Annotated in this window: 59 protein-coding genes (2 of these 59 cut by a window edge); 43 read left to right on the top strand and 16 right to left on the bottom strand. The window is 37.0% G+C overall.

All coding sequences use genetic code 11. From position 1 onward, the window contains the following. Positions 1–1,533: the 3' portion of a ribonuclease Y gene (rny, locus tag ESU54_RS04510; protein ID WP_111843947.1), read on the top strand. The gene continues 30 nt to the left of window position 1, outside the view; the window shows 1,533 of its 1,563 coding nt (coding positions 31–1,563); its start codon lies off the left edge, out of view; it ends in the stop codon at positions 1,531–1,533. 88 nt (positions 1,534–1,621) lie between these two features. Here rny and xerD read toward each other — a convergent pair whose 3' ends face one another. Beyond that, entirely contained in the window at positions 1,622–2,518 is an 897-nt protein-coding gene (gene xerD / locus ESU54_RS04505) for a site-specific tyrosine recombinase XerD (RefSeq protein WP_111843946.1), read from the bottom strand. A 113-nt stretch (positions 2,519–2,631) separates the two neighbouring features. Between xerD and ESU54_RS04500 the strand changes: the two genes are divergently transcribed. From ESU54_RS04500 to aroQ, 9 genes are all read left to right on the top strand, one after another. After that, complete coding sequence (locus ESU54_RS04500) at positions 2,632–3,186, top strand: porin family protein (RefSeq protein WP_111843945.1); 555 nt, start codon at positions 2,632–2,634, stop codon at positions 3,184–3,186. Positions 3,187–3,368: 182 nt separating this feature from the next. Continuing rightward, a complete protein-coding gene (locus tag ESU54_RS04495; protein ID WP_111843944.1) occupies positions 3,369–3,992 on the top strand; it encodes a porin family protein in 624 nt (207 codons plus the stop codon). 250 nt (positions 3,993–4,242) lie between these two features. Then, positions 4,243–4,896 (top strand): porin family protein, encoded by a 654-nt coding sequence (locus ESU54_RS04490; protein ID WP_111843943.1) that lies wholly within the window; start codon positions 4,243–4,245, stop codon positions 4,894–4,896. A 133-nt stretch (positions 4,897–5,029) separates the two neighbouring features. Further along, complete coding sequence (locus tag ESU54_RS04485; RefSeq protein ID WP_111843942.1) at positions 5,030–5,665, top strand: porin family protein; 636 nt, start codon at positions 5,030–5,032, stop codon at positions 5,663–5,665. Between the two features lie 336 nt (positions 5,666–6,001). Continuing rightward, positions 6,002–6,622, top strand: a complete 621-nt coding sequence (locus tag ESU54_RS04480; protein ID WP_111843941.1) for a porin family protein — start codon at positions 6,002–6,004, stop codon at positions 6,620–6,622. A gap of 147 nt (positions 6,623–6,769) precedes the next feature. Further along, the gene (locus ESU54_RS04475; RefSeq protein WP_111843940.1) at positions 6,770–7,333 is read left to right on the top strand and encodes a porin family protein; all 564 of its coding nucleotides are present in this window, start codon (positions 6,770–6,772) and stop codon (positions 7,331–7,333) included. A gap of 84 nt (positions 7,334–7,417) precedes the next feature. Next, complete coding sequence (locus tag ESU54_RS04470) at positions 7,418–8,005, top strand: outer membrane beta-barrel protein (RefSeq protein ID WP_111843939.1); 588 nt, start codon at positions 7,418–7,420, stop codon at positions 8,003–8,005. A 23-nt stretch (positions 8,006–8,028) separates the two neighbouring features. After that, complete coding sequence (locus ESU54_RS04465) at positions 8,029–8,748, top strand: hypothetical protein (RefSeq protein WP_146743978.1); 720 nt, start codon at positions 8,029–8,031, stop codon at positions 8,746–8,748. Between the two features lie 63 nt (positions 8,749–8,811). After that, positions 8,812–9,228: a type II 3-dehydroquinate dehydratase gene (gene aroQ / locus ESU54_RS04460; protein WP_111843937.1), complete on the top strand. Its 417-nt coding sequence runs from the start codon at positions 8,812–8,814 to the stop codon at positions 9,226–9,228. Between the two features lie 97 nt (positions 9,229–9,325). Here aroQ and lpdA read toward each other — a convergent pair whose 3' ends face one another. From lpdA to ESU54_RS04440, 4 genes are all read right to left on the bottom strand, one after another. Continuing rightward, a complete protein-coding gene (gene lpdA / locus ESU54_RS04455; RefSeq protein ID WP_111843936.1) occupies positions 9,326–10,702 on the bottom strand; it encodes a dihydrolipoyl dehydrogenase in 1,377 nt (458 codons plus the stop codon). Positions 10,703–10,881: 179 nt separating this feature from the next. Beyond that, positions 10,882–11,295, bottom strand: coding sequence for a peptide-methionine (R)-S-oxide reductase MsrB (gene msrB, locus ESU54_RS04450; RefSeq protein ID WP_111843935.1), 414 nt, complete (start codon positions 11,293–11,295; stop codon positions 10,882–10,884). Beyond that, positions 11,279–11,773 carry a peptide-methionine (R)-S-oxide reductase MsrB gene (msrB, locus tag ESU54_RS04445; protein ID WP_111843934.1) on the bottom strand — a complete coding sequence of 165 codons (495 nt, stop codon included), beginning with the start codon at positions 11,771–11,773 and terminating at the stop codon, positions 11,279–11,281. The genes msrB (ESU54_RS04450) and msrB (ESU54_RS04445) overlap by 17 nt, the downstream gene beginning before the upstream one ends. A gap of 1 nt (position 11,774) precedes the next feature. Continuing rightward, a complete protein-coding gene (locus tag ESU54_RS04440; protein ID WP_111843933.1) occupies positions 11,775–12,311 on the bottom strand; it encodes a collagen-like protein in 537 nt (178 codons plus the stop codon). 218 nt (positions 12,312–12,529) lie between these two features. Between ESU54_RS04440 and ESU54_RS04435 the strand changes: the two genes are divergently transcribed. The 8 genes from ESU54_RS04435 to ESU54_RS04400 all read left to right on the top strand — a co-directional run bounded on the left by ESU54_RS04435 (position 12,530) and on the right by ESU54_RS04400 (position 23,427). Beyond that, positions 12,530–13,351 (top strand): M48 family metallopeptidase, encoded by an 822-nt coding sequence (locus ESU54_RS04435; protein WP_111843932.1) that lies wholly within the window; start codon positions 12,530–12,532, stop codon positions 13,349–13,351. An 84-nt stretch (positions 13,352–13,435) separates the two neighbouring features. Continuing rightward, positions 13,436–14,755, top strand: a complete 1,320-nt coding sequence (locus ESU54_RS04430) for an MFS transporter (protein ID WP_111843931.1) — start codon at positions 13,436–13,438, stop codon at positions 14,753–14,755. A 47-nt stretch (positions 14,756–14,802) separates the two neighbouring features. Next, complete coding sequence (locus ESU54_RS04425) at positions 14,803–16,197, top strand: DUF6252 family protein (protein WP_146743977.1); 1,395 nt, start codon at positions 14,803–14,805, stop codon at positions 16,195–16,197. Between the two features lie 243 nt (positions 16,198–16,440). Then, positions 16,441–18,891, top strand: coding sequence for an endopeptidase La (lon, locus tag ESU54_RS04420; RefSeq protein ID WP_111843929.1), 2,451 nt, complete (start codon positions 16,441–16,443; stop codon positions 18,889–18,891). 222 nt (positions 18,892–19,113) lie between these two features. Next, the gene (gene porQ, locus ESU54_RS04415; protein WP_111843928.1) at positions 19,114–20,133 is read left to right on the top strand and encodes a type IX secretion system protein PorQ; all 1,020 of its coding nucleotides are present in this window, start codon (positions 19,114–19,116) and stop codon (positions 20,131–20,133) included. Beyond that, positions 20,133–20,828, top strand: a complete 696-nt coding sequence (cmk, locus tag ESU54_RS04410) for a (d)CMP kinase (protein ID WP_111843927.1) — start codon at positions 20,133–20,135, stop codon at positions 20,826–20,828. Before porQ ends, cmk begins: the two co-directional genes overlap by 1 nt. 71 nt (positions 20,829–20,899) lie before the next feature. Next, the gene (locus tag ESU54_RS18055; protein WP_235004551.1) at positions 20,900–21,022 is read left to right on the top strand and encodes an MscL family protein; all 123 of its coding nucleotides are present in this window, start codon (positions 20,900–20,902) and stop codon (positions 21,020–21,022) included. 347 nt (positions 21,023–21,369) lie between these two features. Continuing rightward, positions 21,370–23,427 carry an ATP-binding protein gene (locus ESU54_RS04400; protein WP_146848080.1) on the top strand — a complete coding sequence of 686 codons (2,058 nt, stop codon included), beginning with the start codon at positions 21,370–21,372 and terminating at the stop codon, positions 23,425–23,427. 100 nt (positions 23,428–23,527) lie between these two features. Here ESU54_RS04400 and ESU54_RS04395 read toward each other — a convergent pair whose 3' ends face one another. Both ESU54_RS04395 and ESU54_RS04390 read right to left on the bottom strand, forming a co-directional pair. After that, the gene (locus tag ESU54_RS04395) at positions 23,528–23,899 is read right to left on the bottom strand and encodes a DNA topoisomerase IV (RefSeq protein ID WP_111843925.1); all 372 of its coding nucleotides are present in this window, start codon (positions 23,897–23,899) and stop codon (positions 23,528–23,530) included. Positions 23,900–23,941: 42 nt separating this feature from the next. Next, a complete protein-coding gene (locus tag ESU54_RS04390; protein ID WP_111843924.1) occupies positions 23,942–24,361 on the bottom strand; it encodes a helix-turn-helix domain-containing protein in 420 nt (139 codons plus the stop codon). A 292-nt stretch (positions 24,362–24,653) separates the two neighbouring features. Between ESU54_RS04390 and ESU54_RS04385 the strand changes: the two genes are divergently transcribed. From ESU54_RS04385 to ESU54_RS04365, 5 genes are all read left to right on the top strand, one after another. Next, a complete protein-coding gene (locus tag ESU54_RS04385; protein WP_111843923.1) occupies positions 24,654–25,820 on the top strand; it encodes a M14 family zinc carboxypeptidase in 1,167 nt (388 codons plus the stop codon). Positions 25,821–25,855: 35 nt separating this feature from the next. Next, a complete protein-coding gene (locus tag ESU54_RS04380) occupies positions 25,856–26,335 on the top strand; it encodes an Lrp/AsnC family transcriptional regulator (protein ID WP_111843922.1) in 480 nt (159 codons plus the stop codon). A gap of 71 nt (positions 26,336–26,406) precedes the next feature. Further along, positions 26,407–26,922 carry a DinB family protein gene (locus ESU54_RS04375; protein ID WP_111843921.1) on the top strand — a complete coding sequence of 172 codons (516 nt, stop codon included), beginning with the start codon at positions 26,407–26,409 and terminating at the stop codon, positions 26,920–26,922. Continuing rightward, complete coding sequence (locus tag ESU54_RS04370) at positions 26,892–27,869, top strand: YihY/virulence factor BrkB family protein (protein ID WP_317046615.1); 978 nt, start codon at positions 26,892–26,894, stop codon at positions 27,867–27,869. Before ESU54_RS04375 ends, ESU54_RS04370 begins: the two co-directional genes overlap by 31 nt. Positions 27,870–27,987: 118 nt before the next feature. After that, positions 27,988–28,536, top strand: coding sequence for a type 1 glutamine amidotransferase domain-containing protein (locus ESU54_RS04365; protein ID WP_111843986.1), 549 nt, complete (start codon positions 27,988–27,990; stop codon positions 28,534–28,536). A 64-nt stretch (positions 28,537–28,600) separates the two neighbouring features. Here ESU54_RS04365 and ESU54_RS04360 read toward each other — a convergent pair whose 3' ends face one another. Further along, positions 28,601–28,894 carry a hypothetical protein gene (locus tag ESU54_RS04360; RefSeq protein WP_111843919.1) on the bottom strand — a complete coding sequence of 98 codons (294 nt, stop codon included), beginning with the start codon at positions 28,892–28,894 and terminating at the stop codon, positions 28,601–28,603. Between the two features lie 77 nt (positions 28,895–28,971). Continuing rightward, positions 28,972–30,042, bottom strand: coding sequence for a 3-dehydroquinate synthase (gene aroB, locus ESU54_RS04355; protein ID WP_111843918.1), 1,071 nt, complete (start codon positions 30,040–30,042; stop codon positions 28,972–28,974). Positions 30,043–30,115: 73 nt separating this feature from the next. On the opposite strand from aroB, the gene ESU54_RS04350 reads away from it, so the two are divergent. Continuing rightward, on the top strand, positions 30,116–31,288 hold the full coding sequence (locus ESU54_RS04350; RefSeq protein WP_111843917.1) for a proline dehydrogenase family protein: 1,173 nt from the start codon (positions 30,116–30,118) through the stop codon (positions 31,286–31,288). A 60-nt stretch (positions 31,289–31,348) separates the two neighbouring features. Here ESU54_RS04350 and ESU54_RS04345 read toward each other — a convergent pair whose 3' ends face one another. From ESU54_RS04345 to porX, 6 genes are all read right to left on the bottom strand, one after another. Further along, on the bottom strand, positions 31,349–31,726 hold the full coding sequence (locus ESU54_RS04345; protein ID WP_111843916.1) for a hypothetical protein: 378 nt from the start codon (positions 31,724–31,726) through the stop codon (positions 31,349–31,351). Positions 31,727–31,776: 50 nt separating this feature from the next. Continuing rightward, positions 31,777–32,976, bottom strand: coding sequence for an alanine dehydrogenase (locus ESU54_RS04340; protein WP_111843915.1), 1,200 nt, complete (start codon positions 32,974–32,976; stop codon positions 31,777–31,779). 538 nt (positions 32,977–33,514) lie between these two features. After that, positions 33,515–33,655 (bottom strand): hypothetical protein, encoded by a 141-nt coding sequence (locus ESU54_RS17780; protein WP_160113261.1) that lies wholly within the window; start codon positions 33,653–33,655, stop codon positions 33,515–33,517. A 391-nt stretch (positions 33,656–34,046) separates the two neighbouring features. Next, a complete protein-coding gene (locus ESU54_RS04330) occupies positions 34,047–34,559 on the bottom strand; it encodes a hypothetical protein (protein ID WP_146743976.1) in 513 nt (170 codons plus the stop codon). Between the two features lie 264 nt (positions 34,560–34,823). Continuing rightward, entirely contained in the window at positions 34,824–35,237 is a 414-nt protein-coding gene (gene tsaE, locus ESU54_RS04325) for a tRNA (adenosine(37)-N6)-threonylcarbamoyltransferase complex ATPase subunit type 1 TsaE (RefSeq protein ID WP_111843911.1), read from the bottom strand. Positions 35,238–35,324: 87 nt separating this feature from the next. Further along, positions 35,325–36,875, bottom strand: coding sequence for a T9SS response regulator signal transducer PorX (gene porX, locus ESU54_RS04320; protein WP_111843910.1), 1,551 nt, complete (start codon positions 36,873–36,875; stop codon positions 35,325–35,327). A 154-nt stretch (positions 36,876–37,029) separates the two neighbouring features. On the opposite strand from porX, the gene ESU54_RS04315 reads away from it, so the two are divergent. The 12 genes from ESU54_RS04315 to ESU54_RS04260 all read left to right on the top strand — a co-directional run bounded on the left by ESU54_RS04315 (position 37,030) and on the right by ESU54_RS04260 (position 49,467). After that, positions 37,030–38,274, top strand: a complete 1,245-nt coding sequence (locus ESU54_RS04315; RefSeq protein ID WP_111843909.1) for an HD domain-containing protein — start codon at positions 37,030–37,032, stop codon at positions 38,272–38,274. Positions 38,275–38,486: 212 nt separating this feature from the next. After that, on the top strand, positions 38,487–39,512 hold the full coding sequence (lpxD, locus tag ESU54_RS04310) for a UDP-3-O-(3-hydroxymyristoyl)glucosamine N-acyltransferase (protein ID WP_111843908.1): 1,026 nt from the start codon (positions 38,487–38,489) through the stop codon (positions 39,510–39,512). Continuing rightward, complete coding sequence (locus ESU54_RS04305; RefSeq protein WP_111843985.1) at positions 39,505–40,911, top strand: bifunctional UDP-3-O-[3-hydroxymyristoyl] N-acetylglucosamine deacetylase/3-hydroxyacyl-ACP dehydratase; 1,407 nt, start codon at positions 39,505–39,507, stop codon at positions 40,909–40,911. The genes lpxD and ESU54_RS04305 overlap by 8 nt, the downstream gene beginning before the upstream one ends. Positions 40,912–41,000: 89 nt before the next feature. Continuing rightward, the gene (lpxA, locus tag ESU54_RS04300; protein WP_111843907.1) at positions 41,001–41,786 is read left to right on the top strand and encodes an acyl-ACP--UDP-N-acetylglucosamine O-acyltransferase; all 786 of its coding nucleotides are present in this window, start codon (positions 41,001–41,003) and stop codon (positions 41,784–41,786) included. A 29-nt stretch (positions 41,787–41,815) separates the two neighbouring features. Continuing rightward, positions 41,816–42,382 carry an elongation factor P gene (efp, locus tag ESU54_RS04295; protein WP_111843906.1) on the top strand — a complete coding sequence of 189 codons (567 nt, stop codon included), beginning with the start codon at positions 41,816–41,818 and terminating at the stop codon, positions 42,380–42,382. A gap of 46 nt (positions 42,383–42,428) precedes the next feature. After that, positions 42,429–43,367, top strand: coding sequence for a UDP-3-O-(3-hydroxymyristoyl)glucosamine N-acyltransferase (locus ESU54_RS04290; RefSeq protein WP_111843905.1), 939 nt, complete (start codon positions 42,429–42,431; stop codon positions 43,365–43,367). Then, positions 43,364–43,777, top strand: coding sequence for a nuclear transport factor 2 family protein (locus ESU54_RS04285; RefSeq protein ID WP_111843904.1), 414 nt, complete (start codon positions 43,364–43,366; stop codon positions 43,775–43,777). The genes ESU54_RS04290 and ESU54_RS04285 overlap by 4 nt, the downstream gene beginning before the upstream one ends. Before the next feature lie 110 nt (positions 43,778–43,887). Then, positions 43,888–44,760 carry a succinate--CoA ligase subunit alpha gene (sucD, locus tag ESU54_RS04280; RefSeq protein ID WP_111843903.1) on the top strand — a complete coding sequence of 291 codons (873 nt, stop codon included), beginning with the start codon at positions 43,888–43,890 and terminating at the stop codon, positions 44,758–44,760. Between the two features lie 207 nt (positions 44,761–44,967). Then, a complete protein-coding gene (fabG, locus tag ESU54_RS04275) occupies positions 44,968–45,714 on the top strand; it encodes a 3-oxoacyl-[acyl-carrier-protein] reductase (RefSeq protein WP_111843902.1) in 747 nt (248 codons plus the stop codon). Positions 45,715–45,772: 58 nt separating this feature from the next. After that, positions 45,773–47,806 (top strand): vWA domain-containing protein, encoded by a 2,034-nt coding sequence (locus ESU54_RS04270; RefSeq protein WP_111843901.1) that lies wholly within the window; start codon positions 45,773–45,775, stop codon positions 47,804–47,806. A 25-nt stretch (positions 47,807–47,831) separates the two neighbouring features. After that, the gene (locus ESU54_RS04265) at positions 47,832–48,647 is read left to right on the top strand and encodes a prohibitin family protein (protein WP_111843900.1); all 816 of its coding nucleotides are present in this window, start codon (positions 47,832–47,834) and stop codon (positions 48,645–48,647) included. A gap of 184 nt (positions 48,648–48,831) precedes the next feature. Then, positions 48,832–49,467: a class I SAM-dependent DNA methyltransferase gene (locus ESU54_RS04260; protein ID WP_111843899.1), complete on the top strand. Its 636-nt coding sequence runs from the start codon at positions 48,832–48,834 to the stop codon at positions 49,465–49,467. 26 nt (positions 49,468–49,493) lie between these two features. Here ESU54_RS04260 and ESU54_RS04255 read toward each other — a convergent pair whose 3' ends face one another. Next, the gene (locus tag ESU54_RS04255) at positions 49,494–51,221 is read right to left on the bottom strand and encodes a sodium:solute symporter family protein (protein ID WP_111843898.1); all 1,728 of its coding nucleotides are present in this window, start codon (positions 51,219–51,221) and stop codon (positions 49,494–49,496) included. Between the two features lie 286 nt (positions 51,222–51,507). Between ESU54_RS04255 and hisG the strand changes: the two genes are divergently transcribed. From hisG to ESU54_RS04220, 7 genes are all read left to right on the top strand, one after another. Beyond that, positions 51,508–52,365 (top strand): ATP phosphoribosyltransferase, encoded by an 858-nt coding sequence (gene hisG / locus ESU54_RS04250; protein WP_111843897.1) that lies wholly within the window; start codon positions 51,508–51,510, stop codon positions 52,363–52,365. A 71-nt stretch (positions 52,366–52,436) separates the two neighbouring features. Continuing rightward, the gene (gene hisD / locus ESU54_RS04245; RefSeq protein ID WP_111843896.1) at positions 52,437–53,735 is read left to right on the top strand and encodes a histidinol dehydrogenase; all 1,299 of its coding nucleotides are present in this window, start codon (positions 52,437–52,439) and stop codon (positions 53,733–53,735) included. Then, positions 53,728–54,780 carry a histidinol-phosphate transaminase gene (hisC, locus tag ESU54_RS04240; RefSeq protein ID WP_111843895.1) on the top strand — a complete coding sequence of 351 codons (1,053 nt, stop codon included), beginning with the start codon at positions 53,728–53,730 and terminating at the stop codon, positions 54,778–54,780. The genes hisD and hisC overlap by 8 nt, the downstream gene beginning before the upstream one ends. After that, positions 54,780–55,916: a bifunctional histidinol-phosphatase/imidazoleglycerol-phosphate dehydratase HisB gene (gene hisB, locus ESU54_RS04235; protein WP_111843894.1), complete on the top strand. Its 1,137-nt coding sequence runs from the start codon at positions 54,780–54,782 to the stop codon at positions 55,914–55,916. The genes hisC and hisB overlap by 1 nt, the downstream gene beginning before the upstream one ends. Continuing rightward, entirely contained in the window at positions 55,917–56,498 is a 582-nt protein-coding gene (gene hisH / locus ESU54_RS04230; protein ID WP_111843893.1) for an imidazole glycerol phosphate synthase subunit HisH, read from the top strand. Between the two features lies 1 nt (position 56,499). Beyond that, positions 56,500–57,282: a 1-(5-phosphoribosyl)-5-[(5-phosphoribosylamino)methylideneamino]imidazole-4-carboxamide isomerase gene (gene hisA, locus ESU54_RS04225; protein WP_111843892.1), complete on the top strand. Its 783-nt coding sequence runs from the start codon at positions 56,500–56,502 to the stop codon at positions 57,280–57,282. A gap of 100 nt (positions 57,283–57,382) precedes the next feature. Next, a protein-coding gene (locus ESU54_RS04220; protein ID WP_111843891.1) for a four helix bundle protein crosses the window boundary here: on the top strand, positions 57,383–57,671 show its 5' portion. It continues 59 nt past the right edge of the window; 289 of the gene's 348 nt are visible here — the first part of the coding sequence; its start codon is at positions 57,383–57,385; its stop codon lies beyond the right edge, outside the window.

Genomic DNA, 57,671 nt, shown 5'->3' with positions numbered 1-57,671 from the left:
ATCGTTGGTATTGCGATTGGTTTTTTTATTGCAAAAATACTGGAGCGAAACAACGCATCCCAGCTTATAACAAGAGCAAAAAAGAGCGCATTATCAATACTAAAAGAGGCGAAATCTGAAGCTGAAACGATTAAAAAAGATAAGATACTTCAAGCCAAAGAGAAGTTTTTGGAACTGAAGGCAGAGCATGAAAAAGTAATATTGAATCGCGAAAAAAAGATTTCAGAAACTGAAAAGAGAGCTCGCGACAAAGAATCACAGATTTCAAGCGAACTCGCAAAAACGAAAAAGCTAAATACCGATCTAGAAGAAAAACAAACCGATTACAACGATAGGATTTCAATACTTGAAAAAAAGCAAAGCGAGGTAGAGAAAATGCATCGCAGCCAAGTTGAGCAACTAGAAGTAATCAGCAGTCTATCCGCAGAAGATGCGAAGTCACAGTTGATGGAAAGTATGAAAGACGAAGCTAAAACACAGGCTATGGCCTTTGTGCAAACTTCTATGGAAGAAGCTAAAATGACCGCGCATCAAGAAGCCAAAAAGATTATTATCAATACCATTCAACGTATAGGAACGGAAGAGGCCGTTGAAAACTGTGTTTCAGTTTTCAATCTTGAAAGTGATGACGTTAAAGGTAGAATTATTGGTCGTGAAGGACGAAACATCCGTGCCATTGAGGCAGCAACAGGCGTTGAGATTATTGTTGACGATACTCCGGAAGCAATTATTCTTTCCTGTTTTGATTCCGTAAGAAGAGAAATTGCACGTTTATCTTTACATAAATTGGTTACAGATGGCCGTATTCACCCGGCACGTATTGAGGAAGTGGTTCAAAAAACCACCAAACAAATAGAGGAAGAAATTATTGAAGTTGGTAAAAGAACCGTTATTGAATTAGGAATACACGGTCTGCACCCTGAGCTTATAAAAGCGGTGGGACGTATGAAATATCGTTCGTCTTACGGTCAAAACCTTTTACATCACTCTCGCGAGGTTGCAAGACTTTGCGGCGTAATGGCTGCAGAACTTGGTTTGAACGCCAAACTGGCAAAACGAGCAGGCTTGCTTCACGATATAGGGAAAGTACCAGAAATGGAAACCGAAATGCCTCACGCACTTTTAGGAATGCAATGGGCTGAGAAATATGGCGAAAAGCCAGAAGTGTGTAACGCCATTGGGGCTCACCACGACGAGATTGAAATGACGGGATTATTGTCTCCAATTGTTCAGGTTTGTGATGCCATTAGCGGTGCTAGACCTGGAGCAAGACGTCAGGTTTTAGATTCATACATTCAGCGTTTGAAGGATTTAGAAGATATTGCCTTTGGATTTGGTGGTGTAAATAAAGCTTATGCAATTCAAGCAGGACGTGAACTACGCGTGATGGTTGAAAGCGATAAGGTAAGTGATGAAAAAGCGGCACAACTATCTTTTGAAATTTCGCAGAAAATACAAACAGATATGACCTATCCTGGTCAAGTGAAAGTGACCGTTATACGCGAAACACGCGCGGTTAACATAGCGAAATAAATCAAATAGGAAATTTATTCATAGAAAAGCCACAATAGAGATATTGTGGCTTTCTTTTTTCTGCTTACTGCAACTGAATACAGCCCACTTATTTCCTTGGGTGATACCGATTAATAACTTCAGTGAGATGTTTCCTGTCTATATGCGTGTAAATTTCTGTGGTGGTTATGCTTTCGTGGCCAAGCATTTGCTGGATGGCTCTAAGATCTGCTCCGTTTTCCAAAAGATGAGTAGCGAAGGAATGTCTAAAAGTGTGGGGACTGATTGTTTTACGGATCCCGGCTTTTTCTGCTAAGCGTTTTACGATTGTAAAAATCATTGCTCGCGTTAGTGGCCTTCCGTGTTGATTCAAGAAAACGGTATCTTTTGCCATGGAATCAATTTCTTGGTGTATGCGAACTTCCTTTCTATAAATATTAATGTATTTTTCAGTGGTTGGCCCAATGGGCACCAAACGTTGTTTATCGCCTTTCCCTGTTACCTTTATAAAACCTTCTTCAAAAAAGAGGTCGGAAATTTTAAGGTTTGTAAGTTCTGAAACGCGCAGGCCGCAGCCATAAAGTGTTTCGAGGATGGCACGATTGCGCTCTCCTTGTTTTGAACTTAAATCTATTGCGCTTATAAGTGCGTCAATTTCTTCAACAGCCAAAGTATCAGGCAATTTTCTTCCCAGTTTTGGAGATTCAATAAGCTCTAAGGGATTGGTTTTTCTGTAATCTTCAAAAATAAGGTAGTTGAAAAATCCTTTTAATCCTGAAATCAATCTACTCTGTGAACGAGGGTTTACTTTTTTAGCGATTTCATAAATGAATTGTTGCAGGGTTTCTTCTGAAATGGAAAGGGGGGAGATGTCCATTTCATTGGTTTCCAGCCAGCGCATCAGTTTTTTTACGTCTAAAGAATAGTTGATTATTGAATTCTCTGAAAGACCGCGTTCCAAACGGAGATAATTCTGGTAGTCCTTTAATGTTTGTAACCACTTCATACCGCTATATTACCACTAAAAACAATAGTTAACAAAAAACTAAATGTATTTTAATGCATAAGATTAAAGGTATCTTTACGTTTTAAATTAAAACTCAAAAAATATATATTATTATGAAAAAATTGATTTTAGGAGTGCTTATGTTATTTATTGCAACCACCGCCTTTTCACAAGAACTTGATCTTGGGGTGAAAGCTGGGGTTAACTTTGCAAATATTTCTGACGTTCCCGACCTTTCAAGTAAGACGGGCTTTCAAGCTGGTGTTTTTGCAGGTGTAAAATTTGGAGATAAGATTGGAATTCAGGCAGATATTCTGTATTCACAACAAGGAGCGGAGTTTGATGCTGGGAAATTTGACTTGAACTACATCAACATTCCTGTTGTATTGAAATATTATTTGGTTCAGGGATTGAATGTTCAGGCTGGGCCGCAATTTGGATTCATCATTGATGACGATATTTATGTAGATGCTTTCGGAACTAATTCGATAAATGCCAATGCAGAAAAAAGTGATGTTTCTGGGATAGTAGGAGCAGGTTATGATTTTCCTTTTGGAGTTAGACTGGATGCCCGTTATAATTTTGGTCTCTCCGATGTTTCAAAGACCGAAAATTTTGAAGGAAAAAACAATGTGTTTTCTGTAGCTTTAGGATATTCTTTCCTATAACAGAAAAAATAATTAAAGTGAAAAGCCGCCTATTATGGGCGGCTTTTTTTATGTAATAATTAAGGAAAAGGAGTGGAAAGCCTTAAAATTAGGTTGTTTTTTCGTTAAACATTATTAAAAGCTAGGCATGGGTGGTTGTATAATTTTTTCCTTTGAGGCATTAACAAAAAAAATCAAATGATATGAAAAAGTTAATTTTTATTACAGCAATTACAATTATGTCAATATCCGCAGCACAGGCTCAAGAAGTGAGAATAGGTGCAAAGGGCGGTGTAAATTTTTCGACCTTTAGCGGAGACGATTTAGGAGATATAAAATCAAGAACTGGTTTCCATATAGGAGGACTGGTAGAGATTCCTATTTCAGAAAGATTTTCAGTGCAGCCAGAGGTTTTGTATTCCTCTCAAGGAGCTCAATACGATGATGCAGGAACAGAAGGCGGTGTAGATTACTCTTATAAAGTTACTGAGAAGCTGGATTATATTCAAGTTCCAGTTATGGCCAAATTTTATCTGGTTGATGGTTTTGCGATTGAAGCAGGACCACAGGTGGGTTTCTTGGCTTCTTCAAAAGGAGAGTATGAGGGAACGCTTGGAGGCGTAACTACTTCTGGAGAGGATGACTTAGAGGATGTTTCCAGTATTGATGTTTCTCTTGGTGGCGGAGTGTCTTACAGACTTCCTATGGGCGTATTTTTTGGTGCGCGTTATAACTATGGATTAACGAATGTAAATGATGGTGACAATGCGGATGATCAGAAAATTAATAATAATGTTATTCAGCTTTCCGCAGGGTATTCTTTCTAAAAAAATTAATGTAACTAATATTAAAAGCAGGAAAAATTTCCTGCTTTTTTTATGCCCTTGTTTTTTTCACAATTCGTTACGGAAAATTTAATAAATTTTGTAGTTATACAAAATATAATTAGCTTAGTAAGGTCTTGACGGCGTATTATGTAATTTAAGCTTAAGTGTTTGTAACATTGGTTTAATAGCTATTGCGGGTGTTAAGGCTTTGAAATGACAATATTGTCAACAACCTTTAACCTTATTTATTATGAAAAAACTATTACTTTTTGCTGCTTTTGCAGCGTTCACCTTCACTACAGCAAATGCTCAAAGTGAATTTCGCATTGGTTTTAAAGGAGGTGTTAATTTTTCTTCAGTTGGTGGCGATTTCACCGATGATTATGATGGAAGAACAAGCTTTCACATAGGTGGTTTGGTCGAAATTCCTATTTCCGAAAAATTTGCCATTCAACCAGAGCTTTTATATTCCTCACAAGGTGCAAAATCAGAATATGACGATAGTTTTGGCGATAGTATAGTTATTGGTAAAGAAAAACTTAAATTAGATTATATAAATATTCCCATTATGGCGAAATATTATATTATTGAAGGCTTAAGTGTGGAGGCAGGTCCACAATTTGGGGTTTTAGTTTCTGCAAAAAACGAGTATGAGATTTCTGACTTTAGAGGAGACGAATCTGGTGAAGATGATGTTAAAGACCTATATAAAACACTTGATATTAGTTTCGGTTTTGGTGGATCTTACAGATTGAACAATGGCTTGTTTTTTAGTGCGCGCTATGTTTTAGGTATTTCAGATATTACTAATGAAGATGACCTTGAGGGTTTTGAACTGTTTGGAATTGAAGCGTTTAAACAACGCAATAGTGTAATACAGCTATCTGCAGGGTTTTCGTTCTAAATATTTTTAATATATTTTATAAAAGCAGGGACTGTGTTCCTGCTTTTTTTTATTTCCTCCAATTTTGAAACGGAGTTATTGAGGTTGAATTTTTTTAGCTATTTTTAGTTTTCGAATCTAAAAAACTATTAATATGAAAAAACTTTTACTTTTTGCTGCGGTAGCATTATTTGCCTTTACCACGGCTCACTCTCAAGAATTTCGACTGGGTGCTAAAGCTGGTGTTAACATCTCTTCCATAGGAGGTGATTACGTTGATGGTTTAGATCCACTCGTTGGTTTTCATGTAGGGGGTTTGGTGGAAATTCCATTAGCTGGAAAATTTGCTCTTCAACCCGAAATTTTATACTCTTCCCAAGGTGCCAAATACGTGAGTTATTTGGGCAGTGATTTCCAGGAGTATGATTCAAAAGTGCTATTGAGCTATATAAATGTTCCGATTATGGGGAAATATTATATAATAGAAGGTTTGAGTGTTGAGCTTGGACCACAAATTGGAGTTCTAGTAAAGGCAAATCAAAAAGGTGATTATGCGGATGGTTCATACGATGATGATGTAAAGTATTTTTATAATTCCTTAGATATTGCCATAGGTATTGGCGCGAGTTATCGTTTAAATAATGGCGTATTCTTCAGCTTAAGATTTAACAAAGGGTTGATGGATATTTCTGATGATGATATCGAATATTTTGAAGATGGAGACCTTGACAGTTATTCTTATAAAAACCAAAACAACGTTTTCCAAATTTCAGCAGGATATTCCTTCTAAAACACTATGAGATATTTTCAAAAGCAGGGACTGTGTTCCTGCTTTTTTTATTTGATCTTTTTGAGAAAGGGTTATGACTTTATGCTATTTAATTTTGAAACCTATTGCGCCAAATTCTAAACCATAGCTGCTAAATACTAAATGGCTGTTGTTTCCATCTTCAATGATAGATAGGTTTGCAGCTTATTAGTCAAAACAAAATATGAACTTAAATTGCTTTTTTGACATAATCTGTTACATATGTTATAGGGATTGTAACATATCTCAATTTTAGATAGCAACCTTAATTATATTTTTGAACCGACAATATTGTCAAAACCTTAAATCTCATTTATTATGAAAAAAATTTTACTTTTAACTGCAGTAGCATTATTTGCATTTACAACTGCTCAATCGCAAGAGTTCCGCATAGGAGCTAAGGCTGGTTTAAACGTGGCCTCCTTAGGTGGCGATAGTTATTACGGTGGTTTAGGCAGCCTTGGCTCTCGGACGAGTTTTCACATTGGTGGTCTTGTTGAAATTCCATTGATGGGGAAATTTGCTCTACAACCTGAATTATTGTACTCTTCTGAGGGCTCAGATTGGAGTTTCGGAACTTTAGGAGACAATACTAAATTGGATTATATCCGAGTTCCTGTTTTGGCAAAATTCTATATTATTGAAGGTTTAAGTGCTGAGGCTGGACCCGTATTTGGGGTTTTGATTAATGCAGAGGGAAATTATTACAATGCTGATGATGACTTCGTGAGAGGTGATGCTAAGGATATATATAAAAGTTTTGATGCACAATTTGGCATTGGAGCTTCTTATCGTTTGAACATGGGTTTTTTCTTTAGTATTCGCTATAACAAAGGTCTGTTAAGCGTAAACGAAGAATATGAAGTTGACGGTTATAGATATAATACTGGTAAAAACCAAAGTAACGTATTCCAACTTTCAGCGGGATATTCATTTTGATTTAGAAATAGTATAGACTACTTATTATAAAGGCTGCCTGATAGAGGGTGGCCTTTTTTTTTAAAATAATAAAGAATATGATTTTATCATTGGAAAGAATACGGGTTTATTGTTTATTTGCTTCCTTTAACCCTAAAATTTATATTTATGAAAAAATTATTACTTTTTGTTGCATTAGCAACTTTATCATTTACAGCAGTTCAATCACAAAACGTGCGCTTTGGAGTAAAAGGAGGTGTTAACTTATCTTCTGTAAACGGAGATGATGTTGATGGATTTGATGGCGTAACAGGTTTTCACATTGGAGCTGTCGCTAAAATTGGTTTTACAGAATTATTAGCCCTTCAACCTGAAATTTTATTTTCTGCACAAGGGTATGCAGTAGATGATACTACAGTAAGACTTGGCTATGTTAATGTACCTATTATGGCAGACTTTACAATCGTTGAAGGTTTAAGTTTACAAGGTGGTCCGCAATTTGGATTTAATGTTGTTTCAGGATATAAAGTTGATGGTGATGAATATGAGCATTTTGAAGACGATGATACTTTTGAAACACTTGACTTAGGTGTAGGTATAGGAGCGCAGTATGTGTTGCCAATGAATTTATTTTTCCAAGCGCGTTATGTAGTTGGTTTTTCAGATATCGCTAAAGATGCTGATGCAAAGAACGCTGTGTTAAGTTTTTCAGCGGGTTACTTTTTTAACTAATCACAAATTTTTCAAATACTAAAAAGCAGGGACTATGTTCCTGCTTTTTTTATTTAATATATTTGCCATCCCAAAATATATTTAATGAAAATAAAATTACTTTTTCTTTCAATTTTCTTATTCTCAACCGTTTTAATTGGTCAGACCAAAAAACTTGAAGTAAGCCCCGTAATTGCGGTAGAGTTTCCTTTTGCAAGCAAGGCTAAGGACAGTTATTTTAAATATGATTACACGGTGCGTCCCTCAGTGGGAGCGGCATTCAAAATTTCTTTTTTTGAAAAATTTGCATTACAGCCAGAATTTAATTTTCAACTTAGAGAGGTGAGGGTTTTAAGAAAGGAAACGAATGATGCTTTATTTAGAAACTCTGTTGTGTATGTAGTAGTTCCAGTATATGTAAATTATGCAATTACCGATAACTTCAGTTTGCTTGTAGGGCCGAGGCTTGGGGTAGATCTTTCATTTAGTGCTTCCTACAGTTCGGGAACCAATGGAACTTCCAGCAGCAGTACAGGGGAAAGTCCTGAGTTTGCTGGTGTTTTTGGATTTCAATACACAACGCCTTTTAAAATTTTTGTGAATTTAAAAGGAATGTATGGGTTTACGAGCCCAGATTATGCTGAGAACGTAAATGAAAGTGCGCTGATGATAGGTGCGGGTTGGTTTTTTTAAAAATGGATTTATACTTTCAACTAATGAAAAATTTAATATTTATTACTGTTATAGCACTTTTTGCGCAAAATTCCTTTGCACAGGAATCCGTAGTTAGTCCTAAAAACAGTGCTGGTTTTATTATTAGTTTTGGCGCATCATTTCCAATGGCAGATTTCGGGAATCCTGATTTAGAATGGAGTTACCACAAGAATAAAAATCTTGGTGGCGGTACAGGAATTGCGCTCAATATTGACTATGTTTTGCCATTAGCGGATAATGGTATTGGCTTGTTTGTTGGAGCAGGCTTTAATTATAACGGTCTAAAAAGAGATTATAAACGAAAATATCAAGAAGAAACTCGGTTTTATGCAGGAGATATAACGTATCAAAACTATTATAGCATTCCTGTATCCACTGGTATAAACTTCACCCATAATTTTGACGAGACATTTGGGCTTTTTGGGAATTTAGGAATTGTTGTCAATTTCCTAAAAATAAAAGATAGAGAAGTAAACACACCTTCTCAGAACATTACTGCCTCATTTGATGCAAAAACAGGAATAGGTTTGAGGTTAGGTGGAGGTATTATTTTTAAATCGAAATACTATTTTTCCCTAAATTATATTAACGTAGGTAAAACGAAAATAAAATTTACAGAGGAAATAAAGCGAGAGTTTCCAAATCCATCAAATCAACAATATGATTTTACGGATGAGTCAAAAATAAGTTATCTAAACCTGACCGTAGGAATCAAACTGTAAAAGTTAAATTCAACTCTTATAATAAAAATATTCTCTGCTTTTTTTATTTAATATATTTACAGTATGAAAATAATCATCATCAACGGCCCAAACCTAAATCTGCTCGGTAAGCGTGAAAACGATATCTATGGCAACGAAACCTTCAACGACTTTTTTGAAAGGTTACAGAAGAAGTATGCAAACCAAGAAGTTTCCTATTTTCAGTCGAATATAGAAGGTGAATTGATTGATAAAATTCAAGAAGTAGGATACAAATACGATGGGATTATTTTAAACGCTGCTGCATATACCCATACTTCGGTAGGAATTGCAGATGCAGTGAAAGCGATAACTACGCCCGTTGTGGAAGTTCATATATCCAACACCTTTTCAAGAGAAGATTTTAGGCATAAAAGCTATATTTCGCCCAATGCCCATGGAGTGATTGTGGGTTTTGGATTGCAGAGTTATGAGCTGGCTTTGCAAAGTTTTTTAAAGTAGTATTGAGAATTGAGTATTGAGTATAGAGTATAAAAAAACCGCAACTAGTGCGGTTTTTTTTATTTTTCGTCTCACGTCTCACGTCTCACGTCTCACGTCATAGGTGAATCACTTCTCCATAAGCATCTGCTACGGCTTCCATTACGGCTTCGCTCATTGTTGGGTGCGGGTGGATTGTTTTTAGTACTTCGTGTCCTGTAGTTTCCAGTTTTCTTCCCAAAACAGCTTCGGCAATCATATCGGTAACGCCGGCGCCAATCATATGGCAACCTAACCATTCGCCGTATTTGGCATCGAAAATTACTTTTACAAAACCATCCTTTTCACCAGAAGCACTTGCTTTTCCACTTGCAGAGAAGGGAAACTTACCAACTTTTAGCTCGTAACCCGCTTCTTTGGCTTGTTTTTCAGTCATACCAACACTTGCAATTTCTGGCGAAGCATAGGTACAACCCGGAATGTTTCCGTAATCAATTGGTTCAACGTGAAGTCCGGCAATTTTTTCAACACAAGTAATTCCTTCAGCCGAAGCAACGTGCGCTAGGGCAGGACCAGGAACTATATCGCCAATAGCGTAGTAGCCAGGAATGTTGGTTTGGTACCAATCATTAACCATTATTTTTCCTTTGTCGGTAACAATACCAACTTCTTCTAAGCCTATATTTTCAAGGTTTGAAGCAATACCCACTGCTGAAAGTACTATTTCAGCTTCAAGCGTTTCTTCGCCTTTGGCAGTTTTTACAGTAGCTTTTACCAGTTTACCTGAAGTGTCCAATTTTTCTACAGAAGAATTCGTCATCACTTTTATTCCCGCTTTTTTGAAAGAGCGCTCAAATTGTTTTGAAACATCTTCGTCTTCCAATGGCACAAGGTTTGGCAAAAATTCAACAATCGTAACTTCCGTTCCCATTGAATTGTAGAAATGTGCGAACTCAACACCAATGGCGCCACTACCCACAACAATCATACTTTTGGGTTGTTTTTTTAAGGTCATTGCTTCGCGGTAGCCAATCACTTTTTTGCCGTCCTGTTTTAGGTTTGGCAACTCGCGTGAACGCGCCCCAGTTGCAATGATTATATGGTCTGCGGTATATTCCTTTCCGTCAACGTCAATTTTCTTTCCAGGTTTAATTTTTCCGATGCCATTGATAACGTCAATTTTGTTCTTCTTCATCAAAAACTGAACACCTTTACTCATTCCTTCGGCAACACCGCGGCTTCTATCAACCACTTTTCCGAAATCTTTATCAAATTCTTTTACGGTTAGCCCGTAACTGTCTGCGTGTTTTAGGTAATCAAAAACCTGAGCGCTCTTTAAAAGTGCTTTAGTAGGGATGCATCCCCAGTTTAGACAAACGCCTCCAAGGCTTTCTTTTTCAACAATGGCGGTCTTTAAACCTAATTGTGAAGCCCTAATAGCGGCAACATAACCACCGGGACCACTTCCTAAAACTATAACGTCGTATTTGCTCATTACTTAATTTTATGTGTATTTCTTTTGAAGCAACGAATTTACGAATACTAAAGGAAAAAACTCAAATAACAAATCCCAAATCCCAAATAAATTTCAAAAAAGAAAATTCACAAAACAAAAAAAATCCAAAGGACTGCCCTTTGGAATTTGGTTTTTGAATTTTAAAAATTATTTGGGTTTTAGCTTTTGATACTTTTATCAAAATTCAACGAAAGTGAGTTAATACAGAAGCGCTGTCCAGATTCAGTAGGACCATCGTCAAAAACATGGCCCAAATGGCTTCCACAGTTGGAGCATAGGATTTCTGTTCGCATCATTCCATGCGAAGTATCTTTTATATATTCAACTGCGCCTTCAATAGAATCATCAAATGAAGGCCAACCACAACTACTTTCAAACTTGTTGTTGCTTTTAAAAAGGGGTGTGTGGCAAGCGCCGCAAACGTATGTTCCATCTTCAAAAGTGAGGTTGTATTCTCCTGTCCTTGGGAATTCTGTTCCTTTCTCGCGAAGAATATGGTAACGTTTTTCGCCCAATTCCTCACGCCATTCGGCTTCCGATTTTGTTATGGGATATTTATTTGGTTTTTCCATTTTCTGGTATAAAGTTTAATGCAACGCCGTTTATGCAATGCCTTTTTCCGGTAGTTTCAGGACCATCGTTAAAAACGTGGCCCAAATGCCCGCCGCAAGTGGCGCAATGCTCTTCCGTTCTTGTGTATCCAAGTTTATGATCAGTAGAAAAAGCGACATTTCCTTCAATTACTCGGTCAAAACTTGGCCATCCCGTGCCGCTATCGAATTTATGTTTGCTTTCAAAAACGGGTGTTCCGCAGCCAGCACATACATAAGTTCCTGCTTTATGATTGTCATTCAAAGGGCTGGAAAAAGCGCGCTCCGTTCCTTCGTGGCGCAAAACGCTGTAGGCTTCAGAAGAAAGCTGCGCTTTCCATTCCGCATCAGTTTTGGTCACTTTAAAATTTTCTTGTTTTACTTCTTTGCTTTTCTGTGCGGGGGAGTTGCAACTGAAAAGCAATGTAGCCAAAACAATAAATGTGCTTAAAAGCTTCATCTTAAAGTTCTATTTTTTCAATTTGTGTATCGTCCATTTGCATCATTTGCAGCAATTCTGTCATAGAAGGATTCGTGGCAGCAAATTCTGCGGGAACCACGGCCACACGGAAAGTTTGATTGGTTGTTGGGTCAGGATTGGTGCCAATATTCGTAAGATCGAAATTTCCTTCAATAGTAAATTGAATGTCAACGAAGGTATGATTAAAATTATACTGATATACGTCTCCAGTATTATCATTATAGAAAACACTTTGAGGAAGTTGTGTCCAAACATCAGCTGTCTGCCCATTTCCAATATCTGCCAGACCTTCATATCTGTAGACTAAAACTACATCACTTTCATATACTGTAACTGGAAACTGTATAAATGACGTTTCATAGATATTCTCTGAAGGAATATATTCAAAATTAACAGTTCTTTCGAACACCTGTCCCAAAAAAGAAACGCCATCCTGTCCTGGAGGTCCTGGATCGCCTTCGCAAGAAGTAAATAAAACTGTTGTTGAAAGGGCCAAAAAAAGGAGTATGTTTTTCATAATTGAATATTTTTTAAAGTTAAAATGTAAAGTTTGCAAAAGTCGTTCCAAATTTTACAATCCTATAAATTTAAAGGCTTCCATAATACATCACTATTAAAGAAACACTAAAGTTTAAAATTTGTGGAACAATTTTTAAAAAATCAATTTTACAATAATTTTAATAGATTGCTAAAATTTATATTTCTAATTTTAACATTAAAACAAAACCATCTCTTATGAAATTTTCAAAATCACTTTCCATCTTACTTTTAGGGGCACTTGTTGTTGCTTGTAGTACCAATCCTTTTACGGGAAAACAAACTTTGGCTTTGGTTCCAAATTCGCAGATTCTTCCAATGGCGTTTCAGCAATACCAAGAGTTTTTATCTGAAAATAAGGTTGTAAAAAATACTGCAGATGCACAAATGGTAAAAAGCGTGGGGCAAAAAATTGCAGCTGCTTCTGAAAGATATTTGACTGCAAACGGATATGCTGGTTATTTGGCAGATTACCGTTGGGAATATAATCTTGTGGACAGCAAAGATGTAAACGCTTGGTGTATGCCTGGTGGAAAAATAGTGGTTTATACGGGTATTTTACCAATAACAAAGAATGAAGCTGGCTTGGCTGCTGTTATGGGGCATGAGGTAGCCCATGCACTTGCCAATCACGGGCAACAACGTATGAGTGCCGGTCAATTGCAACAATTAGGTGCTGTGGCAGGAAATGTTGCCTTGTCCAACAGCCCAGAAAACCAACAAATTTTCAACACTGCCTATGGGTTGGGAAGTAATGTGGGTATCATGCTTCCTTTTAGCAGAAGCCATGAAACAGAAGCAGACCATATTGGATTGATTTTAATGGCGATGGCTGGTTACGAGCCAAGTGTTGCTGCAGAACTTTGGCAACGTATGCAAGCTCAGGAAAACGGTAATACACCCCCAGAATTTTTGAGCACGCACCCTTCCAGTAGTACAAGAATCCAAAATATACAGGCTTGGGCTCCCGAAGCAAGGGCTGAGGCAAAAAAGTTTGGTGTTACTTCGTTTAAGAGATAATAAGAAAGAATATAAATTTTTAAAATCCCGCATCAAGCGGGATTTTTTATTAGATTAGTAACCTCAAAAAAATGAAGAGCCAATATGCCCAACTTACTTAAAGGAAGTAAAAAGTTACTTAACGCTTGGGCATTTTATGATTGGGCAAATTCAGTTTACAGCCTTGTAATTGCTTCGGCTATTTTTCCTATTTATTACCAAGCACTTTTTAAATCTGCCGACGTATCGACGGTTTCTATTCTGGGCGGAAATATTCGCAGTACACCTTTAATTAGTTACACTACTGCTGCCGCCTTTCTGTTGGTTGCTATTATTTCGCCATTGCTTTCGGGTATTGCGGATTATGTAGGTAACAAGAAGAATTTCATGAAATTTTTCTGCTACCTCGGAGCTTTTTCGTGTATGGGGCTTTATTTTTTCAGCATTGAAAATATTCATATCAGTCTTCTTTTTTATTTTTTTGGATTGATTGGTTTCTGGGGAAGTCTTGTTTTTTATAATTCCTATTTGCCCGATGTTGCTTTTCCCGAACAACAAGATAGGGTGAGTGCCCGCGGCTATTCCTTTGGATATATAGGAAGTGTCATTTTGCTGATTTTCAATTTGGGAATGGTTATGAAGCCTGAAATATTCGGCTTTGGAGAAGGAGGGGAAGCTAGTATGAAAGCAATGCGTTGGTCTTTCGTTACTGTTGGAATATGGTGGATTCTCTTTAGTCAATATTCCTTTTATTTTTTACCCAAAGGAAACAAAAGCGGAAAAAAAGTAAGTACCAAAATATTATTGAACGGTTTTCGCGAACTAAAAAGTGTTTATAATTCGCTTTCAGAAAACATACAGCTCAAAAGATATTTAGCGGCATTTTTTGTTTACAGCATGGCAGTGCAAACGGTGATGCTGGTAGCCACCTATTTTGGCGAGCAGGAAATTGCTTGGGGTGGTGATGCTGCAAAAACTATGGGTCTGATTGTAAGTATTCTTATTATTCAGCTGGTTGCAGTTGGAGGTGCTATTTTAACATCCCGCGCTTCAGAAAAATTTGGAAACATTCCTGTCCTAATCGTAATAAACATAATTTGGGTTGGCATTTGTGTGGTCGCATTTTTTATTGAATCACCCATTCAATTTTATACAACTGCGGGAGTGGTAGGTTTGGTTATGGGTGGAATTCAATCGCTTTCGCGTTCTACTTATTCAAAATTTTTGCCCGAAACGAAAGACACCACTTCCTATTTCAGCTTTTATGATGTAGCTGAAAAAATTGGGATTGTAATAGGAATGTTAATTTATGGATTTATTGATCAAATAACTGGAAGTATGCGCAACTCTATATTGTTTCTCGTATTGTTTTTTATGACTGGGGTATTTTTACTATTAAGAGTACCAAGAAATAAAACCAATTAAACAATTTTTGTTTAAGTTTGCGTTTATTACCTACAAACTACTTATTTATGAAGAAAATGTATCTTTTGAAAGGAATGCTTCTTGCATTCATAGTCTTTCAATTTTTTTCTTGCGATAATGAGCCACTCACAGGCGAATTTGTACAAGATGAACAAAATGATGCCGATGAAGGGCAGTTTAAAGCCCAAATTGCAGGACAGGAATTTATAGCAAGTTCAACCAGTGCCACAATGACCACTGAAAATGAATTAGTCATTACAGGCTCAAAGCCGGGTGGTGAAGATATTGTCTTGGCCATTACCAACGCTGCAGTTGGTACCTTCAGTCTAACTACATCTGGAACCACCGAAAACGCGGGATCGTATTTTGACGGTTCTGTAAATATGCTTCCATATATGTCTGCCCAAGCTTTGGGAGGTTCAGGACAGTTGAAAATAACCGAATTAGATACCGATGCAAAAACGGTTTCGGGAACCTTTAGTTTTGTTGGGTTTCGAATAAAGGTTGATGGAAATGGCGATCCTGTTCTAGACGGAGATGGCAATCCTGTTTTGGAAAGCATAGAAATTTCAAGAGGTGCATTTAATGCAATAGAATATATCCTGGACGATACCGGAGGCGGTGGTGGAGGAAACAATCCAGAGAACGAATTTTTCGCAAAAGTTGATGGCGTTGATTTTATTGCCGATAGTATTTCGGTTACAGAACCAGTAGTTGGTGATGTGCATATGATTAAAGTTGAAGCCCTTAATGCCGAAAGACAGCTTATACGTATTGACGTTCCGCGCTCTTTAGGTGTAGGAACTTTTGATATGGTTCGTATTTCAGATGGAACAAAATTGATAGCACTTTACAATGCTGCTGGTGGCGCTGAAAACTTGACTTCAAATCCGGGAACAATTACAATTTCTGAATTTGATCTTGAAGTTGGAGTGCTGAAAGCTACTTTTAACTTTACGGGAACCGATCCTTTAAACCAATTGCCAGACGTTGTTGAAGTAACCGAAGGTAGCTTCACCGCATATTTTGAGGGTGTACCAGGAGCAAACAATGCGTTCACCGCCAATATTGACGGTGCAGCTTATACTCCAGACGATCTAGTGGTTGAAACTTCAGTTGTAAACCAATATCCAAGGCTTACCATCACAACAACAAAGGGAGACCAAAGGATGATACTTAGCTTTCCATTAACCGTTACCGAAGGTACTTTTGAAATGGGAACCGAAGTTGTTAATGGTGATGAAATTGTAGCAACCTATACGCCAATGGTTGGCACTTCAATTACCTACGTTTCAATTCCTGGAAGTTTGGTGATTACCAATTATGACCTCGCTACAGGACTTATAGAAGGAACATTCAACTTCACTGGAAGGGATGCTACTGGTCAGGATCCAACGATTTACCAAATTACGGGCGGAGAATTTTTAGTGGTACTTCCGTAAAAAAAATACAAAATTCATAAAAAGCCGTCTTTGGGATATCCCAAGGCGGCTTTTTCAATTGAGGTGGATTTCAAATTTGATGTCACACTTTCCGGATCATAACTGGCATAACTCTTGAATTATAGAAGAAAAGAGCTTGTAAATCGTTTGATATTCAGCGAGATTACATAATAGAAATAGAAACATTTAAATAATTAGACAATGTGCGAGCAACATTTGTGACACATTGTCCTAAAACAATATATGGGAAATTCAAAACTTACATCATTAGACAAGTTGTCATTTCAGGATTTACACGAAGATGCAGATTTTATTCCGCTTATGTCTTCCGAAGACGAAGATGCAATGCATAAAGAAGAGCTTCCTGAAATTCTTCCAATTTTACCCCTTCGAAACACGGTTTTATTTCCTGGCGTTGTAATCCCGATTACTGCTGGGCGAGACAAATCAATAAAACTTATAAACGAAACCAATAAAGGAAATAAGGTTATTGGCGTAGTTTCACAAAAAGACGAAAATGAGGAGGAGCCGGGTATTGGTGATATCAATACCATTGGTACGGTGGCACAAATACTTCGGGTGCTTAAAATGCCCGATGGCAATACTACGGTAATCATTCAAGGTAAAAAGCGCTTTGAGGTTGCTGAAGTAATAACCACCGATCCTTATATGACCGCGACCATTAGAGAGGTTGCCGAAGCGCGCCCTGAAAAAGAAAGCGAGGAATTTAAGGCAATCATAGATTCCATAAAGGAAATGGCATTGCAGATAATCAAGCAAAGCCCAAATATTCCTTCGGAAGCGGCCTTTGCCATAAAAAATATTGAAAGCTCCAGTTTCCTTATCAATTTTGTTTCTTCAAACTTAAATATTGATGTTGAGCAAAAGCAAGCTCTTTTAGAAATCAACAATCTGAAAGATCGCGCGCTTGAAACACTTCGGTATATGAATATGGAAATCCAGAAGCTTTCACTTCGGAACGATATTCAGAGCAAAGTACAGAGCGATATCAATCAACAACAACGCGAGTATTTTCTTCAACAACAGATGAAGACCATTCAAGAAGAATTGGGTGGTTCAACCATGGAAGAAGAGATAGAGGAGATGCGCGAACGTTCCAAAACCAAAAAATGGAGCAAGGAAGTTGAAAAACACTTCCAGAAAGAACTTTCCAAGATGCAGCGAATGAACCCACAGGTTGCGGAGTACAGCATTCAGCGTAACTATTTGGAGTTGCTTTTAGATCTGCCTTGGAACAAATACAGTAAAGACAAGTTCGATTTAAAACGTGCAAGAAAAGTATTGGATCGTGACCATTACGGACTTGATGACGTTAAAAGACGAATCATCGAATATTTAGCCGTTTTGAAATTGCGAAACGATATGAAATCGCCAATACTTTGCCTTTACGGACCTCCGGGAGTTGGTAAAACATCTTTGGGAAAATCAATTGCAGAAGCTTTGGGCAGAAAATATGTTCGGATGAGTTTGGGTGGTCTTCGTGACGAAGCTGAAATCCGTGGACACCGAAAAACATATATAGGAGCAATGCCTGGGCGGATTGTACAAAGCATCAAAAAAGCAGGAACAAGCAATCCAGTATTTGTTTTGGATGAAATTGACAAAATTTCAGCAAGCAATCAAGGAGATCCTTCTTCAGCAATGCTTGAAGTTCTTGATCCGGAGCAAAACAATTCGTTTTACGATAACTTTTTAGAGCTTGGTTATGACCTTTCCAAAGTAATGTTTATAGCTACCTCCAATAGTTTGAGTACCATTCAGCCCGCGTTGCGCGATAGGATGGAGATTATAGATGTTACAGGTTATACCATAGAGGAGAAAGTGGAAATTGCAAAACGCCATTTACTTCCGAAACAGCTTAAAGAGCACGGAATGGAAAGCGATGCCCTGAAAATTGCAAAACCGCAACTTGAAAAAATCGTGGAAGGCTATACCCGTGAAAGTGGTGTTCGTAGCTTGGAAAAACAGATTGCAAAAATGGTACGTTATGCCGCAATGAAAATTGCAATGGAAGAAGCATACGAAGTGAAAGTTACCAACGATATTATTATAGAAGTTTTGGGCGCACCTAGAATGGAACGCGATAAATATGAAAACAATGATGTTGCAGGTGTTGTTACAGGCCTTGCGTGGACTAGGGTTGGCGGCGATATATTGTTTATAGAATCTGCACTTTCTAAAGGAAAAGGGACTTTAAATTTAACTGGTAACCTTGGGAAAGTTATGAAAGAATCTGCTACAATAGCTTTGGAATATATAAAATCCAACGCCGAACAGTTAGGGATTAATCCAGATATTTTTGAAAATTATAACGTACACATTCACGTGCCAGAAGGCGCAACACCCAAAGACGGGCCAAGTGCGGGAATAACGATGCTTACTTCTTTGGTTTCGCTATTCACACAGCGAAAAGTAAAGAAATCAATTGCGATGACTGGAGAGATAACACTTCGTGGCAAAGTGCTGCCTGTTGGTGGAATAAAGGAAAAAATACTTGCCGCAAAACGTGCCCGAATTAAAGAAATTCTTCTTTGTGAAGACAATAGACGCGATATAGACGAAATAAAACCCGAATACCTAAAAGGACTGACCTTCCATTATGTGAAGGATATGAGCGATGTATTGAATTTAGCGTTGACCAAAGAAAAGGTGAAGAACGCTAAAAAGCTTTAAACTATTTTTTTTATGATGATTAATGTATAATTGTTTTTCGCAACCGTACATTAATCATCAATGATTTCATTTGTCAATTATATTTCTTTTTAAAAGGACAAATGGAATATCCTCTTATCATTGGTCATAACAATTTAAAAATTAATCTTGGATGTTTCTTTCCTTTGCAAAAATAAATTATACTTGCATTCGTTTAGTTTTTAGTTACGGTAACTCGCGTCTATGGCCCAAAAGGTTTTTTTAGTTGTTTCACTTTTTATATCTCAGCTTTTGGTAGCGCAGATAGGGGGAAGGGCAACGTATCAATTCCTGAATCTAGTCAACAGTCCAAGAATGGCTGCATTGGGGGGTAAGGTGATTACAAATTATGACTACGATCCTACACAAGGCTTATTTAATCCTGCAAGCATCAATCCTGCGATGGATAATCAACTATCGCTTAACTACACAAACTATATTGGCGATGTAAACTACGGCACGGCTGCATACGCCTATCTTTGGGACAGAAGAACGCAAGTTTTGCACGCAGGTGTAACCTATATTAATTACGGAAAATTTGATGGTTATGATGAAGCTGGAAACCCAACAAGCAGTTTTAGCGGGGGTGAAGTAGCCCTTTCCCTTGGCCATGCCAGAAATATCGCATTTACCAATTTTCACGTTGGGGTAAACCTGAAACTTATTTCTTCAAAATTGGAAAATTACTCTTCTTTCGGAGGAGCATTGGATATTGGCCTTATGTATGTTTATGAAGACTGGGATCTCCAAATAACAGGAGTTGCCAGAAACCTTGGAATGCAGTTTACGCCTTACCACGAAGAATACGAGCCATTGCCGTTTGAGATAATTTTAGGAATTTCACAAACTTTGGAAAACATTCCAATTCGTTGGCATTTCACTATGGAAAATATGCAACAATGGAATATCGCATTTTCAAACCCTGCCCGCTCAGAAACCGATCTGGAAGGAGTGACCACAGATGAAAAAATTACTTTTGTTGATCAAGCATTTCGACATATGATTGCTGGAATTGAACTTTTTCCTGAAAGTGGTTTCAATATTCGTTTGGGATATAACTTCAGAAGAGGTGAAGAGCTTCGTATTCTTGAGAAACGCTCCTTTGCTGGAATGAGTGCGGGGTTTGCGATCAAGTTGAATAAATACAGGCTAAGTTACTCCTATTCAAAATATAGTTCGGCGGCATCATCGAGTTTCTTTGGGCTAAACATAGACCTTCAATAATGCAAAAAATTACCATAGCCATTGACGGATATTCCTCCACGGGAAAAAGTACGGTTGCAAAGCAACTTGCCGATTATTTGGGCTATGTGTATGTTGATAGTGGCGCAATGTATCGTGCCGTAACGCTTTATGCAATGCAGAACGGTATTATTTCAAAAGGTAATTTTGACATTGAGAAATTGGAAGAATCACTTCCTTCAATTCATTTAAAATTTAAAAAGGAAGCCTCCTGGAACAAAGCGCATATTTTTTTGAACGGAAAAGATGTAGAGAATGAAATCCGCAACCTTGAAGTTTCAGAATTTGTTAGTCCAATAGCAACCATTCACGAAGTACGAGTAAAATTGGTTGCCCAGCAGCAGCAAATGGGCTTGGAGAAAGGAGTGGTAATGGACGGTCGCGATATAGGAACAGTGGTTTTCCCGAATGCTGAACTGAAAATATTTATGAATGCTTCTGCACCCGAGCGAGCGCAAAGAAGGTATAAAGAACTTATGGATCGGGGAGATACCGTTACTTTTAATGACATCCTCAAAAATATTCAAGAGCGCGACCATATAGACACCACGCGTGAAGATTCCCCATTGCGAAAAGCTGCTGATGCCATTGAAATTGATAATTCTGAAATGAATCTTCAAGATCAGTTTCACGTTGTGCTACAACTGGCTAAAGACCGAATTGCGGGCCGTATTTAAATTTCTGTTTTCCTAAGTTCCATTTCTCTTAGATCTTTTTACCATTGAAATTTATTATAAATTTATAAAAAATGAGCTTTTTACAGGAGTTTAAAAATTTCGACATAAAAGGAAATATGATCGATATGGCTGTGGGCATTGTTATTGGTATCGCATTCAACAACAGAATAGCACCATCATCAAAAAAATTGTAATGCCGTCTATCCTTGCTCACAAATGGTGTTAATCTTTCAAATAAAAGATAAGTACACCGCGCTGCAAAAGATTCAGTAGAAGAAGTAGGTGTGGATTATGGAGAGCTAATTGAGGATTGAAAGCGTTTGCCATTTTTTTCAAAAACTCACAAATCGCTTTAAGTAAAGGCCAGAGGGCCCAAAAGATAAAACTGTAGAAACACCAAAAAATAGTCAAATCCTTTCAAATATTGAAAAAATGATGGAAGAGCAAAACTCACTTATTGAGAACAAACATACCGCTTCTCAATACTGCTAAAAAATAAATACCTGTGTTATTTAAAGCCAATCTTTTAGTAACTTTATAAATGCTCCGAGACAAAATTATTAATGTATACCGGGAATACAAACTTGCTTTACTTTCAATAATTTTATTCCTGTTCCTATCTGCATTATCTGTTATTAGCTATAATAAAACTGTTGAGGATCAAAGACAGGCCAAGCTAAGGCAATTGGAGATTGCGGGTAATTTGACTTATCAAGATTTTAAGAAGATAATAGGTCACAACATAGCCTCTTTGGAAAATTTACTAGACCGAATTGTGGAGAGCAACGGCAATTTCAAAACTTATTTGAAGTCTGACACGGAAAGAATTATCAAACAAAATCAGTCCATTAAATTTATTGAATACATAGACAGTACTGGAGTTATAAACTTTGTGGTTCCATTTGACCCGAACCGAGCCGTACTTAATTTAGATATAAAAACAGTAGGATATCGTTATGCAAGTTGGATTGCAAATTCTAAGGATACCTTGGTAAATATAACTTCTTGGGTTGATCTTACTCAACACGGAAAGGCTTTTTTGGTAGATGTTCCCATTTATTACGACGGTAATTTTCAGGGAACTATTTCTGCGGGCATGGATTTTACAGAACAGTTTGACGATATAAGTTCTAAACAAAATCTTTTCTGTGTCCAAATTAAAGACGATGTAGACAATATTTTTTACAGTTACAATAAACCAGAATCAGAGATTTTAAACTCCGAACAAATTTTCACACAACCCCTAAATCCAATTTCCAATAGGACAGTGGGCGCTTGGAAATTTAATTTTATGTTTTATTCCAGTAGTGAGTTAAGAGCCACTACACTGCAAAACTACATCTTAGCATTTGGTATTTTTCTATCCTTTCTTATTGGGTTGTTGGTCTACTACTTTCAATTGGCAAAAAGACAGTCACAGCGTTATAAGCTAGTGAACGATAGTCTGAATGTACTGAACGTTGAGCTTGAAAAAGAAAGAATTAGAGCAGAAGATGCCTCCAAGTCAAAAACGCAATTTCTCTCGAACATGAGTCATGAAATTAGAACCCCGTTAAGTGCGATCCTAAGTATTTCTGAAATATTGGAAGGCAAGCAACTTTTAGACAGCGAGAAAGAATTTTTAGAAATAATGCAGGATTCATCAAGGGTTTTACTGAATCTTGTCAATAATATTCTTCACATTGAAAAAATTGAAACTGGAAAAGTAGGGCTTTCAAGAGAAGCTTTTAGTCCATTTAAAACGCTTAAAAAAATTGTTGAAATATACGGTCCGACGGCAAAAATAAAAGGGATAGCGATAAAAACAAATTTTGAAAATTTTCAAAATCCTAAAAAAGTACTCGGTGACGTTTCACGTACAGAACAAATTTTTAGTAATCTTATAAGCAATGCCACAAAATTTACAGATGTTGGTACAATAACAATTTTATATGATGAAGAGGAGGAAAATGGAAACCTAAAAATTAACATGAAGGTGGCCGATACAGGAATAGGAATTGATCCTTCCAAAACAGATGTTATTTTTGAAAGATTCAAACAATTGGATTTTGGAATCACTAAAAAACATCAAGGGAGCGGCTTGGGTCTTGCTATAACAAAAAAGCTGGTAGAGATGATGGATGGGAGTATTGAAGTGCAAAGCGTAATGGGGGAGGGATCCACCTTTACGGTCTCACTGGAATTTCCTATAGTTGAGAGTCAAAACGAGAATAAAAAATTAAGAGAATACAGAGATTTGAGTTATCTCAAAGTTTTGATTGTGGATGATAATCTGCTGAACCAAAAGATCTTGGCGAAAATATTATCAAAAATTCAAATTCAGCCAGATCTATCAAAAGATGGGGACGATGCTTTGCTAAAATGCACTTCTAGCCATTATGATCTTATTTTTATGGACGTACATATGCCAGGAAAAGATGGGTTTGAAATTGTACAACATCTACGAAAAATTGACAACACCTCAGTTATCCTTGGGTTTTCTGCCGATGTGACCAAAGAAGCGATTGAAAGAGGTATGAAGGTAGGAATGAATGACTATCTAACCAAGCCCATTGAACAGGAAACTTTATTTAATATTTTGAACAAATACTTTTCCTGAAACCGATGGTATAATATCTAACAATCAGGGTTTTTAGAAAAGAAACCTGTTAATGAGCTACATTAACAACTACACGCTTAAATAATTATTAAAAAGGGTCTTATTTTGTTTTCCTAGCTACGGCCTTGCTTGACTTGGTCTTTCCAACTTCGCTGAACTCAAAAGTGTATGAGTCCTTTTGTGTAGTTAGTATTTTAATTAGAATGGCCTTCTTTTCAGCTTGATTTTTTGGGTGGAGTTTTTCCAAGACATATTCACAGTCATTGATCCAGCGGATTGAAGAGGTGTCGCTTTTACCATCAAAGAAATCAATCTCGATGGAATCGTTGCGGGTAATGGTTGTTTTGAAAACTTCAGTGCCCGAAAGAGCTTCAAATTCAAACGTTCCAGTCTTGAAATCTGAGCAATTACGCTCACCTTCATAACAGCTGTTAAAAAAAAGTAGAATTAATAAAAGTATAGAAAAACGCATTTCAAATTTTTATGCGAATTTCCGAAAAATTACCGAAACTGCTTAGTTTTGGTACACATTAAAACTACCATCCTTATAAAAAATGACAATCCTTTCAATATCCTTTGAATTTTGATTGATTGGAATAGTTTTATTTTCTGCCCCGCTATTTTCTTTTGAAAAAAGATCCAATGGATTTTCTTTCGTTGCAATCGGTTTTTGTTTTGGAGTAACTATAGCATTTCTGTTTTCAGGAGCAGAGGGGAAGGCCCCCTTTCCAAATAAGAGCCAATTCATTTCCACTTCAGGAAATTTCTGAAGCAGTTTCATTACAAATTCTAAACTCGGCTTATTTCTTCCTGATAGCAAATGTGAAATTGTGGAGCGGTTAAAATCCATTTTTTCTGCAAATGCCGTGGCAGTTATACTGTAATATTCCAGTATTTTTTCAAGTCTTTTTACGAAATCTGAACTGTTTATCATTGTAACATTAAGTATAACTAATCAACGGTTACAAATGTAAATTATTTTAATCTATCTAGAGTGAAACAATAAAAACATTTTAATTATTATTGAAATTACACTTCAATCAAGACACTGTAAACAACTAGTAAGTAATTATTTAAGTCAATTTTTAGAAAATAGAACGCAATTACCGTAATTAACACCGTTAGACACATCAATTTTGTTTACCGATGTAATCAATATTGGATATTCTTCTTGTTTACATTTGTAAACTAAGCATTGTTTAACTTTGTAAACTTCAAATTTTATTATGGAAATAAGCAGTTGGTACCGGAACCATTTTGAATTCCGAATAAGTGGCAGATATATTACTATGCAGCACATTTATCCATTGTTGGATATGTATAAATTAAATTATGAAATTTCGGTACCTGGACTTTCGGAAACGGGACAAGATATTCCATTGATAAAAATTGGGAAAGGTTCTGAAATTATTTTGGGCTGGTCACAAATGCACGGAAATGAATCGACAACTACCAAAGCTCTTTTCGATTTTTTAAGATTCGTAAGTCAGAAACACTATTTTCAAACTGAAATTGAGCAATTCTTAAATAAATATACTTTTTATGTATTTCCAATACTAAATCCTGACGGCGCTCAATTATATACTAGGGAAAACGCGAACAAAGTAGATTTAAATCGCGATGCGCAATCTTTATCACAAAAAGAGAGCAAATGCCTTCGCAATACTTTTGACGCATTAAAACCCTCTTTATGTTTGAATTTACACGATCAACGTTCCATTTATGGTTTTAATGATGGCAAACCCGCCACGGTTTCGTTTTTATCTCCCGCCGCTGATGAGAGAAGAACTATAACAGATTCCAGAAAGATTGCAATGCGGCAAATAGCAAAAATGGATAACGTTTTGCAACAATACATTCCAGGGCAGGTTGGGAGGTATGACGACAGCTTTAATGAGGCCTGTGTTGGCGATACTTTCCAAAAAGCTGGTGTACCTACCATTTTATTTGAAGCAGGTCATTTTAATCAGGATTACCAGCGTGAAAAAACACGGGAATTTATTTTCTATGCACTCCTTTCCTTGTTTGATATTATTGGTGAAAAGGAACAACCTATGAGTCACGAGAAGTATTTTGATATTCCCGAAAATCTTAAAAATTACAACGATTTCATCCTTCGAAATGTAAAACTACAGGATGAAAAAAAGCTGGTTTCCGTAGCAATTCAATACGAAGAAGTTTTAAAGAATGATCAAATTATCTTTTCACCAATAGTTGATGAAATAGGAAAACTCGAAAGTAAATTTGGACATCATGAAAAAGATGCAGAGGGATCGGAAATATTAACAAATCCACAAGAAAAATTAACAGTTGGGTCAAATATTTTAGAAATAAATAACAAATACGATAAATCCGTAATTTATTTTCAAAAATTAAATTCTTTTATAACGTAAAACTTTATATTTTTGCCAAAAAGAAAAAAGTAGCCATGGCAAAATTTAAATTAGACGATACAGACCATAAAATTCTCGATTTGTTAATCGATAATACACGAATTCCTTTCACTGACATTGCAAAAAAACTAGAGATTTCTGCGGGTACCGTGCACGTTCGCGTAAAAAAGATGGAAGACGCTCAGATTATAACCGGTTCTTCACTTCAGGTTGATTATAAGAAACTGGGATATTCCTTTATAGCTTATGTAGGAATTTTCATTTTTAAAACTTCACAGACACAGTTTGTTTTGGAGCGAATCAGCCATATACCCTATGTGACGGTAGCACACGTAACTACTGGTAAATTCAATATTTTCTGCAAAATCAGGGCCCGAGATACAGCACATGCCAAGGATATTATTTATGAAATAGATGATATTGAAGGCGTTAGTCGTACAGAAACAATGATTTCCTTGGAAGAAAGCATTAATGATAAAAAAAGATTGCTTCATTCCATATTTAAAGAGATATAATATTTCACCCAATTTTATATTAAAGCCTTTGCCTTACAGCAAAGGTTTTTTTTATCTTTAGATAAAAAATTATGAAGCCATCAGAAATCTTACTTTCAGAATACAATCCTTATTATAAGCGCTATATAGATTTGGTTGAGAACATCAATTTGGTTGATGCGCTTGAAAGGGGATTGAATAGGAACAAAGTCTTTTTTGAGAGCTTGCCCAGTAATAAATGGGACTATCAATACGCTGCCGGAAAGTGGACGCCCAAAGATATATTGCTGCATATTGCCGATACTGAAAGAGTTTTCGCGTATAGAGCTTTGTATTTTTCCCGAAGCGATAATGCGGAACTCAAAGGTTTTGATGAAAATATATTTGCCGAAAAGGCTCTCGCATCCAATAAAACAGTTGAAGATCTTTTGCAGAATTATGTAGCGGTACGAAATGCGACGCTGAGTCTTTTTAAAAGTTTTGACGAAAAGGAGTTAAAGCAATTAGGTCAAGCCAATGGGAGCATCATGTCTGTAAGAGCTACTGGATTTATAATCTGCGGTCACGAAAAGCACCATTGCAATATAATAACGGAGCGTTACCTGTAATGAAATTTTTTAGACTACTAAAAGAAACTTATTTTAGTTGGGATAAAAATGATCCTTGGGCAAAGAGTGCCGTTATCGCTTATTACGCACTTTTTTCGTTGCCGTCTTTGTTGATTATCACTGTTCATTTTGCAGGCATTTTTTTTGGCAGAGAAGCAGTGGAAGGCAGAATTACAGTTGAAATTAGTGGCCTGATAGGGAAACAGAGTGCAGAATTGATCCAAACAATGATCATCAATGCAGCTCTCTCAGAAAGTTCGGTGCTATTCATTATTTTTGGGATTGGGATGTTGGTCTTTGGGGCGACTGGTGTTTTTTTTCAACTTCAAAAAGCATTAAACGATATCTGGAGTGTTCGTTCAAAAAAAAACACCATACTAGACACTTTAAAGCGCAGGGCTATTTCCTTTGGAATGGTGCTGGTTATAGGTTTGCTACTACTAATATCTTTGATTATAACTACTGCAATTAATGCCCTTAGCGATATAATAGGAAATTATTACACAGAACTTTCAGCCCATATTGTAGAAATACTAAATTTTATTTTTTCACAAATAATAATAACAACTTTATTTGCTGCTATCTTCACATTACTTCCGGACGTAAAAATAAAGTGGAAAACCAATTTTATAGGCGCTTTTATGACTTCATTGCTTTTTTTGGCGGGAAAGTATTTAATTGGTTTTTACTTCGCAAAATCAGACCCAGCTTCTATTTATGGAGCTGCGGGAAGTTTAGTGCTTATTCTTTTGTGGGTCTATTACACCTGTCTTATATTATTTTTCGGAGCTGAGTTCACTGTCAATTGGGCAATCTATCGAAATATAAAAATTGAACCTACCAGCAACGCAACACTTTCTTATGAACTTGAAATGGAGGAATTGCGCGAGTACAAGCGAAAAGTGGAAGCCGATAAAAAAAAAGCGGAAACCTTAAAGAGTAATTAATTCCTTTATCATTTCTTAACAAAGATTAGTAAAAGATTAATATCAGAAAATTGATAGTCTTGATCGTACTTATTAAATTTATTTAAAATTAATTGTTTAACTAAAAATGAAAAAGACTATGAATAAGAGAATCGCAATCTTAGCAACTAACGGATTTGAAGAATCTGAATTAAAATCACCCAAAGAGGCGATGGAAAAAGAAGGTTTTACTGTTGAAATAGTAAGTGAAGAAGAAGGAAAAATTAAAGCATGGGCAGACGGTAATTGGAGCAATGAATACACTGTTGACAAAACCATTACTAATGCCAGTGCAAGTGACTATAATGCATTGGTGCTTCCCGGGGGTGTTATAAATCCTGACAAATTGAGAAGGAATAAAAACGCATTAAATTTTGTAAAAAGCTTCTTCGATCAAAAGAAACCAGTAGCCGCAATTTGCCACGGACCACAGATTTTAATTTCAGCGAACGTTGTTAGGGGAAGAAAAATGACTTCATTTAGCTCCATTAAAGACGATTTAATTAACGCTGGAGCAAACTGGGTAGATGAAGAAGTTGTGGTTGATGAAGGCTTTGTCACAAGCAGAAACCCGAAAGATTTACCTGCTTTCAATTCAAAATTGATTGAGGAGATTAAAGAAGGTAAGCACAAACTTCAGCATGCGTAATAGCAAACGAAAGTTTCAACAATAAAAAAGAGGCAATCACGCCTCTTTTTTATTTAATAGAGGATTATTCCTCTTCTTCCATTTTCTTTTTATCCGGAATTTCGCTTATCGGCTCATTGAAATCAGCATCATCATAATCATCTTCATCAAAATTTGCCATGGATGTTTCGAGACGGGAACTCACTTTTACCAAATAAATAGTATCGTTCGTTTTCACCTCAACCGCTTCTACGGTCTCATTTTTGGCGTTTTTAAAAGTGATAACATGGTCATCGTCATATCCGTCAGGATACTTTTCAACTAATAGAGAAAGTATCTCGGGGGTCAACTTTCGGTAATCTACAATAATGCGCTTCATTTAATATTCAATCTTATGGTTTGTGGTTATAAAACTATTCAAAAATAGATGACATAAAAATATTTTGAAGAAATTTTTTAGAAATTTTTATAATAATCGAATGCACTGTATATCAATTCATTACTGACAATGCAGTCGGTTCTATGGTGGCCTATGTCCTCCATAAGCACAAAAAGCACTTGCCCGTTCCTGTTTTTTTTGTCGAAAACCAGTAGGTTTATGATGGCTTCAATATCATTTTTTTCGAAAGATTGCTTTGGAAAATACTTGAATATCGTTTTTGAAACATCTTGCAATGATTCTTTCGTAAATCCATAGGTTTCCACTGAAATGTAGCTAGCCAAAACAATTCCAGCCGCAACCGCTTCACCGTGTAACAGGGTTTTCCTCTGAGGGTGTTCAAGAAAATACGATTCTATTGCGTGGCCGAGGGTATGGCCATAATTTAGGGTTTTTCGCAAGTTTTTTTCCAAGGGATCTTTGGTGACAATTTCTTTTTTTATTTCAATAGAATCCCAGATCAATGCTTCAAATTCCAGTTTCTTGGAAACATCAATATTTTTTACGCGTTCCCAATACTCTTTACTGTGGATGATTCCGTGTTTTAGCATTTCTGCAAGACCAGAAGTAAGGTGTTCCGCAGGTAAAGTATTTAAAAACTCGGTGTCTAATATTACCATTTCAGGAAGGTTGATCACGCCAATTTGGTTTTTTACATGTCCCAAATCAATCCCATTTTTACCACCAACGGAAGCGTCAACCATTGCTAGTAGGGAAGTGGGTATGTTTATAAATGGCAAACCACGCATAAAAGTAGAAGCTACAAAACCTCCAAGATCGGTGATTACGCCACCACCGAGGTTAATTATTAAACTATTTTTATCGGCACCTTTTTCTGAAAGTGTTTCCCAAACTTTTAAGCATGTATTTATGTTTTTATGGATTTCGCCTGCTGGAATTGTGATGATTTGGGGAACGATTTCAAAATTGTTCCTTTTCAAAAAATAGGGTAGGCAGTGTTTATTGATGTTTTCATCGGTAAGAATAAATATTCCTGAGGGTTGTAATTTCTTTATTGAATCTGAAAAGATTTCCCAAGCAATTTCATTGCGATATACCTGTCCTTTTTCATTTAGTAATTTTCCCATAAACTTATTGATTGTTCTCTTATATTCAGAGTTCAAATCTAACTATATTTGCACACTTTATTTTATTTTTTATATGACATCAAACTCCCTCTTTGATAATACCGAAACTGCATTCAAGCTAAAAAGTGATTCCGAACTGGAACGCGCATACTTTCTTTTCAAAATGATTTCTATGGAACCATTAGTGAAAATTGGTTCAGCGGTTACAAAATTTGCACTGAATTTAAACCTTCCTGTAGAAGGACTTATCCGCTCTACTGTGTTTGACCATTTTTGTGGTGGCGTGAATGAAAGAGACTGTATGTCTACAGTCGATAAACTTTATGACGTTGGAGTATCTTCCGTATTGGATTTTTCTGTTGAAGGAAAAGAGGAAGATGCACAATTTGAGGCCACTGCGGCTAAAGTAATGGAGCTGACCGAGCTTTCCAAAAACATGGATGCGATGCCATTTTCGGTCTTTAAACCTACAGGATTTGGAAGGTTTAAAGTGTACCAAAAAATTACCGAAAACCAGCCGTTGACTGATGTTGAAAAAGTGTATTGGAAGAATATAGAAAATCGTTATGACCGAGTTTCAAAGACAGCTCATGATTGCGGGATACGTCTGCTTATTGACGCTGAAGAATCCTGGATGCAGGACGCTGCCGATGAACTTTGTGAAATAATGATGGAAAAATACAATACGGAACGTCCTATAGTTTTTAATACTTTGCAGTGCTATCGTTGGGACCGGTTGGAGTATTTAAAAGATTTACATCAAAAGGCCAAAGCAAAGGGATACAAGCTTGGCTTTAAAATTGTTCGTGGCGCTTATATGGAAAAGGAAAACGAGCGTGCATTAGAAAAAGGGTATAAAAGCCCAATCTGTGAGAGCAAAAAAGCCACTGATGACAATTTCAACGAAGTAATGAAATATATTTTGGACAACCTAAATGATATTGAATTGTTCGTAGGAACACATAATGAATCCAGCACATATCTGACAATGGATATGATGAAACAAAAAGAAATTTCAAAAAGTGATGATCGTGTTTGGTTTGGCCAACTTTTCGGGATGAGTGATCACATTTCATTTAATCTGGGGGCAGTTGGGTACAATGCTGCGAAGTATATTCCTTTTGGTCCTGTGAAAGACGTTATGCCTTATTTAATAAGACGTGCAGAGGAAAATACTTCGGTTGCAGGACAAACTAGTAGGGAGCTTACCCTTTTGAAAAAGGAGAAGAAGCGAAGGAAGCTTTAAAGAAATTTAGAAGGTAAGTGTTTAAAAATTTAGAGGGTATACTTTAAAGTGAAAGCGCGATTACTTCTGAATAATGTTTGCTTCGGTGACGGTTGCTAAGCTGTCGCAATTTTCAATTCTGATTTTCAGGTTTTTTTCCAAAATTCTCCCTTCAACAACATATTGTTTGCAGGAATCCAGATTGGTATTGCTTTCAGAGAACACTACATCGCCGTCTTCCAATAAAGTTGAAATCGCCGAGGTATCCATTTGATTTTCCCGGAGAACTGCTAGTGTTTTTTCAGAAAAGGCGCGTTCTTTCAGTCGGATGTTTTTAAGGGTTCTTGCATCCAAACCGTAGGCACAAGATGTTTTTTTTCCGCTCAGAATAAAAAACAGCAGGGCAATTCCAACTATAAAACCTCCTGAAAAATAGACCAATCGGTATGCTAACTTCATTATTTGGGATTAGGGATTGTTGATTAATTAGGAATTTGATTTGTTAAAACTTAAAAAATCAATAAATTAAGATCGCTATAAGGCATATCAAACCAATCTGCAACTGCCTTATTGGTCAAAATTCCGCGGTAAAAGTACAACCCATTTTTTAAACCGTTATCAAAACGAATGGCATTTTCGAGTCCGCCACTTTCGGCAATTTCCAAAATATAGGGTGTGAAGATATTACTTATTGAAATAGAGGCGGTTTTGGGATAACGCGCGGGGATATTGGGTACCCCATAATGGATCACGTCATGTTTTATGATTGTTGGGCTGTCGTGGCTGGTCATTTCGGTCGTTTCAAAACAACCTCCCATATCTACACAAACATCTATAATTACCGCTCCTTTTTTCATATTGCGCACCATTTCTTCCGTAACGATTATGGGTGCTCGATTATGCCCGCGGACAGCGCCAATGGCAACATCACAGCGCAAAAGAGCTTTCATCAAATTTTTTGGTTGTACAGTAGAAGTGTACAGAATACGGTTAACATTCGTTTGAATTGTTCTTAATTTGGTAATGGAGCTATCAAAAACTTTAACGTTTGCACCCAAGCCAAGGGCAGACCGAACCGCAAATTCGCCTACAGTCCCTGCACCAATTACAACAACTTCAATAGGAGGGACGCCACTAATATTTCCAAAAAGAAGGCCATTTCCCTTTTTTGCATTAACCATTAACTCTGCAGCAATCAGTACAGAGGCCGTTCCCGCAATTTCGCTTAAAGCCTTAACGGCAGGATAACTGTGATCTTCGTCTTTGATAAACTCAAAAGCAAGAGCGGTAATTTTCTTTTTTGAGAGCGCATCAAAGTAAGATTTTTGCCTGGTTTTTAATTGAAGTGCCGAAATGAGTACTGTTTTTGGTTTAATTATTTCCAATTCTTCCAGGGTAGGGGGCTCTACTTTTAGGACCATTGGGCAGCCAAATACTTTTTTTGTATCCTCAGTCAATTGTGCGCCGGCTTCTGAGTAATCTTGGTCTGAAAACCCTGCTTCATTTCCGGCTCCTTTTTCAATTAAAACCCTGTGGCCATTGCTCACAATGGCATTAACCGCATCTGGAGTAAGACAAATTCGTTTTTCCTGGAAATAGGTTTCTTTGGGAATACCTATATATAGTTCTCCTCTTTGTTTTGCTATTTCAAGGGTTTCTTCTTGAGGAAGCAGTTGTGCAATTGTGAAAGGTGTTTTTGGTTTTGGCATAGTTTAAACTTGCTTGACCGTATCAATTTACGGAATAATTTTAATATTTAATCAAGTTAAAAATTACCGAAACAGGTCTCTTATTTGTTGCCAAAAAGTTCTTCTTTGGAGAAGTTCCTCTTCAAAGGACTTTAGGTCGTCTGCTCTCATTTGGCTGAAAAGTTTGGCGCGAATCAAATAAACAGATGGAATAACTACCATCATTACTGGTATTACATATATTATTTCAACTTCATCAGCATTTAAATTTTGCTTTAAAATATTGAATAATTGAAAAACATACATGGACAGAGGAACGAGAATTATCCAGTGCCACCAGTGTTTACATGTAAAAAACCATATAAGCAATAAAATTACGGGAATAACCTTACCGGTTAAAAACCATGCGTATTGATAAAGAGAAGGGTATTTTGTTGTGAAGGTAAAAAAAGAAGTTTCCCAAACTTGAGTATCGCTTGAGAAACTTTCATATGCATAGTATATTAAAGGAGTGCAAGCCATTATAAAAACGATAATGCCTCCCTGTATAAGGCTTTTTTTATCCGGCTGGCGGAACTGAAACCGTCCTGACGTCGATTTGTTGTGGGGTTTGTTCATCTTGGATTCCTTCTGGGGTGCAAGAAGCAAAAAGTCCTGCGGCAAAAATTGCGGCTACGATAATAAGTTTTAGGTTTTTCATAATAATAAGTTTTTGTGAGGTTAATATGGTCCAAACTTACAATCAAAAAACTTAAACATAATAATTAAGTTTATGGTATCTTTACAGGTTATTCTGCAATAAAATGCTTTGAAATGCATTCTAATCTTCAAATTGGTGTTAAAACCTTAACACTTCAAATAACGCAGTAATTATATTTTTTATTTCACCGGCAATTATTGGTTGATTTGCTTCTAGTTTTTTAGTTAGTATCTTAGTTAGTTTTGAGGTTTTTATTTAATGCTATCTCAAGGAATTTATGATATAATATCATTTTTTTGTGACAGCAGTTGTAATTTATAAATTGTTATTTCACAAAAATAACAACGCACTAAGGTACATATTAAATTTGATATTGAATAAAAGCGGTGAATCAAAAAAGATCTTTGATCTGTTGCCAAAGGTTCTTTTTGGTTACCAAATCTTCTTCAAAACTTTTTAAATCTTTGCCCAACAATTTGTTTGATAGCTGGGCTCTTATGAGATAAACCAACGGAATAATAACCAACATTATAGGGAAAAGCCACCAGATTTCAACCTCGTCTACAAAACTAGCATCGTCATTTATTACACTGAAAAGCTGAAAGGCAAACATTCCGATAGGTATCAAAATAACATGGTACCACCAATGTTTACATGTAATAAACCAGATAATGAGCAGTAATAAGGGAACGAATTTCCCCATCATTGTCCATACGGACACATACACCATCTTGTACCAATTGGAATGATAGGTAAAAAAGAAAGTTTCCCAAGTCTGTTCTTTTGGGAAACTTTCATAAGAATAAAATATATAGGGCGTAGCCGCTATAATAAGAGCTATAATACTACCCGTTACGAGGTACGATGATGTCCGCTTTGTTGATCTGTTGGGGTGTTTGTTCATCCTGGATGCTTTCTGGGGTACAAGAAGCTAAAGTTCCTAATGAAAAAATTGCTGCGATAAATAAGTACTTTACTGTTTTCATAATAAATAAGTTTTGTGAGGTTAATATTACACCAAACCTACTGCGAAAATTGAAAAGTATATTAATTATTATTATTATATATTTATAAATTTTTTGGTAATAAAGTCCCTTCTCTATAATTATTGCGATTTGGGGCAAACGATTAAGAATAAATTTATAAACAGGTATGTCTCGCTGCAATTTTACTTCACGGGCATTAATTTTAAGGTTCTACTTCCGTTATTATTTTTTATAATATATATGCTATTTGCACTTTCGGGTAACAATTCGATTATTTTCTCAGGCCATTCTATAAAAATAAAATTTCCACTGTAAAAATAATCTTCCACTCCAATATCATAAGCTTCCTCTATATTAGTAATTCTATAAAAATCAAAGTGGTACACTACACCATCTTTAGCCTCATATTCATTTACAATTGAAAAGGAAGGGCTTCCAGATAATTCAAGAACCCCAAGTTGCCTTACAATTTCCTTAATGAGTGTGGTTTTGCCTACCCCCATTTCTCCATAAAGTAGGAATATATTTGATGCTGATGCTGTCAGGATTTGTTCAGCAACTTCGGAAATTTCGTTTTGGGTGTATGTTATTTCCATTTAAAAAACGGAACGAATATAAAAAATATATCAATAAAATCAGCATTTATTGAACAAATGACAAAATTAATAAAACGAAATGAAGTTTTATCTTGGTGTTAAGACTGCAAAAGGAATTATCATTTCTTCCAAAGAAACTCCCCCGTGCTGGTAGGTGTTTCTGTAATAACTTACATAATGATTATAGTTGTTTGGGTATGCAAAGAAATAATCACTCTTGGCAAATATAAATGAACTACTCATATTAATCGTAGGTAAACAAATGGACTTAGGGTCTTTAGCCGCCAAAACCTCTTTGTCTTCATACGTTAAACTCTTCCCTGTTTTGTAACGAAGATTAAGACTGGTGTTTTTATCGCCGATTACTTTTGAAGGGTTTTTTACATTAATGGTTCCGTGATCTGTAGTGATTATAAGCTTGAAACCCAATCGTGCAGCTTGTTGAATAACCTCTAGCAGTGGCGAGTTTTTAAACCAGCTTTGAGTTAAGGAGCGGTATGATTTATCTGTGGAAGCCAATTCCTTAATAACCTCCATTTCAGTTTTTGAGTGGGACAGCATATCCACAAAGTTATAGACCACTACAGTTAAATCTTCGTCTTTATGGCTTTTGAAGTTTTCTACAAGTTTTTTTCCTTGCTTTAAACTTGAAATTTTATGATAACTCCAATTTAATGATAAACCGAGGCGTTTTAGCTGGGCGGCCAAAAACTCTTCTTCTTTCATGTTTTTCCCGCCTTCCTCAGTATCGTTCAGCCAAAGGTCGGGATGTAATTTTTCCATATCACTTGGCATAAGGCCAGAAAAAATAGCATTTCGAGCATATTGGGTAGCTGTGGGCAAAATACTGCAGAAAAGATCTTCGTTGGTTTTTTTATAAATATTTGCAATCGTTGGCTCAAAAGCTTTCCATTGATCAAATCTTAAATTGTCCACAACCACTAATAGAGTAGGTGTTCCTTGCTGTAAATGTGGCTGTATTTTTTCTTTGAATAACGTATGAGACATTGTGGGAGCCTCGCTTGGATCTTCAAACCATTTTGGGTAATTTTTGTCAATAAATTTACAGAACTGATTATTGGCCTCTGTTTTTTGCGATTCCAAAATTTCAAACATTCCAGAATCCTCAATGTTTTCAAGTTCCAATTCCCAGTAAACTAATTTTTGATAAAGGTCTTTCCATTCTTCAAAACTGTTCACCATGGAAAGATCCATTGCTATTTTTCTGAATTCCTGTTGATAGTTTGAAGTTGTTTTTTCTGAAACCAATCTGCTGTGGTCCAAATTCTTTTTTAAGCTCAGAAGGATTTGGTGGGGGTTCACGGGTTTTATTAAGTAATCGGCTATTTTGGAACCGATAGCTTCTTCCATGATATATTCTTCTTCGCTTTTCGTGATCATCACCACTGGAATGGAAGCTTGTTGCTCCTTGATTTCCGCCAGTGTTTCAAGTCCAGAGAGTCCTGGCATGTTTTCATCTAAAAAAACAATATCGAATGTTTCCTTTTTTATTTCTTCCAAGGCATCGGTACCGCTCTGTGCGGTAGTCACTTTGTAATTTCTGCTTTCAAGAAAAAGAATGTGTGGTTTAAGCAAATCTATCTCGTCATCTACCCATAGTACTTTTATGTCGCTCATATATGTATATTTGTCTTATTACTCCGAAACTTTAGCGTAGGAGTATCATTAAATTCAATTTGTGAATAATTCTAGTTGCTTTGAAGAATTCCCTTCAAAAATAGCCCTGAATTGGTTCAAAAAACCGCCGCAGCTATTAATTTAAAGTTAAAGTTTGAAAACACTTCCAAAGCTTAAAATCATTAACGATCCCATATATGGTTTTATTACCATACCCAACAAGCTGGTTTTCGATTTGATGGAGCATAAATACTTCCAAAGGCTTCGTCGGATTTCGCAAATGGGCTTTTCATATATTGTTTATCCGGGCGCGCATCACACCCGTTTTCATCATGCGCTGGGCGCTATGTTTTTAATGCAAAAAGCAGTGCAAGTGCTTCAATCAAAAGGAATTGAGATTTCAGAAGAGGAAGAAGAAGCACTTTATATTGCCATCCTTTTGCACGATATTGGTCATGGCCCTTTTTCACATGCTATGGAGAATAGCATCGTTGAAAACATTAGCCACGAGCATATTTCTCTTCTTTTTATGGAAGCGTTGAACGAGAAGTTTAACAAGCAATTAACGCTTGCTATACAGATATTCAAGGATGCTCATCCTCGGAAATTTTTTCATCAATTGGTTTCTGGTCAGTTGGACATGGATCGTTTAGATTATTTAAAACGAGATAGTTTTTACACTGGTGTGCCAGAAGGTACCGTAAACGCGCAGCGCCTAATAGCAATGCTGAATGTGAAAAATGATGAATTGGTGGTAGAGGAGAAGGGAATATATTCGGTTGAGAATTTTCTCGTTGCCCGTCGCTTAATGTATTGGCAAGTCTATCTTCACAAAACTGGAATTGTAGCCGAACAGTTATTGGTTCGAGTTTTGAAACGTGCCAAGCAACTTTCAGCACAAGGGGTTGATCTTCCTGCAAGCAAAGCTTTAAAATTTTTTCTAAATAATAATATAAGCTTGGATGATTTTTCAGAAGAAGTGCTCAATACTTTTTCAAAACTGGACGATTATGATATTATTTCAGCAATGAAGATGTGGGTAGGAAGCGATGATTTTGTTTTAAATAATCTTTCCAAAATGCTTCTGAATAGAGATTTATTAAAAGTAAAAGTGAAATCACAGCCTTTTCCAATTCAAAAAATAAAGGAAAAACGAAAATATCTTATTGAAACATTTAATATTTCAGAAGAAGAAGCTTCCTTTTTTGTTTTTGCCGGAAAGCTTGAAAACCAAGCCTACAGCATGGAAAAAGATACCATAAATTTACTGAAGCAAAACGGGAAAATTATAGATGTGGCAAAAGCTAGCGACCAGCTCAATTTGGAAGCACTTTCAAAGTCTGTAGTGAAATACTATATGTGCTATCCAAAAAACAATACCCACAGCTATCGAGGCTAAGTCCTTTTTTTCTATTTTTGCAACAATGAAAACTAACGACCAATGTTCAATTCATATAAAAAACACTAATTTGCGGTTGCGCTTTTTATGCAATTTGGTCAAAGATAACCAACACGCCCAATGAAACATCCATGCTTAATTTTTAAACATACAGTGAACCCTTTATTAAGGTTGTTCCATCTGTCTTTAAAAAAACAAAATAGGATAGACAGATGAAATTTACAGCAGCCCAAATAGCAGGAATTCTGAACGGTACCGTAGATGGTGATGAAAGCGTAGCGGTTTCAAAACTCGCAAAAATTGAAGAAGGACGCAAAGGCAGCCTGACTTTTTTGGCCAACCCCAAATACACTCACTACATTTATTCAACCCAAGCTTCAATTACTATTGTTAACAATGATTTTGTAGCATCTAGTGAATTATCGACTACGCTAATACGCGTAGAAAATGCTTACAAAGCCTTTTCACAGTTGTTGGAATATTACAACCAAGTGAAGATGAACAAGACTGGAATTGAAAAACCTGTTTTTGTTTCTGAAAGCGCCAAATACGGTGAAAATTTATATTTAGGCGCCTTTTCTTATATAGGTGAAAATGTAAAAATTGGTGATAACGTTAAAATTTATCCCAATGTATATATCGGCGATAACGTAACAGTTGGTAATAATACCACCTTGTTCACGGGTGCCAAAATTTATTCTGAGACTGTAATAGGCGAATCTTGTGTAATAAACAGCGGTGTTGTTATTGGAGCGGATGGTTTTGGGTTTACACCAAATGAAAAAGGCGAATACCACAAAGTACCACAAACGGGCAATGTAATCCTGGAGGACAATGTAGATGTTGGCCCCGGAACAACCATAGATCGAGCAACTTTAGGCTCTACTCTTATTAAGAAAGGGGTAAAACTCGACAATCAAATTCAGATAGCACACAATGTTACTATCGGTGAAAACACCGTAATTGCAGCACAAACGGGGGTGGCTGGTTCTACCAAAATAGGAAAGAATTGTATCATTGGCGGCCAAGTAGGTATCGCTGGGCATATTGTTATTGGCGATAACGTAAAAATACAAGCCCAAAGCGGAATTGGAAGAAATGTAAAAGACAACGAAACCTTGCAGGGCTCTCCCGCATTTGGTTATGGTGATTTTAATAAAAGTTATGTTTATTTTAAAAACCTTCCTAAAATAATGGAAAGGTTTAATACAGTTGAAAAAAAACTTGATAATGAATGAAAGTGTTGTAAAACAGCGCACCATTGGTAAGGAAATTTCCCTTACGGGAGTGGGATTGCATACTGGCAAAGAAGTTACGATAACGTTTAAACCAGCACCTGAAAATCACGGATATACATTCGTGAGAATCGATTTGGAGGGACATCCCGTAATTGAGGCAGATGCCAACTATGTAGTGAACACCCAACGCGGTACAAACCTTGAAAAGCGCGGTGTTAAAATTCAAACTTCGGAACACGTTCTTGCTGCTTTGGTAGGTCTTGAAGTAGATAACTGCATTATGGAACTCAACGCTTCCGAACCACCAATTATGGACGGTTCCTCAAAGTTTTTTGTGGAAGCAGTTGAAAAGGCTGGGGTAGTGGAGCAAGATGCTCCTAGAGAGGAATATGTGGTGAAGGAGGTAATTTCCTATTTAGACGAAGAAACGGGAAGCGAGATAATAGTAATGCCCGCTGACGAGTACCAGGTAACCACAATGGTTGACTTTGGCACTAAAGTTTTGGGTACCCAGAATGCTTCCCTTAAACACATTTCGGAGTTTAAAAATGAAATTGCGAATGCAAGAACTTTCAGCTTTCTTCACGAAATAGAAATGTTGCTTGAAAACGGCCTTATTAAAGGTGGCGATTTAAACAATGCAATAGTTTATGTGGACAAAGAACTCTCTCCAAGCACAATGGACAAGCTTCGCACCGCTTTCGGCAAAGATTCAATTTCGGTAAAACCAAACGGAATTTTAGACAACCTTACCTTGCATTATCCCAATGAAGCCGCCAGACACAAACTCTTAGATGTGATTGGCGATTTGGCCTTGGTGGGTACTCGCATTCGGGGAAAAGTGATCGCCAACAAGCCAGGCCATCATGTAAACACCCAGTTTGCAAAAAAACTTTCGAAAATTATAAAACTGGAAGCTCGAAATAACATTCCAAAATTTGATATTAACCAACCACCTGTAAAAGATGTGAACCAAATAATGGCAATGCTTCCACACAGGCCGCCGTTTTTGTTGGTAGATAAAATTATGGAAATGACAGACACCAGTGTGGTAGGCCTTAAAAACGTGACAATGAATGAGCCATTCTTTGTTGGTCACTTTCCGGGAACACCTGTAATGCCTGGAGTTTTAATAGTTGAAGCAATGGCACAAACGGGAGGAATACTGGCATTGAGCACGGTTCCGGATCCTGAGAACTATCTTACTTTTTTTATGAAAATAAACAATGTAAAGTTCAAGCAACAAGTAAATCCTGGAGATACCCTTATTTTTAAATTAGAACTAATATCTCCCATTCGCCGTGGGATTGTTCATATGCAAGGAAACGCTTACGCCAATGGCAAATTAGTAACAGAAGCAGAACTAATGGCACAAATGGTAAAAACAAAAAATTTATAAATGAACCTAGCGCGTGTATGAAGCTGATTAAAAAGAATAGTTTTATATCGCGAATACATTTCACCCATTAAGAACAATAAACAAGAGAAATGAACCAACCACTTGCATACGTCCATCCGGGCGCAAAAATAGCCAAAAACGTAGTAATTGAACCCTTTACGACCATTCACAACAACGTCGTAATTGGCGAAGGAACCTGGATTGGGAGCAACGTAACCATTATGGAAGGTGCGCGCATTGGAAAAAATTGCAATATTTTTCCAGGAGCCGTAATTTCGGGAATTCCACAGGATCTTAAATTTAAAGATGAAGACACCACTGTTGAAATTGGAGACGGTACAACAATTCGTGAATATGTAACTATCAATCGAGGAACCATTGACCGTGGAAAAACTGTAGTTGGCAAGAACTGTTGGATAATGGCCTATTGCCATATTGCACATGATTGTATTGTTGGTGATAACTGCATTTTTTCAAATAACAGTACATTAGCAGGGCACGTAACCGTAGGTGATCACGTAGTTTTGGCAGGGATGACCGCTGTACACCAGTTTTGTATGATTGGTAACCACGCCTTTGTAACTGGAGGATCATTAGTTCGCAAGGACGTTCCACCATTCGTAAAGGCTGCTCGCGAACCACTTAGTTATGTGGGAATTAATTCTATTGGTTTGAGAAGAAGAGGTTTCTCCCCACAAAAAATCACTGAAATTCAGAATATTTACAGACTTCTATACCAAAAAAATTACAACACCACCCAAGCTACCGAAATCATTGAAGCTGAAATGGAAGCTACCCCAGAACGGGATGAAATCCTTCAATTCATTAAGAATTCCAAAAGAGGAATAATGAAAGGCTATTTCAATTCAAATTAAAAATAAATAACAAAAAATAAACCCACATAATGGCAACATCATCAGATATTAGAAAAGGACTTTGCATACGCTATAATAATGACATATTTAAAATTATTGAATTTCTTCACGTAAAACCCGGTAAAGGTCCAGCGTTTGTGCGTACTAAGTTGAGAAGCGTTACCACTGGAAAAGTAATTGATAACACCTTTTCCGCAGGCCATAAAATAGATGACGTTCGTGTTGAAACCCATAAATTCCAATATTTATACAACGAGGGAGATATGTATCATTTTATGAATACAGAGGATTATTCCCAGATTCGCTTAATGAAAGATATATTGGACACCCCAGAATTAATGAAAGAAGGCGAAATAGTTACCGTACTTATCAATACTGAAGATAGCTCACCGCTTTCTGTTGAAATGCCAGCCCACGTAGTTTTGGAAGTGACTTCAACCGAACCAGGCGTGAAAGGAAACACAGCTACAAACGCTACAAAACCCGCAATTGTTGAAACAGGAGCAGAAATAAACGTTCCACTTTTCATAAACGAAGGTGATAAAATAAGGATTGACACTGAAAAAGGTCAGTATCAGGAAAGAATGAAGGAATAAATTCCAAAAACACAAAACAATAAACCTCAAATAACAAACACAACACGTGAAATTTCCAACTCCCCAAACCCTTGAAAATATAGCAGTCATTATCGGTTCAGATTATGTAGGTGAAGCTAGTTTTCCAGTTTTTGGTATGAATGAGATTCACGTGGTGCAGCCGGGAGATATTGTTTTTGTTGACCATCCAAAGTATTACGATAAAGCGTTGCAATCACAAGCGACGGTAATTCTTATCAATAAAAAAGTAGATTGCCCCATTGGGAAAGCTTTGTTGATTTCCGAAGACCCTTTTCGTGATTTTAATAAGCTTACCTATCATTTTAAACCTTTCCAAAGCGCCAATACTGCAATTTCAGAATCTGCAGAAATAGGAGAGGGGACTATTATTCAACCCAATGTTTTTATTGGCAACAATGTGAAAATAGGCAGTAATTGTTTAATACATTCAAATGTTTGTATTTATGACAATACAGTTATTGGCAACAACGTAACAATACATGCCGGAACCGTTTTGGGCAGCGATGCTTTTTATTACAAAAATCGGCCAGAAAAATTTGACAAGCTTTTAAGCGGCGGCAATGTGGTGATTGAAGACAATGTTGATCTGGGTGCATTGTGCACGATTGACAAGGGTGTAACTGCGTCAACAACAATTGGCGAAGGTTCCAAATTGGATAACCAAGTCCAAGTGGGCCATGATACAGTGATTGGCAAACGTTGTTTGATTGCCTCGCAAGTAGGTATTGCAGGTTGTGTTTTGATTGAGGATTTTGTAACCATTTGGGGACAGGTTGGAATAACCAGTGGTATCACTATTGGTGAAAAAGCGGTGATTTCGGCACAAAGCGGTGTAAGTAAATCGTTACTCGGTCATAAATCATATTTTGGTTCACCCGCAGACGAATTCAGAAAAAAATACAAGGAATTGGCCTCCATTAGACTTATTCCAGACATTATTGAAAAATTGGATAAATTAACATGAATAACAAAGCAAAAGAGATTGTAAGAGATTTTTATAGATCAGATATTTTAAGGGATGAAACTGTAATGAAGCGTTTTTTTCATCCTGAATTGGTCCTTATTTGGAACAGTGCCAATGGTCTTACCATTATGCATTATGATGATATTATAAAGTTTTTTAGCGAAGTGAGAAGGTCTTATAACGATCTTCGATTAGAAGTGAGTCATTTATTGGCTGACGGCCCACACGTAACCATCCGCTATAAATATTATATTCGAACTATGGAAAATCCTGACGAGGAGCTGGGGATTGCCCATTTTATCGCAATATGGGAGGTGAAAGACGACAAGCTATATCGTGGCTACCAAGTGAGCCAGCCTGTTACGGATAAAGATGATACTAACGAAAGCTATCATAGAGTTAAGGTGTAATATCTTTTAATACCCTTGTCAAAAGCTGTATCTTTGCGGCAATTCTAAAGAAAAAAAGAAACATTTCTTTTGAACAATCAGTATAAACAATCAATAGAAAATACTTAAAAATGAGCGTTTTAGTAAATAAAAATTCAAAAATAATAGTTCAAGGATTCACAGGAAGTGAAGGTACTTTTCACGCTGAACAAATGATTGAGTACGGAACCAATGTTGTGGGTGGCGTTACTCCAGGAAAAGGTGGTCAAAAACATCTTGACAGGCCTGTTTTCAATACAGTATCAGAAGCAGTTGAAAAAACAGGTGCTGATACCACTATTATTTTCGTTCCGCCAGCATTTGCTGCAGACGCCATTATGGAAGCTGCAGACGCAGGTATTAAAGTAATTATCACCATTACCGAAGGTATTCCAGTAAAAGATATGATTACTGCTTCAGATTATATAAAAGACAGAGATTGTCGCCTTATTGGCCCTAACTGCCCAGGCGTTATCACTCCAGGTGAAGCAAAGGTTGGTATTATGCCAGGTTTCGTATTCAAAAAAGGAACGGTGGGAATCGTTTCAAAATCAGGAACACTTACGTATGAAGCCGCTGATCAAGTAGTAAAACAAGGTCTTGGCATTACAACTGCAATAGGTATTGGTGGTGACCCAATTATTGGAACCACAACAAAAGAAGCTTTGGAAATGCTGATTATGGATCCTGAAAGTGAAGCAGTAGTAATGATTGGTGAAATTGGAGGACAATTGGAGATTGACGCTGCCAATTGGTATAAGAATAGCGGTATCAAAAAACCGGTAATTGGTTTTATTGCTGGTGAAACTGCGCCAGCTGGACGTACAATGGGTCACGCCGGAGCAATCGTTGGCGGAAGCGACGACACTGCACAAGCAAAGAAAAAAGTAATGCGCGAGTGTGGCATCCACGTTGTGGAATCTCCAGCGGAAATAGGAAAGAAAGTAGCCGAGATTTTAGGCTAATTTTTCAAAATATACAAAAGAAGCTCTGCTAAATTCGCGGGGCTTTTTTTATGGAGAACCCGCAACCTTTTGTTATATTTGAATTCCCGACACAAAGGGGCAGCTTTTACTGCAAGGCGATGTGCTGAGTATGTTGATGTATGTCATTGCGAGGCATGTTAATCTCCTTGTAAGTATTTAAAATAGACCAATAAAACTGACCTAAATATGAAATTATTAGAAGGAAAAACAGCAATCATAACTGGCGGTAGCCGCGGAATTGGAAAAGGAATTGTTGAGACATTCGCACAACACGGTGCCAATGTAGCTTTTACCTATAGCTCTTCAGCTGAAGCTGCAAACGCTCTAGCAGATGAAGTTTCAAAAACTGGTGTAAAAGCCAAAGCATACAAAAGTGATGCGGCTTCCTATGATGAATCACAAAAATTAGCGGAAGAAGTTTTGAAAGACTTCGGAAGTATCGATATTCTTGTAAATAACGCAGGAATCACCAAAGACAACCTGTTGATGCGTATTTCCGAACAAGACTTTGATAAAGTAATCGAGGTAAACCTAAAATCGGTTTTCAATATGACCAAAGCTGTTCAGCGCGCCATGTTGAAGCAACGCAAAGGTTCTATAATCAATATGAGTTCTATTGTTGGTGTTAAAGGAAACGCCGGACAAACCAATTACGCAGCTTCAAAGGCAGGAATTATTGGTTTCACAAAATCGGTTGCTTTGGAGTTAGGATCCCGCGACATCCGCTGCAATGCCATTGCACCTGGTTTCATTGAAACCGAAATGACAGGAAAATTAGACGAAGCTACTGTACAAAGTTGGCGTGACGCTATTCCATTAAAACGTGGCGGAACACCAGAAGACATTGCAAATGCCTGTGTTTTCTTGGCCAGTGATCTTTCTGCCTATGTTACTGGACAAGTCTTGAATGTTGATGGAGGAATGCTTACTTAAAAAAAGTATTCAGTGGCAGTATGCTGAAACCTGAAATTTTGAACTTGAAACCACTTTAGTGACCACAGAAACCATACTTTACATAATTCTCGCCGGAGTACTGTCAATTGCTCTGGCGGTTTTTATGTATGGCTATAAGTCAAAACAAAAAGGTTCGCTTCGTTGGACTTTTGGAGTACTTCGTTTTATCACGCTCTTCTCCATTTTACTTTTGATTATCAATCCGAAATTCAAAAGTGAAACTTATACTATTGAAAAACCGAAACTGCCTGTTTTAATTGATAATTCAGCCTCGGTAGGGGAGTTGAACCAAAAAGAGAATGTTTCGCAGTTCCTTCAAAAAATAAAAGAGAATAGTGCGCTAAACGATAAATTCGATCTTTCCTATTATTCCTTCGGAAGTGATTTCAGAGAAAGTGATTCCCTTTCTTTTGCTGATAAGAACACGAATATTTCCAAAGCACTTTCTTCTATAAACGAACTATTCAAAAACCAAATGGCACCAACAATTATAATTACTGATGGAAACCAGACTCTTGGGAATGATTACGAGTTTTCTTCAGCAACCTTTAAAAATGAAATCTATCCAGTTATACTGGGCGATTCCATAAAATACACCGACCTCAAGATTGAGCAATTGAACACCAATCGCTACGCTTTCCTGAAAAACCAGTTTCCCGTTGAGGTTATCTTGAATTACAGTGGAACAACTACTGTAAATTCTGAGTTTGTCGTTACTCAAGGCGCATCAACCGCATATCGCACAAAGGTTTCCTTTTCAGAAAATGAATCTTCAAAAACATTAAATTTCACACTTCCCGCAAACTCTGTAGGACTTCAAAAATATACCGCACAAGTACTTCCGCTTGCGGATGAAAAGAACAAAACCAACAATATCAAGCAGTTCGCAGTTGAAGTGATAGACCAAGCCACCAATGTTTTGGTAGTTAGTAAATTCACACACCCAGATTTGGGGGCGCTCAAAAAAGCAATTACCACTAATGAGCAACGCACAGTAACATTCAAAAAACCTGCAGAAGCGGTAAGTGCACTGAATGATTACCAACTTGTAATCCTTTATCAACCAGACAGAAGTTTCGCATCGGTGTTTTCAGAAATTGAAAAATTGAACAAAAACACTTGGGTAATCTCTGGTCTGCAAACGGATTGGTATTTTCTAAACGGGGCACAGGACAACTTCAACAAAGAGGCATCCAGTCAAAACGAGGATATTCAAGCTGAATTGAATAGCAATTACGGCACTTTCGCTGTGGAAGATATTGGTTTTGATAACTTTCCACCGCTTTACACAGAGTTTGGTGCACTGGTTATTAGCGTGCCAAACGAAGTAATGTTGGAACAAAATGTAAATGGCATAGCCAACGGAAATCCCTTGCTAGCCACAATGGAAATAAACGGCAAGCGAGATGCAATATGGGATGGTGAAGGCTTTTGGCGTTGGCGAGCGCACAGTTATGTGGAAACGGAAAGCTTCCAGAGTTTTGATGATTTCATAGGAAACCTTGTTCAGTATTTGGCTTCAAATAAACGGCGAAGCAGGCTAGAGGTTTCTTCAGAAACGTTTTATTACAACAACAGCCCAATCAAGATTTCAGCCCAGTACTTCGACAAAAACTATGTTTTCGACAATCGCGCCTCTCTGAATATTACAATAAAAAACAGTGAAACCGAAAAGCAAACTGTCTTTCCAATGCTTTTGCGGAACAACTATTACGAAGTGGATCTCAACAGTCTTGCAGCAGGAGAATATAATTATACCGTTTCCGCTGCAAATGAGGCAGTTTCTAGCAGTGGTAACTTCACCATTTTGGATTTTAATGTGGAACAACAATTCCTTAATGCAGACATATCCAAATTGCGTCGTGTTGCACAAAATACTAATGGAAAAGCTTATTTTGCAACACAAAGCGATTCTTTAATTAATGCATTGATTGAGAATACTAACTACCAAAACATTGAGAGAAGCGAACAAAAAGTGGTACCTTTGATCGATTGGAAATATCTACTCGCTCTTATCGTTCTCGCCCTCGCTGCAGAATGGTTTATCAGAAAGTATAACGGACTCATCTAAAAATTAATCAATAGAAAAATATACAATGGAAAAATTACCCAAACTTACAATACCCGTAATCGTAGGAGTTATTTTGCTCATCATTTTAATAGCAAAATCTTCTGTAACAATTAGTTCTGGTCATGCCGGGGTGCTTTATCAAACTTTCGGCAATGGTGTGGTAACCGACGAACCACCATTGGGCGAAGGTTTTCACATCATCGCTCCTTGGAACAGAGTTTTTGTTTACGAAGTACGCCAGCAAGAACTTAGCGAAAAAATGCAGGTGCTTTCTTCTAACGGACTTGAAATAAAGCTTGATGCTTCTGCTTGGTACCAACCTATAAGCACTGACATTGCAAAACTTCACCAAGAAAAAGGAGAAAACTATTTACAACGTGTTATTCAGCCAGCTATAAGAAGTGCCGCAAGAAGTGTTGTAGGGCGTTATACTCCCGAACAACTTTATTCTACCAAGCGTGACGCCATTCAAGAAGAAATTTTTGAAGAAACAAAGAAGATTCTGGACAAGCAATACATTCAACTGAATGAAATTTTGGTTCGCGATGTAACGCTTCCGGATGCAATTAAAGATGCTATTGAGCGCAAACTTCGCCAAGAGCAGGAATCTTTGGAGTATGAATTCCGTTTGGAAAAAGCTACCAAAGAGGCTCAGAAGGTACGGATTGAAGCTCAAGGAAAAGCAGATGCCAACGCTATTTTAAGTGCTTCCTTGACAGATAAGATTCTTCAGGACAAAGGTATTGATGCTACTTTAGAGCTTGCCAAATCACCCAACGCCAAAGTAGTGATAGTTGGTTCTGGCGATAGTGGCTTACCTTTAATTTTAGGGAATAACTAAGATCTCAGCACGATTTAAATAATAAACAGAAAACCTTCCCTTGTGGAAGGTTTTTTTTTTGGAATGTCTTGTTCTGAAAGACTTTATAATAACCAATAACTCTTTGATTATTATTTGGTTTTGCTAAATTTGGAAATAAACAATCTGGCATATACAGTCTGTTGTATAATATTTGAACTGAAACATGGATAAATACCAAGAAACATTTAATACTTGGAATAATATAGCTAAAATATACGAAGACAAGTTTATGGATTTAGACTTGTATAATGATACCTATGACATTTTCCTTGATTCAATTTCAAAGGCAAACGCTTCGGTTTTAGAGGCTGGTTGTGGTCCTGCTAATATTACCAAATACCTTGTTGCCAAGCGCCCCGATTTAAAAATAAAAGGAATTGATATTTCAGAGAATATGGTTAGCCTAGCTAGAAAGAATAATCCATCTGCTGTATTCGAAACCATGGACATCCGAAAAATAGATAGTATTAATGGTAAGTTTGATGCTATAATCTGTGGGTTTTGTATTCCTTATCTATCTCAAAATGATTGTTCAAAACTGATTACCGATTGCAAAAACCTACTCAATGAATCTGGAATACTTTACTTAAGTTTTGTTGAAGGAAATTTTGAAAATTCAGGCTTTATATCAGGAAGTACTGGAGAAAGAGCGTATTTCTATTATCATAATTTAGATTTTCTCGAAAATGAACTAAAAGCGAATTCATTTGAAACAAATGAATTGCTTCATAAAAAGTATAAAAAAACAGACGGAACTGAAGAGCGGCACACAGTTTTAATATTAAAAAAACGAAATTAACCAAACCGTGGATTTTCTAAAACCTGCTAATCAGTCTTCTGAAACGACTTTATAATCACAAAGCCACAAACCAAGACTACTGCAGATAAACTAAAAGCTAAAACATTATTGCCATAAATAAAGTTCCCAATGGCAAACAAAGAGCAATAAACACCGACTACCCCAGCAAAGAATCCAAGAATCTTCATTCCAAAACCTTTGAATTTGGATTCATTTCCAAAAATAAGGCTGTTGAAACTGTTCAGGGTTTCGGCCTTTGATGGTTTCGTTAAAAGTGTAACAAGTACCCAACCAATGGTTGTGATTACTACGCCCAAAACTAATTGCCAATGGCCAGCAATATTAACCATTGGGGTTTCCATTTTTCCGTTTATAAAGAAAAAGGCGGCAATTACGAAAGAAATTAACATCGCGGCAATCTCGCTATAAGGGTTTATTCTGCTCCAAAACCATCGCAAAATAAAGAGTAACCCAGTACCCGCACCTATTGAAAGCAGTAAGTTAAAACCATCACGAGCTTCTTCTAAAACTAGGGCAAGCAAGGCCGCAAAAATCATCATTACTACCGTAGAAATTCTTCCAACGGCTACTTGTTCCTTGCCCGTAGCTTCTTTTCGAATAAAACGAACATAAAAGTCATTAACTACATAGGAACTTCCCCAGTTTAAGTGTGTAGAAATTGTACTCATAAACGCGGCAATAAGCGATGTAATTACAATCCCCAACAATCCAGCCGGTAAAAAAGTAAGCATTGCAGGGTAGGATAAATCATTTTTCACAAAAGCTGGATTTAAATCTGGAAATGCAGCTTGCAAACTTTCAAGATTGGGAAAAACGATAATTGATGCTAATCCAATAATAATCCAAGGCCAGGGTCGAAGTGCATAATGTGCAAAGTTGAAAAATAAGGTAGCCCAAGTTGCATGCTTTTCATCTTTCGCGGCCAACATCCGCTGGGCAATATAACCACCTCCACCAGGCTCAGCCCCAGGATACCAAACACTCCACCATTGTACAGCAAGCGGAACAATAAGCAACGGAATTAACAATTCTGGTTTTGAAAAATCTGGAAGCATCGCAGTTTTAGCGGCAACAGCAGGAGTGGAGAGCAGTTTCTCAATCCCTCCAATTTCTGGCATATTTACAATATAGATGGTTGCCCAAATACTTCCGACCATTGCAATTATAAATTGCACAAAGTCGGTCAATAAAACTCCTTTCAATCCACCAAAAGCTGAATAAATAACAACCACGGGAGAAGCAATCAATAAAACTTGATAAGAAGACAAGCCAAACATCACGTGACCGATTTTTATAGCGGCCAAACAAACATTGGCCATAATCACAATGTTGAAGAAAACACCAAGATAGATAGCGCGAAAGCCCCGTAAAAAAGCAGCGCTCTTGCCACTGTATCTCAATTCATAAAATTCTAAATCTGTGGTTATTCCACTTCTACGCCATAATTTTGCATAAAAGAACACGGTCAACATTCCTGTTAAAAGAAAACTCCACCAAATCCAGTTTCCGAATACGCCATCTTCACGTATAACGCCAGCTACAAAATTGGGCGTATCGGCAGCAAACGTTGTAGCTACCATACTAACACCAAGTAGCCACCAAGGCATATTCCTATCAGAAAGAAAAAATGATTTTGAGTCTTTCCCAGACTTTTTTGCTACTACTAATCCAATAATGATAAAAACAATAAAAAAGGAAATAATGATTATCCAATCGATGGTGCTTAATTGCATATTATTGATTTTTGGTTTAGGTATTTTAAGTTCGGTTAAAGTAAAGAAATAGAACTAAAAATTAATAAATCGTTAATTTTTATATTCACAGTGTTTTGAACATATTTTTGTTTAGATTTGTCCACACAATTATGAACAGAACAATTTTACATCACCATCATATTATTTTCCACGCTCACGCGAGGTGATATGGCTGTTGTATAACTTAACAATATTCAAAAACCCGTTTGAGCAATCAAACGGGTTTTTTTATGCCTATAACTCAACTAAACACTATTTCAAAAAAATGAAAAAATTAAAAATTGCTGTACAAAAATCAGGGCGTCTGCACGATGAATCTTTAGCGCTTTTAAAAGATTGCGGTATTTACATTGACAATGGCCGCGATCAATTGAAGGCTGTATCCACTAACTTCCCTTTGGAAATATATTACCTGCGCAATGGTGATATTCCACAATACTTGAAAGATGGTGTGGTAGATTGTGCCATTATAGGTGAAAACCTTTTAGTTGAAAAAGGTGATGGCATAAACGTAGTTGGTAGACTGGGGTTTTCTAAATGCCGAGTTTCATTAGCAGTTTCAAAAACATTTAAATATAAAACTATTGCCGATTTAAACGGCAAACGAATCGCCACTAGTTACCCAGAAACAACGCGGAATTATCTAAAACAAAATGGAGTAGAGGCAGAGCTGCACATCATTAACGGCAGCGTGGAAATTGCACCAAACATAGGCTTGGCAGATGCTATTTGCGATATAGTAAGCAGTGGTAGTACACTTTTTAAAAACAACTTAAAAGAAGTTGAGGTTATTATGAAAAGTGAAGCGGTACTGGCCGTTTCCCCAACTATTTCAGAAAATAATAATAAGATTTTAGACAAACTTCGTTTCCGAATCGAATCTGTTTTACAAGGTCGCGACTCCCGTTATGTTCTTTTGAATGCCCCCAACGATAAAATTGACGCTATCATTAAAATCCTTCCTGGAATGAAAAGCCCCACTTTACTTCCCTTAGCAAAAGACGGCTGGAGCAGTTTACATTCTGTAGTAAATAGAGATGTTTTTTGGGAGGTGATTGAAGAACTCAAAGAAGCAGGAGCTGAAGGGATTTTAGTATGCCCAATTGAGAAAATGATATTTTGAACGACGAGGTACGAAGTGCGAGCTATGAAGTATTTGGGGTGAAATACGAATTCTAAATTACAATACTTAAGATGAAAAAAATAAATAATCCAAAACCTGAAAACTGGGGTGTTCTTTTAAAAAGGCCCACCCAAACTATTGCCGATATTGAAGCCAGAGTAAACGAAATATTTTCTGAGGTTAAAACAAAAGGTGATGAAGCTGTAAAAAAATATACCCAACTCTTCGATGGAATTTCAATTGATCAGCTTTTGGTTTCAAACGATGAAATAGCTACTGCGGATAAAGAAGTTCCACTTGAATTGAAAGACGCCATTTATCTCGCAAAGGCAAATATTGAAAAATTCCACAACGCACAAAAAACAGAAAAAATAACCATTGAGACTACCGAGGGCGTGATTTGTTGGCAAGAAAAAAGACCAATTCAAAAAGTAGGTCTTTACATTCCTGGTGGCTCAGCGCCATTGTTTTCTACAGTTTTGATGTTGGCCATTCCAGCAAATATCGCAGCTTGCAACGAAATAATTCTTTGCACGCCGCCCGATAAAAATGGTAATATCAATCCGGCTATTTTATATGCTGCCAAGTTGTGTGGTGTTACAAAAATCTTCAAAATAGGCGGAATACAAGCTATAGCGGCAATGACCTTTGGCACTAAAACGGTTCCTTCTGTTTATAAAATATTTGGTCCAGGAAACCAGTTTGTGACAGTTGCAAAACAGATTGCAACAAAACACGGCGTGGCTATCGATATGCCCGCGGGACCTTCGGAATTGTTGGTGTTTGCAGATGAAACTGCCAATGCATCTTTCGTGGCTTCCGATCTTTTGTCGCAAGCGGAACACGGTGCAGACAGCCAAGTAATTCTGGTTACGACATCGGAAAAGCTATTGAATTCCGTGGAAAGGGAGATTGAAAAACAACTTCAAGTGTTGCCACGTAAATCAACGGCCGAACAAGCTATTGATAACTCAAAATTGATATTGGTACAAAATAATTCAGATGCAATAAATCTTATTAATGAATACGGTCCTGAGCATTTTATAGTTGTTTCGAAAGACGAAGAGTTTTTCATAGAAAATATCCAAAATGCAGGTTCGGTTTTTATAGGAGATTACACTCCTGAAAGCGCTGGAGATTATGCTTCTGGCACCAATCACACCCTGCCAACCAACGGTTATGCGAAGCAATATAGCGGGGTAAATCTAGACAGTTTCATGAAAAGTATGACGTTTCAGAAAATTTCAAAAAAGGGAATCCAAAATATTGGCAGGGCAATAGAAATAATGGCAGAAGCCGAAGGTTTGCAGGCGCACAAAAATGCTGTGACATTAAGGTTGGAAAGTTTAAAAAAGAAAAACGATGAATAAGGTCAATTTTGATATAAACAGTTTGATTCGCCCAAATGTGGCCAAGATGAAGCCTTATAGTTCTGCTCGCGATGAATTCAAGGATTTTGATAGTGAAATGATTTTTCTGGACGCTAACGAAAACCCTTTTGAAACCAACGTAAACCGTTATCCGGATCCAAAGCAGCAAAAACTGAAAAGCATTCTCTCAAAACAGAAAAACATTCCATCCAATCAAATTCTATTAGGCAATGGAAGCGACGAAGTGCTGGACTTAATTTTCAGAGCTTTTTGCGAACCTTCTAAAGACAACATTATCACTTTGCCGCCAACGTATGGAATGTATAGTGTTTTGGCAAATTTGAACAATATAGAAAATAGGGAAGTGCTACTCGATTCAGATTTTCAGCCTGATTTAGTTGAAATTTCAAGAACTACGGATACACACACCAAACTTTTATTCATTTGTTCTCCTAATAATCCAACGGGGAATTTAATTACTTCGGAAAAGATTTTAAAACTGTTGAAAACCTTTAATGGTTTAATAGTAATTGACGAAGCTTATATTGATTTCGCAAAGGAGGAAAGCTGGACTACAAAACTGAACGAATTCCCCAATTTAATTGTTACCCAAACCTTGTCAAAAGCATACGGTTTGGCTGGAATTCGCTTAGGAATTTGTTACTCTTCCACAGAAATAATTGCGGTTTTAAACAAAATAAAACCTCCTTACAATATCAATAAATTAACACAGCAATTTGCAATTGAGCGACTAGAAGATACCAAAAAAACCGAAGGTTATATAGCCTTATTAAATGAAGAAAGAGGCAATTTACTTAAAGTTTTAGTTCAAGTGAATTTTATTGAGAAAGTGTATCCAACAGATGCGAATTTCATACTCATAAAAGTGGACAATGCCGAAAAACGCTATTCACAATTATTGCAAAAAGACATTGTAGTGCGAAACAGAAGTTCACAATCACTTTGCGAGAACACCCTTCGTATAACTATTGGTACAACTTCCGAAAACAAAAAACTAATCACCATTTTAAAAACATTGAAATAATGAAGAAACGCGTATTATTTATAGACCGCGACGGCACAATTATAAAAGAAACCGTGGATGAGCAAATTGATGCTTTTGATAAAATGATTTTTTATCCGAAAGTATTCACCTATCTGGGGAAGATCGCAAAGGAACTGGATTTTGAATTGGTGATGATTACCAACCAAGACGGTTTGGGAACGGTTGAATTTCCAGAGGAAACCTTTTGGCCCGTGCATAATTTCATTATAAAATCCTTTGAAAATGAAGGAGTGTCGTTTAGCGAAATATTGATAGACCGAACCTTTCCAAAGGAAAATGCTGAAACGCGTAAACCGGGGACAGGCTTATTGAAAAAATATTTTTCTGAAGAATATGACCTTCAAAATTCATTCGTGATAGGTGATAGGCTTACCGATATGGAACTTGCCAAAAATCTTGGTTCCAAAGGAATTTTCATTAACGACAATACCAATTTGGGTACGGGCGAAATTTCCTTGAAAATTGAAGAGATTCAAGCATACATCGCTTTAGAAACCAATGATTGGCAGCATATTTATGAGTTTTTAAAATTGAATAAACGCCTTGCTGAAATTGCCCGTAAAACAAACGAAACTGATATTTCAATAAAGTTAAACCTTGACGGGACTGGGAAAAGCAATATTAATACTGGTATTGCATTTTTTGACCATATGCTGGACCAATTGGCGCGACACGGTCAAATGGACTTAGAAATCACCGTAAAAGGCGATTTAGAAGTAGATGAGCACCACACCATCGAAGATACAGCTATTGCGCTGGGTGAAGTTTTTAATAAAGCGCTTGGGAGTAAGCTTGGAATGGAGCGCTACGGATTCTGTTTGCCAATGGACGACTGTTTGGCGCAGGTTGCGATTGACTTCGGCGGACGCAATTGGTTGGTTTGGGATGCAGATTTCAAACGCGAAATGATAGGCCAAATGCCAACGGAAATGTTTTACCATTTCTTTAAAAGCTTTACCGATGGCGCAAAAGCCAACCTCAACATTAAAGCCGAGGGAACCAACGAGCACCACAAAATAGAAGCCATATTCAAGGCTTTTGCAAAAGCAATAAAGATGGCGGTTAAACGGGATGCCGAAAAAATGATTTTGCCATCAACTAAAGGAATGCTGTAAATGAAAATAGTAATTATTAATTATGGAGCTGGTAATATCCAAAGTATCCAATTTGCTTTGAAACGCTTAGGCGTTGAGGCTATTTTGACAGATAGTGAGACTGAAATCCGAAATGCAGATAAAGTAATTTTCCCCGGTGTAGGCGAGGCGAGTAGCGCGATGCAAAAGTTGAAAGCTAGTGGCTTGGACAAAGTTATTCCCACATTAAAACAACCCGTTTTGGGAATCTGTTTGGGAATGCAATTGCTCTGTAATTCTTCCGAAGAAGGAAATACAAAAGGCTTGGGCGTTTTTGATGTTGATGTAATACGATTTTCTAACGAAGTAAAGGTGCCACAAATTGGGTGGAATCAAATTCAGAACCTGAAATCAGAGCTGTTTCAAAATATTGCAGAAAACGAATTTATGTATTTGGTGCATAGCTACTACGTGCCCCTATGTGAAGGAGCCATTGCAACTTCAGACTACGGGATTCAATATACTTCGGCGTTACAAAAAGGCAATTTTTACGGTTTGCAATTTCACCCTGAAAAAAGCAGCACAGCAGGAGAACAAATTTTAAAGAACTTTTTAGAACTATAAAATGCGAATAATACCAGCAATAGATATCATAGACGGCAAGTGCGTGCGCCTTTCAAAAGGCGATTACAGCACGAAAAAAATTTATAACGAAAATCCACTAGAAATCGCAAAACAATTTGAAGCCCACGGAATTCAATATTTGCATTTGGTAGATTTGGACGGCGCCAAAAGTAAGCACATTGTAAACCATACGGTTTTGGAAGAAATCGCTTCACAGACATCATTAAAAATAGATTTTGGCGGCGGTTTAAAAACCGATGAGGATTTACGTATTGCCTTTGAATGCGGTGCAAATCAAATCACTGGTGGCAGTATAGCCGTTAAAAATCCAGATACTTTTAAAAGTTGGCTACAAGTATACGGAAGTGAAAAAATCATCTTGGGTGCTGATGCAAAGGATGAAAGAGTCGCAATAAGCGGTTGGACAGAAGATTCAAATGAAGACGTCATTCCTTTTATACAGAAATATTTAGAAGAAGGAATTAGCTACGTAATTTGTACAGATATCAGTAAAGATGGAATGTTACAAGGCCCATCCTTTGAATTATACCAGAAAATTATTGTCGAATGTCAGTCTGAGCGCAGTCGAAGACCTAATAGCAGCGAAATCAAACTAATAGCTTCCGGTGGAATCTCCACTTTCGAAGAATTGCCAAAGTTAGCTGAAATAGGATGCGAAGGCGTAATAATTGGAAAAGCAATTTATGAAAACCGAATAAGTTTAAAACAACTTGAAAACTATATTTTGAGCGACGAGCGACGAGCGACGAACGACGAGCGATGAACAAGATTTATGAAAAATGAAGAATGTGTGAAGAGTAGCTGTTATGAAATATTCGAAATAATATCTATTTTAAATTCATAAATTATTAAAAATTAATGATATGCAGGATTTAAAAGTTAGAACCAAACAATTTACTTTGGACTGTTTGGGATTATGTGCAAAAATCCCAAAGTCAAGGGAATATGATTCCATAGTTCGCCAACTTATTCGCTCATCAAGTTCCGTTGGTGCAAATTATCGGGCAGCTAACCGCGCAAAATCCGATCGCGATTTTATAAACAAACTAAAAATTGTGGAGGAAGAAGCAGACGAAAGCATGTTTTGGTTGGAAATATTATTAGAGATTGATTCAAAAAACAACAAAACCATTCAACAATTAATAAACGAAA

It is taken from the genome of Aequorivita antarctica (genome assembly GCF_007997155.1).
Lineage (GTDB): Bacteria > Bacteroidota > Bacteroidia > Flavobacteriales > Flavobacteriaceae > Aequorivita > Aequorivita antarctica.
The sequence above is the reverse complement of the archived record's forward strand: the minus strand, read 5'-3'. Positions and strand labels throughout refer to the sequence as shown.

Excerpts from the sequence above, each read along its gene's own strand:
- xerD (WP_111843946.1), bottom strand. The coding sequence starts at position 2,518 with ATGAAGTGGTTACAAACATTAAAGGACTACCAGAATTATCTCCGTTTG.
- ESU54_RS04500 (WP_111843945.1), top strand. The coding sequence starts at position 2,632 with ATGAAAAAATTGATTTTAGGAGTGCTTATGTTATTTATTGCAACCACC.
- ESU54_RS04495 (WP_111843944.1), top strand. The coding sequence starts at position 3,369 with ATGAAAAAGTTAATTTTTATTACAGCAATTACAATTATGTCAATATCC.
- ESU54_RS04490 (WP_111843943.1), top strand. The coding sequence starts at position 4,243 with ATGAAAAAACTATTACTTTTTGCTGCTTTTGCAGCGTTCACCTTCACT.
- ESU54_RS04485 (WP_111843942.1), top strand. The coding sequence starts at position 5,030 with ATGAAAAAACTTTTACTTTTTGCTGCGGTAGCATTATTTGCCTTTACC.
- ESU54_RS04480 (WP_111843941.1), top strand. The coding sequence starts at position 6,002 with ATGAAAAAAATTTTACTTTTAACTGCAGTAGCATTATTTGCATTTACA.
- ESU54_RS04475 (WP_111843940.1), top strand. The coding sequence starts at position 6,770 with ATGAAAAAATTATTACTTTTTGTTGCATTAGCAACTTTATCATTTACA.
- ESU54_RS04470 (WP_111843939.1), top strand. The coding sequence starts at position 7,418 with ATGAAAATAAAATTACTTTTTCTTTCAATTTTCTTATTCTCAACCGTT.
- ESU54_RS04465 (WP_146743978.1), top strand. The coding sequence starts at position 8,029 with ATGAAAAATTTAATATTTATTACTGTTATAGCACTTTTTGCGCAAAAT.
- aroQ (WP_111843937.1), top strand. The coding sequence starts at position 8,812 with ATGAAAATAATCATCATCAACGGCCCAAACCTAAATCTGCTCGGTAAG.
- lpdA (WP_111843936.1), bottom strand. The coding sequence starts at position 10,702 with ATGAGCAAATACGACGTTATAGTTTTAGGAAGTGGTCCCGGTGGTTAT.
- msrB (WP_111843935.1), bottom strand. The coding sequence starts at position 11,295 with ATGGAAAAACCAAATAAATATCCCATAACAAAATCGGAAGCCGAATGG.
- msrB (WP_111843934.1), bottom strand. The coding sequence starts at position 11,773 with ATGAAGCTTTTAAGCACATTTATTGTTTTGGCTACATTGCTTTTCAGT.
- ESU54_RS04440 (WP_111843933.1), bottom strand. The coding sequence starts at position 12,311 with ATGAAAAACATACTCCTTTTTTTGGCCCTTTCAACAACAGTTTTATTT.
- ESU54_RS04435 (WP_111843932.1), top strand. The coding sequence starts at position 12,530 with ATGAAATTTTCAAAATCACTTTCCATCTTACTTTTAGGGGCACTTGTT.
- ESU54_RS04430 (WP_111843931.1), top strand. The coding sequence starts at position 13,436 with ATGCCCAACTTACTTAAAGGAAGTAAAAAGTTACTTAACGCTTGGGCA.
- ESU54_RS04425 (WP_146743977.1), top strand. The coding sequence starts at position 14,803 with ATGAAGAAAATGTATCTTTTGAAAGGAATGCTTCTTGCATTCATAGTC.
- lon (WP_111843929.1), top strand. The coding sequence starts at position 16,441 with ATGGGAAATTCAAAACTTACATCATTAGACAAGTTGTCATTTCAGGAT.
- porQ (WP_111843928.1), top strand. The coding sequence starts at position 19,114 with ATGGCCCAAAAGGTTTTTTTAGTTGTTTCACTTTTTATATCTCAGCTT.
- cmk (WP_111843927.1), top strand. The coding sequence starts at position 20,133 with ATGCAAAAAATTACCATAGCCATTGACGGATATTCCTCCACGGGAAAA.
- ESU54_RS18055 (WP_235004551.1), top strand. The coding sequence starts at position 20,900 with ATGAGCTTTTTACAGGAGTTTAAAAATTTCGACATAAAAGGAAATATG.
- ESU54_RS04400 (WP_146848080.1), top strand. The coding sequence starts at position 21,370 with ATGCTCCGAGACAAAATTATTAATGTATACCGGGAATACAAACTTGCT.
- ESU54_RS04395 (WP_111843925.1), bottom strand. The coding sequence starts at position 23,899 with ATGCGTTTTTCTATACTTTTATTAATTCTACTTTTTTTTAACAGCTGT.
- ESU54_RS04390 (WP_111843924.1), bottom strand. The coding sequence starts at position 24,361 with ATGATAAACAGTTCAGATTTCGTAAAAAGACTTGAAAAAATACTGGAA.
- ESU54_RS04385 (WP_111843923.1), top strand. The coding sequence starts at position 24,654 with ATGGAAATAAGCAGTTGGTACCGGAACCATTTTGAATTCCGAATAAGT.
- ESU54_RS04380 (WP_111843922.1), top strand. The coding sequence starts at position 25,856 with ATGGCAAAATTTAAATTAGACGATACAGACCATAAAATTCTCGATTTG.
- ESU54_RS04375 (WP_111843921.1), top strand. The coding sequence starts at position 26,407 with ATGAAGCCATCAGAAATCTTACTTTCAGAATACAATCCTTATTATAAG.
- ESU54_RS04365 (WP_111843986.1), top strand. The coding sequence starts at position 27,988 with ATGAATAAGAGAATCGCAATCTTAGCAACTAACGGATTTGAAGAATCT.
- ESU54_RS04360 (WP_111843919.1), bottom strand. The coding sequence starts at position 28,894 with ATGAAGCGCATTATTGTAGATTACCGAAAGTTGACCCCCGAGATACTT.
- aroB (WP_111843918.1), bottom strand. The coding sequence starts at position 30,042 with ATGGGAAAATTACTAAATGAAAAAGGACAGGTATATCGCAATGAAATT.
- ESU54_RS04350 (WP_111843917.1), top strand. The coding sequence starts at position 30,116 with ATGACATCAAACTCCCTCTTTGATAATACCGAAACTGCATTCAAGCTA.
- ESU54_RS04345 (WP_111843916.1), bottom strand. The coding sequence starts at position 31,726 with ATGAAGTTAGCATACCGATTGGTCTATTTTTCAGGAGGTTTTATAGTT.
- ESU54_RS04340 (WP_111843915.1), bottom strand. The coding sequence starts at position 32,976 with ATGCCAAAACCAAAAACACCTTTCACAATTGCACAACTGCTTCCTCAA.
- ESU54_RS17780 (WP_160113261.1), bottom strand. The coding sequence starts at position 33,655 with ATGAAAAACCTAAAACTTATTATCGTAGCCGCAATTTTTGCCGCAGGA.
- ESU54_RS04330 (WP_146743976.1), bottom strand. The coding sequence starts at position 34,559 with ATGAACAAACACCCCAACAGATCAACAAAGCGGACATCATCGTACCTC.
- tsaE (WP_111843911.1), bottom strand. The coding sequence starts at position 35,237 with ATGGAAATAACATACACCCAAAACGAAATTTCCGAAGTTGCTGAACAA.
- porX (WP_111843910.1), bottom strand. The coding sequence starts at position 36,875 with ATGAGCGACATAAAAGTACTATGGGTAGATGACGAGATAGATTTGCTT.
- lpxD (WP_111843908.1), top strand. The coding sequence starts at position 38,487 with ATGAAATTTACAGCAGCCCAAATAGCAGGAATTCTGAACGGTACCGTA.
- ESU54_RS04305 (WP_111843985.1), top strand. The coding sequence starts at position 39,505 with ATGAATGAAAGTGTTGTAAAACAGCGCACCATTGGTAAGGAAATTTCC.
- lpxA (WP_111843907.1), top strand. The coding sequence starts at position 41,001 with ATGAACCAACCACTTGCATACGTCCATCCGGGCGCAAAAATAGCCAAA.
- efp (WP_111843906.1), top strand. The coding sequence starts at position 41,816 with ATGGCAACATCATCAGATATTAGAAAAGGACTTTGCATACGCTATAAT.
- ESU54_RS04285 (WP_111843904.1), top strand. The coding sequence starts at position 43,364 with ATGAATAACAAAGCAAAAGAGATTGTAAGAGATTTTTATAGATCAGAT.
- sucD (WP_111843903.1), top strand. The coding sequence starts at position 43,888 with ATGAGCGTTTTAGTAAATAAAAATTCAAAAATAATAGTTCAAGGATTC.
- fabG (WP_111843902.1), top strand. The coding sequence starts at position 44,968 with ATGAAATTATTAGAAGGAAAAACAGCAATCATAACTGGCGGTAGCCGC.
- ESU54_RS04265 (WP_111843900.1), top strand. The coding sequence starts at position 47,832 with ATGGAAAAATTACCCAAACTTACAATACCCGTAATCGTAGGAGTTATT.
- ESU54_RS04260 (WP_111843899.1), top strand. The coding sequence starts at position 48,832 with ATGGATAAATACCAAGAAACATTTAATACTTGGAATAATATAGCTAAA.
- ESU54_RS04255 (WP_111843898.1), bottom strand. The coding sequence starts at position 51,221 with ATGCAATTAAGCACCATCGATTGGATAATCATTATTTCCTTTTTTATT.
- hisG (WP_111843897.1), top strand. The coding sequence starts at position 51,508 with ATGAAAAAATTAAAAATTGCTGTACAAAAATCAGGGCGTCTGCACGAT.
- hisD (WP_111843896.1), top strand. The coding sequence starts at position 52,437 with ATGAAAAAAATAAATAATCCAAAACCTGAAAACTGGGGTGTTCTTTTA.
- hisC (WP_111843895.1), top strand. The coding sequence starts at position 53,728 with ATGAATAAGGTCAATTTTGATATAAACAGTTTGATTCGCCCAAATGTG.
- hisB (WP_111843894.1), top strand. The coding sequence starts at position 54,780 with ATGAAGAAACGCGTATTATTTATAGACCGCGACGGCACAATTATAAAA.
- hisH (WP_111843893.1), top strand. The coding sequence starts at position 55,917 with ATGAAAATAGTAATTATTAATTATGGAGCTGGTAATATCCAAAGTATC.
- hisA (WP_111843892.1), top strand. The coding sequence starts at position 56,500 with ATGCGAATAATACCAGCAATAGATATCATAGACGGCAAGTGCGTGCGC.